This is a genomic window from Clostridium sp. DL1XJH146 (assembly GCF_054819755.1).
The window spans coordinates 57,672-115,342 of record NZ_JBTVVN010000007.1; the positions used below are offsets into that span (position 1 = coordinate 57,672).

Consider the following 57,671-nt stretch of genomic DNA (forward strand, 5'->3'; position numbering starts at 1 on the left):
TGATAAACTTGAAAATTTAAAATATATAACACCTTTTAAGTATTTTGAAGCTAGTTATATATTACATGAAGGCAATTTGGAGGCTAAGTATGTATTGATTTCACTTGTAATTATTTCTGTAGCTATAGCAAGCATATATATCGTATATCCAAAAAGAGATTTATATATATAAAATATTTATTTGTACAACGGGAATCATGAGTAAACAGAAGTACTTGTAAGCAGAGTCAAGGGAGCTTAATTTGCTCCCTACATTTTTACTGATATAGCTAACCATTTACGTTCTAATTATTAAAAATTGCATTATATGTCTGTTTCAATGTTTCGTGTTTAATTTCAGTTGTGTCAAATTTTAGTAACTTAAAAGTTATTTGCACACAAAAACCTATTGAGAAAGCTGATATAATTGTACCTATTCCAGCCATGCCGCCAAGAATCCATCCTAAAAATACTACAAATACCTCGATTATTCCACGACATAGCCCTATAGGTAGTCCAGTTTTTCTAGCAAGTGCAACCATTAAACTGTCCCTAGGTCCTGCTCCAAAAGAGGAACCCATATAAAAATATGACGCCAAGGAAATGATGAATAAACCTAAAATTAGCATTATAATTCCTACCCAAAAGTTGATTGCTATTGGTATTAGGTTAGATTCTAATATCAGATCAAGAAATGTTCCTATAAGTAGCATATTTAAAATAGTACCTATTCCGAGTTTTTCCCCAAGTAACACTGTTACGAATACAATAATAATACCAACTAAAATAGTGGCAGTGCCTATACTTATTCCTGTTGTTTTTGAAATTCCAACATGGAAAACTTCCCAAGGAGCATATCCGATATTACCTTTAATTGTAAAAACCACCCCCAAAGCAAATAAAAAAAGTCCAAATAGCAATCTCATAAGACGTAAAAAATAATCTTTCACAATAAAACCCCTTTCATATTGTATCTCTTGTTAATTGGTGATAGGCTAACTTGTACGAAATGAAAATTAAAAAAAAAAGATAGTATGATTGAATGAATAGTTATTAAAATGTAATTGTAAGATGATAGTATAACAATATGATATTCGAAAATGCTATAAATACTATATTAAACTATATTATAAAGATATTAACACTAGAGTCAATAGGTTATTTTTATCATAGCATTGACTATTTTTTCATGTTATGTTAATATTATAACGAAATTTCAAATATTAAGACTTGATTGTTTTTATATTTGTTTTCATAAGCGATAGAAGAGTTGTTTTTAGTAAAATAAAAAATAAATCTGACAGAGAAGTTTATTCTAATCTGAAAGGGAATTAGATAAAGAGTTTTCAAAATGAAATTTGGAACTCCAAATAATGATTTTATGCTTTTCTTTAAGTATAGAAGAGTATTAAATTTTTGTTCAAACACTAACTTTCCCTTGGGAAAGTTTTTATTTTTTTGAGGAGAAATGGAAATGATAAAAAAAGTAAAAGGACTTTTATTGCCATTATTATTAGTTTTTATTTGGATGGTAGTTGCAAAATTAGGCATTTTTAATAGTTATATTATTCCACCACCAAGTAAGATTGCGATTACCACAGTGAAGTTAGTAAAAACAGGTGAACTATTTACAAATTTGATGATTAGTTTCAATAGAGTTGTAGTTGGATTTTTGATAACTTTTTTAATAGCTTTTCCACTTGCTATATTTTTAGGAAGCAGAAGAAGAGTTATGCCTTATGTAGAGCCGTTTTTGGAATTTATGAGACATATACCTCCTATAGCAATGATTCCGATTTTGATACTTTGGCTTGGAATCGGGGAGTCTTCGAAAATTGTAATTATAGTACTTGCTACTTTCTTCCCGATTTTTTCTAATACATTAACGGGAGTTACAAATTATGATGACAAGCTTTTAGAGGTAGGGGAAATTTTTGGTTACAGTAGATTTGATAAATTTAGAAAAATAATATTTCCCCAAGCTCTACCATCAGTATTAACAGGAATTCAATTAGGACTAGGTTATAGCTGGAGAGCACTCATGGGTGCAGAGCTTGTAGCGGCTTCTTCTGGTATTGGATATATGATAATAGATGCAGAACAGCTATCTAGACCGGATATAGTCATTGTTGGGATATTATCTATAGGAATTTTAGGGTATTTTATTGATAGTATATTTTTAAAACTTTCGAAAAAAATATTAAATTCTTACGGAAAGGAACTTTAATATGGGAGAGCTAATACTGAGAAATTTAAACAAAACTTACAAAGTTGGTGATAAAAATGTCCATGCACTAAGAGATATTAATTTAAATATTCCAATAGGTAGTTTTGTTACTATAGTTGGTAAAAGTGGGTGTGGCAAAAGTACTTTATTGAGATTACTTTGTGATTTGGAAAAAAAAACATCAGGAAGTATTGAATACAAAAATAATCGTGAAAATAAATCACCCAAAATAGCTACGGTATTTCAAGAACCAAGACTAATGCCGTGGCTAACAGTTGAAGATAATATTGCTTTCTCACTTAATAATTATAAAGATAAAGACCATGTGAATGCTATTGTAAATAAGTATTTGAAATTGTTAGGATTATATGATTTTAGAAAGGCTTATCCTGCACAAATTTCAGGAGGAATGGCACAAAGGACAGCATTAGGGAGAACTCTTTGTTATGACCCGGACATTATTTTAATGGACGAACCATTAGGGGCTCTTGACTATTTCAATAGAAAAAAACTTCAAAAAGAATTGGTTAATATTTTTCAAAAAACAGGGAAGACAATTATATTTGTTACTCATGATGTTGATGAAGCTATTTATTTAGGACAAAAGGTAGTGATAATAGATAAGGGGTATTTGAAGGAGATTGTCGATGTAAATATGAAGTATTCCAGAGATTCAGACAGCAATGAATTTTTGAATCTTAGGAAATATATTTTAAATACATTTAATAAATTTTAGGAGGAGTAAGTATAATGAAATTTTTAAGAAAATTAGCTTTATTAATGAGTGTTTTGTTAGTTTTAGGATCAGTTGTTGGTTGTTCGGCCAAGAGTGATGAGGTTTCGGGTGATTTGCCTGAAACAATAAATATTTCTTATGTTAAGGCTCCATTAAATGTGCCTTCAATTGTTGAAAAGAACAAGCAATTGTTTGAAGAAGAATTTTCAGCAGATGGTATAGAAATTAATTATCCAGAGATAACTTCTGGGGCGAAAATGACTGAAGCAGTTGCAGCAGGTTCTTTAGATTTTTGTAATGCTATTGGGGCAACATCTGTAATCTTAGGGGCTGCAAATGGTGTTGATATAAGAATAATTGGAATTTATAGCAGAGCACCAGAAGCTTTTTGTATTATGGCTAAAGATGAATCTATAAAAAGTATGAAAGACTTAGAAGGTAAAAAAGTTGTTGGACCGAAGGGAACAATACTTCATCAATTACTAATAGGGGCTTTAGCTGAAGAAGATTTATCTGTAGATGATGTAGAGTTTATTAATATGGATATTGCAAGTGGAGTATCAGCACTTTTATCAGGTAGCGCAGATGCTGTTTTAGTGGCTGGAGCAGCAACAGACAATGCCAAAGAAAATGGTGCACATATTGTAACAACGGGGGAAGGGATATTGGATGCAACTATAGTAATTGGAGCAAGCGGCGAATTTTTAGATGCACATCCTGATATAGCTAAAAGATATCTTGAAGTTCATAATGAAAGTCTTAAATTTATGGAAGAAAATCAAGATGAAACTTTCCAATTGACAGCAGAAGAAACTAAACTCACTATAGACCAAGTAAAAAATATGTACGCTTTATATGATTTTGATCCTACTATTTCTGAAAATGATATTAAAGAATTAGAGAAAACTCAAGATTTTTTGAAAGACAATGGAATGCTTGATAATACGGTAGATATTGAAAGTTTAATTCAAGAGATTGATTAATAGCCTGTTTTTATTATAAGAACTAAAATGAATTATTTAACAATAGTTTAAAAATTAAAAATATTTTAAAATATTATTTTTAAAAGATATTATAGAATGAAAACCCAAGGGATGTATTTCACTTGGGTTTTTTGTATGTTACAAAAGAAGTTCTGACTGGGGTACAATAAGCCAATTGTTTGATTTAAAATTATATAAGTGTTAAATGTGAATATATATATTTAGAAAAATACCAAAAATACTTAACAAATAATCAAAAATAAGTTAAAATATAAACTGTAATTTATTAAATTAATAATTAATATATTACTAATTTAGTAAATGATAAATATGAAAAGCTAATAACAGTATAAACAATATTATTATAAAATAGGTATTTACCTTATATACGAAGAGGTGAAAGGAATGGAATTAATAAAAACAAAAGACGCAAGATTTAAAATTAGGTTTGCTACAGAAGAGGATGCGGCTTTAGTGGTGGATTATATGAGGAAGCTTGGACAGTATCAAAAAATGTTAGATAAAATCACAGTAACAGAAAAAAATATGCGTAATATTTTATTAGAAAAAAAAGGTGAAGCTATATTTGGGATGTTAGATGGTGAAATAGTTACATTTGTATATTTTTGCCATAATTCATCAGCCTTTATTGGTGGCACGGGAATTTACATAGATGGATTTTTTGTCGATGAAGAGGTAAGGACTATGGGTATTGGGAAGAAAATGATGGAATTTATGTCCAAGCTTTCAATTGAAAGAGGATGTGTGAGGTTGGAATGGGGATGTTTAGACTGGAATGAACCTGCAATTAAATTTTATAAGAAAATGGGTGCTATGAGTGTTGATATTATGACTATATACAGATTTAATGAAGAGAGGTTACAGGAAATAGCGGAACAATTTTAGTTTATACATAGGAGATAATTATCTGTTGCAAAGTCAAAAACTAATTCCAAAAAATAAAATAATTGATTATGATGTTAAAATCAGAAAAAAAGGTAAGAAGGGTAAAAAAGATAAGATAAGTATTATTTTACATATAATGAATGCAAATGATATTGAAGTTCATGGAGGTAATATTGCCTATTACTTAAAAGATGTCCTTGATAAAATTCAGGAAGAAAGATTTGTTATAGAAAAAATGAAAGAATATGGTGTTGAGGGGTAGAATATAAAAAAAGTAACAAATTAATGGTATAGTATAGCAATCTTCTATAACTTACTATACAATTGATATAGGAAATTATAGTTTTGGAAGGTGATTAGAATGTTATTTGTACAGTATCCTAAATGTTCAACTTGCATGAAAGCAAAGAAATGGCTTGATGATAAAGTAATAGATTATGAAGATAGACATATTGTAGAAAATAATCCTACAAAAGAAGAACTGAAAGCTTGGTATAAGCAATCAGGATATCCAATTAAAAGGTTTTTCAATACTAGTGGGAAAGCTTATAGAGAATTAGGGATGAAGGACAAAATTCCTAATATGACAGAAGAGGAGATTTTTGACGTGCTTGCTTCACAAGGAATGATGGTTAAAAGACCTATAATAGTTTCAGAAGATTTTGTATTAGTTGGATTTAAAGAAAAAGAATGGGAAGAAAATTTAAAGAGAGAGATGAACAGATGATAAATAAAAACTTTGAAGATTACAAATTAAGTAGCGAATTACTAAAAGCAATTAATATGTTGAATTTTAAAAACCCTACAAAGGTTCAAGAAAAAGTCATACCAGCAATATTAGAACATAAAGATGTGGTAGTTAAATCACAAACTGGTAGTGGTAAGACTGCTGCCTTTGCAATTCCAATTTGTGAGTTAATAGACTGGGATGAAAATAAACCTCAAGCTTTAGTACTTGCGCCTACAAGAGAACTCGCTATACAAGTTAAAGAGGATGTTTTTAATATAGGTAGATTTAAAAGACTCAAAGTGCCTGTGGTTTATGGTAAATCTTCTATGAAAATGCAAGTAAAAGAACTTAAACAAAAAACACATATAGTGGTAGGCACACCAGGGCGTATATTAGATCATATTGAGAGAGGTACCTTTGATACTTCAGAAGTAAAATACTTAGTTATTGATGAAGCTGATGAGATGCTTAACATGGGATTTATAGAGCAAATTGAGAGTATAATAAATAAATTACCTAAAGAGCGAATGACCTTGTTATTGTCGGCAACTATGCCTAAAGATGTAAAGAAACTATGTAATAAATACATGGAAAATCCTTTGCATATACAAATAGAAGACACTAGTAAAGCGTCAGACCGAATAGAGCAAGAGAGATACATCATAGATAGAAATGAAAAGATTGAGCTTTTGAAAGATATTACTGTAGTTGAAAATCCAGATAGTTGTATTATATTTTGCAACACAAAACAAATGGTAAATGATATTCATAGTGAGCTTAAAAGAGCTAGATACACTTGTGGAAAAATTCATGGGGGTATGGAGCAAGAAGATAGATTACGAGCAATGAATAGTTTTAAACAGGGTTCTTTTAGATATCTTATAGCTACAGATGTTGCAGCTAGAGGTATTGATATTGATGATATTTCACTTGTAATAAATTATGATATTCCTTATGATAAAGAAGTATATGTTCATAGAATAGGAAGAACAGGCCGTGCTAGTAAAGAAGGTAGAGCAATTACTTTTGTAACTAAAAATGAGAATAAGTTTTTAAAAGAAATACATGAATATATTGGAAAAGAAATTCCTCTTAAAGAAAGACCAGATGAGGAAACAGTAGAAGCTTCAAAACAAGAATTCATGAGAAAAATTAGTGTAAAACCTAAAATTAAAGAAACAAAAAGTGCGAAATTAAGTAAAGAAATAATTAAGTTACACATCAATGCAGGCAAGAAAACTAAAATGAGACCAGTAGATGTTGTAGGTACACTTTGTAGTATTAAAGGAATGACAGCACAGGATATAGGAATTATTAACGTGCTTGATGTATCTACCTTTGTTGAAGTATTAAACAATAAAGGTGAGATGGTTTTTAAAGAACTTCAAGATAAACCTATTAAAGGTAGAATTAGAAAAGTAAGTAAAGTAGAAATGTAAATACAAAAGTAATGAAAGAGGACAATTATATGAATGGAAACATACGAGCAAATTTACGACCAGGAATAAAAGTTAACGTTGTTCAAAAACAAGATCAGCGTTCAGGAAAACTAACAGAAGGTATCGTTCAAAAGATACTAACAAATTCACCAAATCATCCACATGGCATCAAAGTAATGCTTGAAAGCGGCATTGTAGGTAGAGTTAAGGATATACTGAATTAGCAATTAGCAATTAGCAATTAGCAATTAGCAATTAATTATGATTTTGTGATTAAAGTTAAGAAAATCAGCTATGGTTCGAAATAGTGTTTAAAATAAAGACTTATCTTCTTTCTAAAAAGGAGATAAGTCTTTTGCTCAATGAGTTTTGATTTATATATTATTATTTTTATTCTTTCTTCTATTAGAACTTTGTTTCTGGCTATAACTCTTAGATGAATAACTCTTGCCAGTAGTTTCTTTAGATGAATTTTTATCAGTAGTTTTTTTACCTAAAGGACTTTTATTAGAAGAACTCTTGGTAGAAGAACTCTTATTAAAAGATTTGTTGCTAGGTGAACTTTTTTTAGAAAAACTTCTATTAGAGGAATTTCTACTAGAAGAGTTTCTGTTAGAAGAAATTCTATTATTTGAGTTTTTAGTGTTTTTATCATTAACTACTGGTGTAGTGCCAGGGATTAATTTATAAGGATGGTCTTCTATTACTGGTATTTCTTTCTTTATAAGTTTTTCAATACTTTTAAGATGTTTTTTTTCATCCTCATCGCAGAATGAAATTGCAGTGCCTTCAAAGCCGGCTCTTCCAGTACGTCCAATTCTATGAACATATGTTTCAGGAACTTCAGGTAAGTTGAAATTAATTACGTGGGATAATTCATTTACATCAATACCTCTTGCGGCAATATCCGTTGCTACTAAAACTCTTACTTTGCCTGCTTTAAAACTATTTAAGGCACGTTGCCGAGCATTTTGTGATTTGTTTCCATGAATAGCTTCAGCTTGTATTCCTGCTTTAACAAGACTGCCTGCAAGGGCACTAGCACCACGTTTTGTTCTTGAAAATACTAAAACAGATTCTAGGGATTTATCTTTTAGTAAATAGGTTAATAAAGCTTTTTTACTTTCTTTATTCACATAATATAAATTTTGAGTGATAGTATCTACTGTGGATGAAACAGGTGTTACTTCAACCTTTACAGGATCTTTTACAATGGAATTAACTAATTTTGTAATTTCTGCAGGCATAGTTGCAGAGAATAATAATGTTTGCCTATCTTTAGGTATGTGGGCTATTATTTTCTTTACGTCATGAATCATACCCATATCTAACATACGATCTGCTTCATCTAAGACAAAATGGCTTACATTTTTTAAATTAATAAACTTTTGATTATATAAATCAAGCATTCTTCCTGGGGTTGCCACTAGTATATCTACACCTGATTTTAGCGCATCTGTTTGAGGTCTTTGTGATACACCACCAAAAACTACTAGGTTTTTGAGGTTAGTATATTTACCATAAGCTGTGAAACTTTCGCCTATTTGAATTGCAAGTTCTCTAGTTGGAGCTAATATTAAGGCTCTAATCGGTCTAGGACCTCTAGTGTTCAATTTTTCTGTGTAAAGATTTTGTAATATTGGAATAGCAAAAGCAGCAGTTTTACCAGTACCTGTTTGTGCACAACCTACACAATCTTTTTTTTCTAGTAAGGGAGGAATAGATTTTTCTTGTATGGGTGTTGTTTCTGTATACCCACAGTCTATTAAAGCTTTTTGGATAGGTTTTATAATATTTAAATTCTCAAATAACATTTTTTCTCCTTTGTGTTTTTTATTTGGAATAAATCTTATTAGTAATTAACTTACCTTTATATAATTTTATAGGTGATATCACAATATTATTTGAATTCTCTATTTTTTTAATAAAGTATTTTTCATTTTCAGTGATAATTGAAATAGCTGTACCTTTTTTGCCGGCTCTACCTGTACGACCAACCCTGTGTATATATTCATCTAAGTCGGCTGGCATATCAAGATTGATAACATGTGTTATATCTTGAAGGTCAAGGCCTCTTGCTACTAAATCGGAAGAAACAAGAATATTTGATTTACCATTCTTAAAAGCGTCTAATGATTTCTTTCGTGAAGCTTTTGTTGCATTACCAAAGATTCCAACTGCGTCAATTTTATGATAATTAAGTCTTGCTACCATTTCTTGAATTAATTCATTTTTATTTATGAAAACAATAGCTTTTTTAGGTTTAGATGCATGAATTAAGCTTCTTAGTATATTTATTTTATCGCGTACAGTAGAGGTAATGTAGAAATGCTCAATGTCATTGTTGACTTTTTCGTAAGCTAGCTTTATTAATTCTGGATCTTTCATAAGATCTGTAGCTCTTTCCTTAGTTTGTTCGCTAATTGAGGCTGAGAAAGCTAGTAACTGTCGATCTCTTAGAGTAGTTTTTATTATAGATTTAACGGATTCAACATTATTATCAGATAACAATTTATCTGCTTCATCAATGACTATAGTTTTTGCTTGATGGGCTTTGATTTTTTTCATTTTAATTAGTTCAAGTACTCTACCAGGTGTACCGACAACAATGTGAGGTTTTGATTTTAAGCTTTCTACTTGACGTTTAATATTTACTTCTCCAATTATAGGTGTTGACCTTACAGAAATTCCTGAGTGGGTAGAAAGGTCTTTAATAACGTTATTTATCTGTACTACAAGCTCATGAGTAGGTGCAAGAATTATTGTGTACAAATCTTTTGAACCTGTATCGATTTTTTCAAAAGAGGGGAGTAAGTAAGCGAGAGTTTTTCCACTACCAGTAACAGCTTCAGCAATAACATCTTTATTTTTTAGTATAAGAGATATTGTGGCTGCTTGAATTGGTGTGGGGGTTACTATACTTTCTTTTTTCAGGCCGTCAATTAAATTTTCTTTTATATTCAATTCCTTAAAAGTGTTCATAATTTTAATTCTCCTCATTATATAGATTATTTATTTTAACATAAATTTATATGTAAGTTTTATCTTTAGTCAATCATTAATTCTATAGGTAACGTAAGGATTTGTCAATTATATAGGAATATTTTTCATAATAACCTTGATATTAAGAATAGAAAATAATAACATATAAACTACTGAGTTAATTAGCATAGACTATATGAGATTTTTATGATAACATTAGTGCTTGCGACATTATTAAAATTGGAGGTAGTGTATGATATTTAAACAAATGATGGGTGAGGAAACTAATGTAAAGAATGAGGTACTTTCAGGACTTACAGTTGCATTAGCTTTAGTTCCGGAAGCAGTAGCTTTTGCTATAGTAGCTGGAGTAAAACCTTTAGTTGGCTTATATGCCGCATTTATAATTGGATTTATAACATCAATTTTTGGTGGAAGACCTGGTATGATTTCAGGGGCAACAGGTGCACTGGCAGTTGTTATGGTAGAACTTGTGTCTTCGCATGGTGTAGAATACTTATTTTTAGCAATAATAGTAATGGGAATTATTGAAATTATAGTTGGACTATTGAAACTAGGTAAATTTGTTAGATTTATTCCTCAACCTGTAATGTTAGGTTTTGTTAATGGACTTGCAATTATTATCTTCCTAGCACAATTAAGTCAATTTAAGACAGATGGAGTAAATGGAGAATTGCAGTGGATGGTAGGGTCACAACTATGGATAATGATTGGCTTAGTTGCATTAACTATGGCAATTATTTATTTCTTACCTAAATTAACTAAAACGATACCAGCAGCTTTAGTGGCTATTGCAACAGTAACATTGTTAGTGAATATCTTAGGGATAGATACAAGAATTGTAGGAGATATAGCCAAGGTTAAAGGTGGGTTACCTCAGTTTAGTATACCTAATGTTACATTTAATTTAGAAACTTTAAGAATAATATTGCCTTACTCTTTGATTTTTGCAGCAATTGGACTTATAGAATCTCTTATGACGTTAACACTTGTGGATGAAATTACTGAGACAAGAGGAAGAGGGAATAAAGAATGTATAGGACAAGGACTTGCTAATATAGTTACAGGGTTTTTTGGTGGTATGGGTGGATGTGCAATGATTGGTCAAAGCATGATCAATATTGAATCTGGCGGTCGCAAAAGGTTGTCGGGATTATCAGCATCATTATTTTTATTATTATTCATATTGTTTGGGTCAGGTATTATAGAAAGAATACCTTTAGCAGCTCTTACTGGTGTAATGTTTATGGTTGTAATTGGTACGTTTGAGTGGGAAAGCTTTATAATCATGAAAAATATACCTAAAACAGATGCTTTCGTTATTATTTTAGTATCAATTGTTACGGTTTTTACAGATTTAGCTATTGCAGTAGCCGTTGGAGTTATTGTTTCAGCACTTGTATTTGCTTGGAAAAAAGGTAAGAAAATTGATATTGACTGTTGCATAAATGAGAAGGGGAATAAAGAATATTTTATAAGAGGAGCTGTATTCTTTGGTTCATCTCGTGATTTTGTAGAAGCTTTTGATATTAAAAATGACCCTGATATAGTCATTATTGATTTTAAATATGCAAGAGTTTTTGACCATTCAGGTATTGAAGCTATAAATACATTAACCTCAAAATATAAAAAGCTTAATAAAGAGCTGCATTTGAGACATTTAAGTAGTGAATGTTATCAGTTAATAAAAGATGCAGATGCTATAGTTGAAGTAAATATAATTGAAGACCCTAAATATCATATTGCAGATGATGTATTGGCATAAATTTAGTTTGAAAATTAATACTCAATAAGGAAAAGAAAAAACAACTAAAACATGATTGTTAGTTTGAGATAATCTTGTTTTAGTTGTTTTTGATTTTAAAAGGTTAGGATAAATAATTTATTTGGCTGCTTATTACTAAACTGCTGCTGATGATACTGCAGCATGTCTATTATTTCTCATATGTGAGGCAGTAAAGTTGAGAAGGTCTATTACTCTAGCAGAATATCCCCATTCATTATCATACCAAGCTTCTATTTTTACCATGTTATTATCTATGACCATAGTAGATAGTCCATCTATAATAGAAGATCTAGAATCACCTTTATAGTCTACTGAAACAAGTGGCTCTTCTGAGTACCCTAAGATACCTTTCATTTCTTTTTCTGAATACTTTTTAAATTCATTGTTTATTTCTTCTGCAGTAACATTTTTCCTAAGGTCACAAACCAAATCAGTAATTGATACAGTTGGTGTAGGAACTCTTAATGCTAATCCATTAAGTTTACCTTCTAAATTAGGAAGAACTTTAGCAACTGCTTTTGCAGCACCTGTTGTAGTTGGGATAATAGATGTGCCTATTGCCCTAGCTCTTCTTAAATCTTTATGAGTTTTGTCTAATATTTTTTGATCATTTGTATAGGAATGAATAGTAGTTATAAGCCCTTTTTCTATACCAAATTTGTCGTCAAGGATCTTTACTATAGGAGCAAGACAATTTGTAGTGCAAGAAGCATTAGAAATTATAGTATGTTTATAAGGATTATAATCGTTTTCATTAACACCCATAACGATTGTAATATCTTCTTCTTTAGCTGGTGCTGTGAGTATTACTTTTTTTGCTCCTGCTTTAATATGACCCATTAAGGATTCTCTTGTTTTGAATATTCCAGTTGATTCTATAACTATATCAATACCAAGTTCTTTCCATGGTAAATTATCAGGAGTATCTTCTCTGAAAATTCTTATTTCTTTTTTGTTTATTATTAGGATGTTTTCTTTAGTTTCTACTTCACCATTAAATATTCCGAAGCATGAATCGTATTTAAATAAGTGTGCTAAGGTTTTGTCATCTGCTCTAGCATTTAATGCTACTATTTCGATATCATGATTTAAATTTTCCTCAGCGATTCTCATTACGGTTCTTCCTATTCTGCCAAATCCGTTAATAGCAACTCTAATAGACATTAATATTACCCCCTAAATGTTTTTATATTTAATATATAATCATATAGCATATAATATATAGCATATAATATATAGCATATAGTATATGCACGTGTTTAAATACCACGTATATATTTATAACATTGCACAATAAAGAAGTCAATAGTATAACGTAAATATATTTATAATTTTAGTAAAAAAGTGCATTGGTAGTTATTTTGGTATAATTACACAGCTTTAGAAGGTATATAACATATGGAATTTGGTGTTGAAATAAGTGGAGGTATATAATATATAAATAAGAATAATTCATTAAAAATTAAGCCTACATCTGGAAAATAGGATTGTTATAATTATTCTCTAGATGTAGGCTTAGTGTTATTCAGTTTTCCTGTTTTAGTTGTTTCTTAGATTTTGTGAGAGGTAAATTATTATAATTCTTTAACCCATTTTAATATATTTTCTTTATCAGTTTTGTCAGGGTGATTTTTTCTTACAAAACCCATACCTTGTCCAAAACACTTGGAATAGTTTTCTTGCAGCATAATTTTTTTGATTTTCAATAAGGTTTTTACTTGATTAAAAGCAGCAGAATCTGAGTTACCTCTACCGAACCAAGTTAAAAGCAAAAATACTTTACCAATCTCTTTTTCAGGTGTATCAATATTATTAATCCATTTTGCAATATTTTTATGCACTTTATTAGCATAAATTCCTGATGATAGTAAAATAATATCGTATTTTTCTATCTCTATTTTACTGTTTTCGTCAATCACCATAATTTCGAAGTCGGTATTTTCTGAAATATAAGAACAAACATTATAAGTATTGCCAGTTTTTTTTGGACATAAAATAATTTTTTTCATTTCTTTCTCCTTTTAATTATTAGAATGTATTAATTATCCACATAGTATTAATTATAGAATTAAATAAAATTATGTACAAATATTATGCTTGATTGTAAAATATTCAACATATATACTAGTTTTAAAGGGGAGATGGGATAATGAAATTATCAGTGCTTTTAGATAATAATACATTTATAGATCGATATTTTTATGGAGAACCGGGGGTATCTTATTTTATACAAGATAAGGATATTAATATTTTATTTGATGCAGGATATTCAGATGCATTTATTAGAAATGCACAAAAGATGCAAATAGATTTAAAAACTGTAGATTCAGTAGTTATTTCACATGGACACATTGATCACACACTGGGATTATTGGATTTGATTAAACTATATACAGAAGCTGCTATAGAAAAAATAGATTGTAAAAAGCCAAACCTAATTGCTCACCCATTAGCATTTTTAGAAAAACGAATGGATGATGAAGTAGAAATAGGGTCTATGATTACAGAAGAAAAATTGAGTAAGCATTTTAGTATGAATTTAAGTAAAGAGCCACTATGGATAACTGATAAATTAGTTTTTCTTGGAGAAATAGAGAGGAAAAATGATTTTGAAAACAGAGAACCAATAGGGAAGGTTCAATATAAGGATCATGAAATAGATGATTTTGTTTTAGATGATTCTGCTATGGTTTACAAAACTAAAGAAGGATTGGTGATTATAACAGGTTGTTCTCATTCGGGTATTTGTAATATTATACAATATTCGAAAAAGGTCTGTAATGATGAAAGAATTATTGATGTTATAGGTGGATTTCACTTGCTTAATCCAGCAGAAGAAACCATTAAAGGTACTTGTGAATATATAAAAGAAAATAATATAAAGAGACTTCATGCTTGTCATTGTACGGACTTGAAATCAAAAATCGAGTTATCAAAGATTGCAAATGTAGAAGAAGTTGGCGTAGGGTTAGTATTAGAATATTAAAGGAAATAATGTTTCATAGAGAAGTGGCTTTGCCACTTTTTTTGTTGTTATTGTATACCTTTTTGTGATATTATTGATATTAAAAAAATAAAAATTAGTAAATGTTTAAAAACAGGGGGGTATATGGAGAATTATTTAAGAAATGAAAAAGTTGATTTGCTTTTAAAAAATGGAAATATTATAAATGTATTTGACGGGAGTATATATAAAGGAGACGTAGCAATAGTAAAAGATATAATAATTGGTGTTGGTGAAGCTTGTGAGTATATAGGACAAAGAGAGATAGACTGTTCAGAGTTATATATATCCCCAGCTTTTATTGAATCACATGTTCATATAGAATCTTCTAAAGTTATTCCAGAAGTGTTTTCTAAAATACTATTAAGTAAGGGTGTAACAACTTGTATAGCGGACCCTCATGAAATAGCTAATGTTTTAGGAGAAACTGGACTAGAATTTATGATAGAAAACTCTAAAAATAGCGATATTGATATATATTTTATGTTGCCATCTTGTGTACCAGCTGTACCTACTGAAGATAATGGAGCTATTTTGAGAGCTGAGAATTTAGAGAAATTTAAAAAATATGATGCTGTTTTAGGTCTTGGAGAGGTAATGGATGTTCAGGCTGTTATTAATTCAAATAAAGATATGAAGGCTAAATTAGAGGCTTTTAAAGATTATGCAATAGATGGTCACTGTCCAGATATAAGTATAAAAGATTTAAATAAATATATATTAAGTGGAGTAAAAACAGATCATGAGTGTACAAAACCAGAGGAAGCTTTAGAAAAGATAAAAAGAGGTATGTATGTAATGCTAAGAGAAGGCTCTGCTGCGAAAAATTTAGAACAACTTCTCCCAGCTGTAAAAGATGGTAATTTTCACAGATTCCTATTTTGTACTGATGATAAGGACATAAATGATTTAGTAGATGAAGGCTCGGTAGATTACAATGTAAGGCTTTCTATTAAGTTAGGATTAGATCCAGTAAAAGCAATTATTATAGCATCTTACAATGCAGCTAATTGCTACAGTATTAGTAATAAAGGAGCAATAGCACCGGGATATATGGCAGATCTTTTAATATTTGATAGTTTAGAGGATATAAATATTAATAAGATAATAAGAAAAGGAAAAGAAATAGAGGACAATAGAACTATAGAGGGTGAGTCATTTGCTTCGTCAGAAATGAACATTAAATCTTCTATGAATATTGATAAAGTAGAAGAAGATTTATTTAAAATAGAAGTAAAAGGCGAAAAGATAAATACTATTAAAGTGCTTGAAAAATCTATTGTCACAGAAAAGGTTTTGAGAGAAGTATCTAGCAAAGGGAAGTATATAGAAGATTTAAAAGAAGAAAATTTATATAAAATAGGGGTTTTAGAAAGACATAAGGGTACGGGTAAAAAAGCCTTAGGATTTATAGAGGGCCTTGATATCGGAAATTGTACAATAGCTCAAACTATAGCCCATGATTCTCATAACATAATAGTAGTGGGGAAAAGTGATAAGGATATGGCAATGGCGGTAAATAGATTAATAGATATTAAGGGTGGTATCGTATTAGTATCTAATGGGGAAGTAATCGAAGAATTGAGTTTGCCAATTGCAGGTTTGATGACATATGAAGACCCAAGCTGCTTAATAAGTAAGATTAACAATATGAATAATTATATAAATAAAGATAGCGGTAAAAATTCAGATGTGTTTTTAACTTTAGGGTTCATGGCTCTATCTGTTATTCCAGAATTAAAGATAACCACTAGAGGGTTATATGATTTTGGAAAAGGTTGTTTTATAGACGTTTTTAGATCGTAAACTACTCGCCACTTAAGAAGTGGAGAATTTCACACAAAATCTATTAAATATAAAAAACTATAGCTAATGCCATAGTTTTTTATATAATATATTTAATTTATTCCAATAAAGAACATTTTTAGTCCGATTAGTATTATGGCGCTATCGGCAAGTGCATGTACAATCCAAGAATTCAATAGGTTTTTCGATTTAGTATCTAAAAAGTTAAAAACAAAACCTACGCTAATAAGTCCAAAAAGAGCTAGTAAAGTGATAGGCAATGAGAACCAACTTTTAAAGATTACAATATGGTATAGTCCGAATAAGAATGAAGAGAATATGTAGCCTAGCTTTTTATAGCCAAGTTCATAAAGGTTTAGAAATATAAACCCTCTAAAGAAAAACTCTTCTAAAAACGAGTTTCCAAGGGTTATATAAAGACCTACGAAAATAAAACTTATAGGTGTAATTTTTAGTTTGTTTTGAAGTTCATCCATTATGTTATTTAGATCTATATAGTCTTTTAATATAAAATAAGTAATTAAAATAATTATAAAAGATATAATGCCAAGTGTTAAACCTAAAGTTAAATCTTTTTTCTTGAATTTATTAAGTTTCAATGCGTTTTTGAAGCTTTCTTTTTTTACAAATTTATAGTAAATAAAAGGAATAGAAACAAAAAGTAAAATTTTAAGAGTAGTTTTAAGTAAATAGCTAACACCAATGCTTTGTTCAACAAAGTATAAAATAATGCAAGCTAATATAGATGTAATTATGACGAATAGATTTTTTTTCATAAGTTGCTCCTTTTCTAAAATATTAATAAAAATGTGCAATTTTCAATGTGCAGTTTGCAATGAAGGAGGATTTCCTCATCCTCGGAAATCCTTGAAATAAAGATTATCCAAGGAATATTGGATCTTCATCATTATAGTATAATTATAGCATATTTGAGGTTTGTCTTATTAGATTCATCATAGTGTTTTAGCTCATACATTTATTTGTATATGGGTAAAACTAGTCTTTGCGTGTAACTTTGAGTACAAGTATAAAAAAGTTTTATAATAAAAGCTCTGAACTATGAATTATACCCCAGTACTCTTTTAAAGGTAGTTTTGTAAGATTTTTTTAGTGTTAAAATAGCAGTTAGAGTATTTAGCAATATAAGTGAAAGCATAAAGTAAAAATAAATAGAAGGATTTGTATTAAAAATTATAGTTCTTATTATAAACCAAGTGATGAGTATAGACAATGTGATAAGGACGCTACCTAGAACTAAAGAAGTTTTTTTATCTGAGTAACTAGAGCTAAGTTTTAATTCTGTAGATGCAAAATAAGGAAAAACTATATTTGCTGACAATAATAAAGCTGTAATATAAGTTAAGTATTCTAACAAAATCCCTAAAGGATTTATAAAATTAATAACAATAACAAAGATAATACTTGTACATAAGATGATATAAGTATGTAAGTATATAAGTTTGATAATATCTCTAGTTTTAAAAGGAACCATTGATAATTGAACATATTTTTCTGCGCTTATTCCATCAAAAATCATTAAAAAAAACGTACAGTTAGTACTGATAATTAGTACTTCTAACATAGTACTAACATCAGACTTAAAGAAGCTAAAAATAGCAGGAAATATTATGAAAATAATCAAAGAGAATGTTTTATAAAAGCCATTAAATTTTAAAAGTTTTATATAATTTTCGAGTAATTTTTTCATTCAGCTATCCTTCTTTCTCTAAAATTTTAAGTGGAAGTTTGCAGCATAAATAGTAGCCAATAAAAATTGATATTATTAGTAAAAGTAAACCTTGCAAACCACCGAAAAATCTGCAAGACTTAAACAATGGTGCTAATGCAGGACCTAGAGCGGTGTACATATTTTCAGAAGTTACTATAGTATTAGGTTCTGCATAAGGAGTAATTAAATTATAAATACCTAGGCACATTAGAAATATTGGTAAAATTTTAGGTAATAGCCTAATCAATTTGTTTTTCTTCAAATTAACAGAGTCTATACCAGTTAGAAAAGAAAATAATAAAAATGTAAAAATGAATAGTAAAACAAAAAAGCCAGTATATGCAGAAATCATGTTTGTTTGCACTATAAAAATATTTACTATCAAAAAGAATAAAGTTATGATTAGTCCTGCTGCAGAGGATAATACTAAAAGAATAAAATTGCAACTAATAATATATTTTTGTTTTATTGGAATTGGGGTAAAAAAACTAGAAAGATTATTCCTATAACATTTGTTTTTGTTTGAATTATCATTGTACAAAGAGCGACTAGTAAATATAGGAATTACAATAAATATAATAAGTATAAATATGGAGTTATCAAACAAAACATTATTATTATTTATATAATCATTTATTTCTAGAGATAAAATATGTAAATTACCAATAGTGACTACTATATAAAGAAAATTTATTATTAGGAAAGCATCATTGAAACCACTAGGATTTATAGTTAAATAAGCCTTAAATATTTTACGTACTTTTTTCATTATTTTTCACCCCATATGTTAAAGGTTAGGAATTTTTCAATATTAGGTTTAGTCCCTTTAAGAGTATTAAAGTATTTATCAGCTTTTTCTCTTAGAATTAAACCTTCAAAGGAAAATTCACCTTTTTTAATACCAATAAATTCATTTTCTAAGTTTTTAAGTTCTTCTAAAGAACCATTCAAAAGGACATATTTTTCTTCTAGGGTATCTATGGAGAGGCTGTCTACTATTTTCCCTCTGCTGATTAAAGTTATATAATCAGCCACTTTATCTAAATCTGATGTTATGTGAGTAGAGAAAAATACTGATTTTTCTCCATCCTCAACAAAGTCTCTTAAAAGTTCTAATACTTCTATTCGTGCAACAGGATCAAGACCAGCAGTTGGTTCATCTAGAATAAGGAGTTTAGGATTATGAGCAAAGGCTAGAGCAATCATTGCTTTAGTTTTCATCCCTTTTGAAAATCCACTTATTTTTTTATGTAAAGGAAGATTCCATTTTTTAGCATAGCTTATAAAAATTTTATCGTCCCAGTTTTCGTAGAAAATTTTAAGGGCTTTTGCGTGTTTACTAAGAGTAGAATTTAATATGAAATAATCCTCATCAGGGACATACCCAATTAAGCTTTTAACATATTCTTCATCGTCTATGTTATCTTTGTTAAAGACTTTTATTTGACCAGAATTTTTACCTATAGCGTTTAGAATCAATTTTATAGTTGTTGTTTTTCCTGCACCGTTTTGGCCAATGAAACCCATTATTGATCCTTTTTCTAGGGATATATTTACCTTATCTAATTTGAAATTGTCATATTCTTTAGTTAAATTAATAATTTCTAATATATTATCCATTTATTTTTCCTCCTCATAAACTTTTTTAATAATATTAATAATCTCTTCTTTTTTTATACCTAATTTTTTTAATTCTAAAGTTTCTCTTTTGTAGTTTTCTATTGAAGTTATTCTTTTTTCTTCTTTTAATCTTTTAATATCTGGATTATTCACGAAAGTTCCTCTTCCGGAAACAGAATAAATTAGATTTTCTTTCTCTAGTTCAGAGTAAGCTCTCTTTGTAGTAATATTGCTAACATTCAATTCTTTTGCTAGATTACGAACAGAAGGAAGAGGATCGTTATATTTCAATTTACCTGATAGAATATTTTCTTTTAAAATTACTTTTATCTGTTCATACATGGGTAAATTACTACTATAATCAATTGTAATATTCATCTATTCACCTCTCTTGAAACTGCATATTGTATATATCATATATATACAATATCACTCCTGAAATTATATGTCAATACAAGTTGAAAAAAAAGAAGTATAGTTTATTTACATATTATAACAAAAAAAACGTTGAATATGTGGTATATTATTAGTAGAGGATATTTTTGTGTAAGTATTAGATTTGTATACTTATATAAATATGATGAATTATGAAATATTTACAGGAGGTGTTAATATGGAACTTTGTGGAGAAAGAGTAAAACATAAAGTTTTTGGAACAGGCATAATAATAGCATTTGCAAATAATCGTGTTAAAGTATTATTTGATGATAGCAATGAGGAGAAGGAATTTCTTTATCCATCTGTTTTTGGTAGATTCCTAAAAATAGAAAACAAATCGATTCTTAGTGAAATTCAGAAAGATAAGAATATTATAGCTGAAGAAGAAGCAGAAAAGAGAAGAATTAAGGAAGAACAAGAAGAACAAGAAAAACTGAAGCAAGAAAGTAATGCTAAAAAAAGCAAGAAAAGTTCTAAAAAAGAAGAGAATAAAAGTAATATAGCTTTTAAGTGTAACTACTGTGATGGTGGTAGAAGTGAAAAAAATATTGGTTATAGTGGTGTTTGTAGTGAAGAAATTATTGAATATAATGTAAGTAAAGCAAAACATATTTGGTGCAAAGACCCTGAGTCATTATGTTATCAGTATAGAAAAGGGGACATAACTAAAAAAGAGCTTTTAGATTTTTGTGAGGAAAATGGTTTTGTGTGCTACGAAAGCCAAATGTTAAAAAATTGGCGTGCTTATGCAGGGGTTACTCAAAGTGGTGTCAATAAGGGGAAACCAATGAAGCTGAAAAATGTTAGAATAAACAGTTTAGCTATGCTTACAACAAGATTACCTAAAGCCAAGGATAAAGATAGATTTATATTTGCCCTATTTCTAGTTGGTGAGAATTATGAAGGGGATATTAGGAATGAAGGATATGTAGAAGCTGATGCTAAATATAGAATACAATTATCACTTGAAGAGGCTCAGAAATTAAAATTTTGGGATTATTATTTTAATCCAAATAAACCTGAAAGAATTGTACTTGGGAGTGGATTACATAGGTATTTAACAAATATTCAGTCAGCTCAAATTCTTAAAAAGCTTTGTGAAATTAAAAGAGGCACTTCAGATGAAGTACTTGCAAGCGAATTTTTAGAATATTATTGTGAGATTAATAAAGTTGATATTAATAATATTCCTTCACCAAATGGTGCATTGCAAAGAGACACATTAGATAAAGGTGATAATTAAAAAAGATATAATAAAAAGATACCCTATAAATTAGACTTTTTATAGTCTTACTTATAGGGTGTTTTTAAAAAAAATAGCATTAATTGTGCAGGTTATATCCGTTTCGTAAAAAGTCTTTTATTTCTTCAACACTCATATCTTTTAATCCTAAAGTGTCAAGAGTAGTGCCTTTTTCCCAGTAGTCTTCATCTTTCAATGTGGATGCTAATGTAATAACAGAATTCATAACTGGAGTTTTGACATTTACTAAGGTTGCTATATTTGCTAATGCAACCATTGAGCATGGAGTATCTTCCGTTAAATATCTATCATTCAAATCTTTAGGACCTTTTAACGGACTAAAGGCATTACTATCTCTATAAGATTCGTACAAGGTATCTCTTTTAGGAACATAGCCCATCAAGAAGAGTCTTTCTTTTGCTTCAACAGTTTTATATCCGAATTTCTCACATATTTTTTGTCTTTCAATATCAATTTTTTCATTAACACGGGCAACAGAAGGGGTAATACCTTCTCTATAATGATAATGTTCTCCTTTGGAGTGCTCAATCTTTCCTGCATTTAATACTACTGGCGCTGGATGTGAGATTGGGTTACCATTATTTAATGAACTTTCAAGTACATTACTAACTAATTCTATAGAGGGATACAGTTCTTTTGCAATTTTATGCATTTCTTCATTATACTTTGATGGGAAAGCTGCAAAATATAATTTGCTAACTTCTAGAAGTATATTAACACTAGTTGGACTAGTTTTTCTGCAGGCATAAGGTAATGAATGCATTTCAGCGATTTTAATCCCGTCTAGTTTTCCTTTTTCATAAAGTATTTTAGAAATTATAAGTGAACCACCAGTACTGCCGGGAGTTAAGATAATTCTAGCTCCTTTCTTTAAGTAGGGGGCAATTTTATTAGCAAAGGATTCTAATGCATAAGCAGGTACTACAGGCATAATTAAGTCTACATCGCTGAGGGCATCTTCTAGGTCCGTAGTTACTTTATGTATATTAGCTACTCCTGTCTTTCCTACACCGGTTAATGTTAGTTTTTTTGTCACCATAAGTTCATGAATATTAGATTTGAATCTTTCATCTTCATACAAAGTTATTTCATAACCTGCAAGAGATAGGTCTGCAGCAACTGCAAAAGCTCCATTTCCGCCACCAATAATTGCTATTTTTTTTATCATAGTATTCGCTCCTTTGAATTAAGTTTTGTCATGTATTATTTATGATGTTTACTATTCTTGCTATAAAGTGGGAATATTCGTATAAGAATATCAGGCCTCAATGAAAATCTTACAAAAGCATAGAAATTATATAAAGTATAGAAACTTATAGAAAAAAACAAAAGTATTTTGACGTGTTTTAAATACTGCGTAGTATTATTATACAAGGTGGAGAAGAAAAATTCAAAATAATTTTTTAAATATAGGGAATATTCATTAAAATGAAAGAAATAATTCGAATGCCAGGATACTTAAATAGTAATTTGCATTTTGTATTAGTAAAAATTATTAATATAAGAAAGAAAGCTTATTTATACAATAAACTTTCTTACAACACCATAACCTTTTGATTTTTGGAATTTATACTTTTCTAAGAATTCATATTTATATACTAAATTATCGATATTAGTATAGTTACAAGGACCTATAATTATTCTTTGTATTAGATTGAGATCTATGGGTAAATCAATATAAGCTTGATTACTGTTAATTCCTTCGTACTTAGGTTTGGTATTGAATTTTATAGAGTTTAAAGATATATCATTGTATTTTCTGAAAAATGCAAATCTGTATTCTTTTTCTTCTTTCCAAAATGGATGTTTGAAAAAAGGAGCTTCGTACTGAAGTTTTTTTATTACATTGCGCGTTAAAAAATAATTATTCTTTTTATTACCATAAAAGTTGTAATATTTAAGGGCTTGTTCAATTATTTTCTTTAAAATGATTATCTCTTCTTCTTCATTATATATTACGCTTTTATTAATGAACTTTTTAAAATAGACATTTGGTTCGTATGAATTAAAAAAGTTTACTAATTCAGTTTTATTAAACTTAAGGTTAAATCCAGTATTTTGAGTATAAGCATCCCAGAAAAATCTTGAATCTCTTTTGTTGGAAAAACTAATAATAAAATATTTTTCGAAAATTTCATTAGTGCATTTTAGAGCAGTCAAGCATTCTTCTTCAGCATATGCAAAGGCATGATAAATTGTTTTTATAAAAGGTTTATACTCTTTTCTAGTGTATGATTTTAGAACTTTAATCAATATGCTTTTAATATATTTTGAATCTTGAATATCATTTGAAAAAATACTTCTTGTTGACCATAAGGAAGAATTGTCCATAATTCCAGTTAGTCCATTTAGGTTAGTGTAGTGATATAAAGTATTACTGTTATACATAGATTACCTCCAGTGATGAAAAAATATGACTACAAGGTAAACAATAACTCCTTATAAATAAGATATGAAATTACTTGTAGCTTTGGGAATAGTACTTAAACAAATATGCAATGTTTTAAAAAAATGACACCGAATTATAATACAAATGCATATAATATAATAAATGTATAAAACTAGCACATGTAAATAATACTGAATAATTAAAGAGAAAAGCTAAGATATAAGGAGATGCATAATGGATACAGCCTATGATTTAAAGTAAATTAACTTTTTAGAGGAAAAAACTCTGATTATTGATATTGGTTTTGGACATATAAATAGAACTAATTGATATTAATAATGAGCATGTGCCTAATGGTAATTATTTAATTAGGCTTGAGATTAATCGATTTTAGAATATGCCAACATATTCTTTCTAGAAAGTTATGTTGGCATATTTATGAAATCATAAATGTCTATTTAAAAGTATTTTTAAGATTATTAATTAATTGGTCTATAATATTTTTTTTGTTATGAGTAATATTTTTCATCTCTAAAGATTCAATAGAATATTCAGAGGTACTTTGAATATTAAGGTTTTCTTTTATAGTAGCCTTTTCACCGTCGCTTGTTATATTATTTTTATCTATCAATTCTATTTGATTTGGATATTTTGTTATAGCTAAATCTGTTATTTCTAATTCATCGTTACTGACATTTGAAATTCCACTTTCGATAATTATTAGATTATTATAATCTCCTCCAGATATGTTTACATCACCTTCTCCAATATCAATTATAAGATTTCCATCAGTTTTCAAAAATTGCAAATTGAACATTCGTTTCACTTTATCTATCCCTTATTTTAATTTCCTTAGGCTCCCACTATACAAATTAATGGAGAATAGATTTAATAGCCAAAATTGTATCTATTCACTTTTATTATTTAATATAAAAGTTTATAAATTAATCCAACAATAATTTAAAATACATTAATCTACTTCAGACATGGATTCGTATCCTAGCCGTAGAAATTTTTTAAGGACTCCCGCATCACAATGGATTACGACTTCAACTAGCTTCACACTCGTAATTAGTTAGTATTAAGAGTATGTAGGATAATGATAAATCCCTAATTGCTGTAGGAATTAGGGATTAATTATCCCACCTTTTTCACAAAAAAATTGTTTATAAGGTAACGTTTCACACGTTGGTAACAGAACCAGTTGGTTTGTAATTAGCATACAAGAATCTTATGCCTTCTTTATCTACAAGAGTATTATTATTTGTATCGATATATGGAATGTAATCTATGCTGTTTACATTGCGATTTTCAAGGTGAACTTCTGCGGCTTCTGTAGCTGCAAAGGTTAATCTTACTTTCTTGTTATCTATCAATTCAACTGTAACAGGACTAGTATTTACAGTGTTTGCTATAAGAACTTCGTTATTTACTTTATAGAGTTCTATAGTACCCATTGTTTGGTCATATCCTAAAGTGATAGTATCAGGTGTTGATAAATTAGCTTCTTTTCTAAATGTTACTCCACCTGCTTGTATGTCAGCACCAGGATGAGTCATTTCGATAGGATAATTAACTTCTATTTCTAAAATACTACCTGCTATAGAACCAGTCTGACTTGTATTTGCATACCATGCTATGCTATCTGCTGTAAATCTAGTAACTTCTTTTTTAGTAAATGCGGCAATTTTATTTCCACTTATATCTTGAGTTCTAATATAGTTTGATGTAACGGCTAAGTCAATGCATAATGTGTCTATCATTTCAAGTGGTCTAGAAAGAGAAACAGTAATTTCTACTACTTTTTTATCTGATAAAATTTGTGATGATGAAAGAGGCAATACTTCTGAATCATTAAGAGTTCCAACAAAATCTCTGTCAATAAAATGTCCTATTTCTTTGTTGAATGCCATTCTTAATACAGCAGAAGTATCAGTCTCTGTAACTAAGCTGACAGCCTCTATACTTGCACGCAATTCATTAATAGCAGGAGATGTTTCTTTGTTTGATAAGATTGCTAGTCCATACAAATCTGTTGAAAGCATTTCTTGGTCTTTTGTCTTAAGGGTAATATCAACGCTTCCACCATCAAAAGTATTCTCTACAAAAATAAAATGAATAATTTTTGTAGTAACTAATTGATGTGATGTAGGAACAAGTTCTATTGATCCTTCAGTAGTTTCTTCAGTTATTGTAAAATCATTTATATCTATAGTGTAGAACTCATTATCACCACTATATTTATATTCTAATATTTCAGGTGTTAAAACAGATAAAACACCATTGGATATATCTATTGGGTCTATTGGGCCAACAATTTCTTGAGTTTTGCACAATGGATAAATATTACTAACGTAGTTTTCTACATAATTAATTTCTTTTATTTTAGGATAACCGATATTTAATATAGAATAATCAGCAGGATCGCTACTAAGTGGCAAGAATGAAGTATTTCCAGGTAATATTAGGCTAATCCATTTTGATTCATTCATTATAAATGTTGTTGTGCTAATAGGTAATAAATTTTCTTTGATTAAATAGTTTTCAATATTTGCAATAGAATGTTCCCCTGTATAAGCCATTGATTGGTCGTACTTAATAACTACAATTGTTTTGTCTGAATCGTTATCATCTGTAGATGAAAAATCTCTATAGGTAACGCCTACAACATCAGGTGTTGTTGTGTTGATAATTCCAAAATCAATACTTTGAGGTTCTATAGAAAGACCATACATATCTTGAATTTCATCAGCATATAATGTGTGAGTTCCTTCTAGTAGGTTCTCATCTAATTCTAATAAAGCAGTTTTAGTAGCTATATTGTATATTATAGATATTGGAGCTACAAAAGTACCATCTAATTTAGAAATACTATAGTAGTCGAGATTTTTAACCCCACCTAGTTCATCTGTATTTTTCATATCTTTAGAGAATATTACAATGATTTTTCTTTGGCTATTTCCATATTGATCTACGTCAATTATACGTGGAGGAACAGCTACTATTGGAATATCTGGGAATAAAACTTCTTCAGTTAAATAGCCATTTTCATCTGTAATTCTTCCTACAGTAATATCAATTTTACCTATAGGAAGTGGAGTTTCTAATATATATTGTAATTCATCAAATTGATTACCTACTCTTATTACTTCAGTTACTGTTACAAGAGAACCATTTACGTAAATAACGCTTTTTTCGTCGTATTTTTTTAAAACGGCTTTGTCATATTTAACAACTAAATTGGTTCGATCAACAGCTTTTACACTTATAGCTTTAGCTGTAACATCATCATTGACTACTGAAAATTCTTTTCTCATAGAAGGAACTACTACCATATCATCTGAAAAATCATGTAGATAATAATGAGAGTTAGCACCTTGAGTTTTACTATAATTAATTATAAAACCTGAATCACCTGTAGGGAGACCTCTATAGTTCATTTGAATTTCTAGAGATTTGTGATCACAAGAGCTTCTTATTGTAGCTTGATTAGGTGGTACTGTTGCATTTGGGTCATCAAGGCTAGCGGTTAAAAGACCTATCCACTCAGGAGTTGTATTCAATGATACATTTGAATCTAAATCATATAATAAGGTGTAAAAATTCATAAGAGTATTGTTAGTGGTATCTATTGCATCGAGATGTTCAATTGGGGTCTCAAAAGAGACGTTCAATATTCTATTACCAAAAACTGTTACCTCTGAATTTGTTGGTTTTATCAAGTATTTATCTACAACAAAAGGTGTGGCTATAACCTCAGTATCCTTAGTTATTTTAAGTGTATAGATAACATCTGTTTCAAATCTAGATTCAGCTACAATAATTTTTTTGTTTTCATCAGGATTAACAGAATCGTTACATACTGTAATGTCAACCTCTGTTAATGGATTAGCTGTCTCAAAAACTTCAAAATTTTCATTTCCGTTAAAAGATTGGTTCAAATTAACAGTAATAGTTTTATTGTTTTTATTATCAATAGAAATAATTTCTATTGGAATATCTGTGTTAGTCGCTGGGATATATGAAATATCCATATTATATCCTCCTATATTTCTTTGAATAACTAAAAAATAACTACTTATTCTATTTTATAATATGATGATTAGATTAAATAAGTTACTTGGATAAATAAAAAGTTTAAATCAATTTTTGAAAAATATTTTATCATAAACAGATGAAAATTATAATCCAATAGAGGTTGCACGTATAAAGATTTTGGATAGTAATCATAATCCGCTATATCATACTTTGACTCAGAAAGATGGATTATATACTTTACAAGAGATTGAACCATGTTCAGAATACCATTTTCATTCTGTAAAAAATGGATATTTGGTAAGTGAAGAAAAAAATTTCAATTGTTGAAGGTCAAACACTCGTAATAAATTCAAAACTAGTAGTAGATCCAAATGCAACTTTAATAATCTAGTGATTTATGGATATGTAATAGATATAAATGGTAAACTTATTAGTGGTGCTAAAGTGATTTTTTTGGACAATGAGGATGAAATTATAGGAAGAGTGTACAGCGCAGTATGTGGTTTTTATTCTTATAATGGAATTATGTTAAACTAATAGAAGTTTATAAGACTACTCATTCAAACAAATATGGGCAATTCCATTTGGTAAATATTTAGTTAAATCAAAGGGTAGAAAATATAGTAAGCTTTGTAATAAGAGATTGAACGTAAATACTTTAAATATTAAGATAAAAGAATAAAGTAATGCAAAAAGAGTTGCTTGAGTATATTTTTATACTTTAGCAACTCTTTTTTTGATTAGTTATTATTAGTGTCAGAAGAAATTATTTTTCTTGGTATTTTTAATTTAATTTTCTTTTCTATTTCATCTAAAATATACTTATCTTTTGGTGCTGAAAATAAGAAAGTATATCCTTCTTCACCTGCTCTACCTGTTCTTCCTATACGGTGAATGTAACTCTCAGCAGTTTCAGGCATATCGTAATTAAATATATGAGTAACACCGGTTATATCAAGTCCTCTAGCAGCCACTTCTGTAGCTATAAGGTACTGAGTTTTTAAGTTTCTAAAATCTTTCATAATTCTTTCACGTTTAGGTTGACTTATATCTCCATGGAGTTTTTTGCAATTATAACCTTTTTGAAAAAGGTCTTCTTCGAGTTTATCAGCTCTTCTTTTAGTTCTACAAAATATAATAGCCATAAAAGGGTTTTCAGCATCTAATAGAGTACAGAGGTCATCTTGTTTTCTTCTATCTGTTGTTTCGATTACAAATTGTTTTATATTTTTAAGGGTAACTTCTTCTTTTTCAATTATTACAACTTTGGGGTCGGTCATATTCTTATAGGCTAATTTTTTCACGTCTGAATTCATTGTAGCGGAAAAACATAGAGTTTGGCGTTTCCTTGGCGTATGGTCTATAATTAATCTCATTTCGTTTTTAAAACCCATAAGTAGCATTTGGTCTGCTTCATCTAATACTAAAGTTTTTAAGTTATCAAGATTTATAGTTTTTCTTTCAAGGTGGTCTAATAGTCTACCAGGAGTCGCAATTATTAGATGAATATTGCCTTTAAGTTTTTTTAACTGTGAGCCTATATCTTTGCCACCATAAGCAGCTAATATATTTATATCTTTAGCTTCTTTAAGCTTAATAGCTTCTTCTGTTATTTGGATTGCAAGCTCTCTTGTGGGTGTTACTATCAAACCTTGAATGGTAGCTATATCAGGAGACATATTTTCAAACATAGGCAATAAGAAGGCCAGTGTTTTACCTGTTCCGGTTTGGGCTTCAGCTATAACGTCATTGCCATCTTTTATAAGTGAGATACTTTTTTCCTGAATTGGTGTAGGATTTGATATTCTTTGAGTCTTAAGAGCTTCTAAAATGGCATCACTAAGACCAAGATTTTTAAAATTCATAATTTTATTTACCTTCCATTATCGTAAATTTTTATAATAACAAATAAACTAATTAATTATAATAGTAATTTAACACTATTATTGGATATCAAAATATTGTTATATATAAATAAATCAGCTAAGTATATCATATTTTTGGTGTATGTGAAAGTTTTTTCCCAATGATATAAAACAAATGTCCCAATGAGATAAAAGAAATGAGAAATGAAAATAAAATATTTTAATGAAGATTTTATTAGAAATAGTAGCATGGAAGTATATATGTAGTGACATAAAGCTATATAGATAGCTGGTTGCAGAGTTTTTTTTACAATCTTAAAAAGGAATGTTTTACAATAGTTATTGGATGAAAAAAATAAAATGATGAAATAAAACAAAAAAAACCCTTGCGATATTTTAAATATAGTGTATACTAAGGTAGAACCTTGATTCAGAAGTAAATAATTTATTAGCAGTTTAAATTTCGAATTGTATATATTGTTAAGAATAACTTAGATACATAGATTTCGATATTTTTATTAGTGATTTATTTTATCAAAGAATTAAAGGAATAAAAATTTCGGAGGTAAGAAACTATGACAGGAACAGTTAAATGGTTTAACGCAGAAAAAGGATTTGGATTTATCACTACAGAGGAAGGAAATGACGTATTCGCTCATTTTTCTCAAATTAACAAAGAAGGATTTAAAACTTTAGAAGAAGGCGAAAAAGTGTCTTTTGATATCGTTGAAGGACCTAAAGGACCTCAAGCAGAAAAAATAACAACTATCTAGTTTTGTTATATTGATAAAAACCTGAAGAATTCTTCAGGCTTTTATTTTTTTTTGGAGATAATTATTAAAATTAGAAGAGAGATGTTTAAACAATAGGCTTTGAGCTAGAGTTACATATATACTAAATAAATATTGAATACAAGAAATAGTAGAATAATAAAAGTATTTTATAATCTTTATGTTGAAAGATAGAAAATTAATCATTACAATGATGTTATATCATTATTTATATAATTAGGAGGTGGGTTACTATTAAACTTAATAAATGGTTAAATAATGAATTACCTATATTAGCAACAAATCTAGAGGAACTTAATGAAAAATATTTTTTTAAAGAAAAAACAATTGGTCTAGCTGGAAAAGAAACAACTAAACGTATTATTTATAATTTGCGTTCTGCTCTTTTCCCAGGTGTGTATGAAAAGTATCCTATTAATGAATCTCATGTTAATACTATTATAGGAAACCATATGAGAATAGCGGCACTAGATTTAAATGAACTATTAGAAACGGCACTAATGAATTTTTGCAAGGATAAAGAAAATCATATAGAGGGATGTACTAAATGTAGAGATAAGGCAAATGATACTGTCATTAAGGTATTAGATAGTTTGCCTGATATTAGGGAGATACTTCATACGGATATTGAAGCAGCATATAATGGAGACCCGGCAGCTATTTCAAAAGAAGAAATTCTATTAAGTTATCCCTCTGTTGAAGCTATAAGTATACACAGATTAGCTCATCTTTTATACCAACTTGAAATACCATTGATACCTAGGCTTATGTCAGAAATTGCGCATCAAAATACTGGCATAGATATTCATCCTGGTGCAAAAATAGAAGAAAGCTTTTTTATTGATCATGGAACAGGGGTTGTAATTGGAGAGACGTGTACGATAGGCAAAAATGTAAAAATATATCAAGGGGTTACTTTAGGAGCTAAAAGTTTTCCTTTGGATAAAGATGGTAATCCGATAAAAGGAATAAAAAGACATCCGGATATTGGAGATAATGTAGTTATTTATGCAGGAGCCACAATTTTAGGTGGGGACACAGTTATTGGTAATAACTCTACTATTGGGGGTAATGTGTGGCTAACACATTCTGTACCGCAGAACTCTACAGTTTATACTTCTCAACCATCACCAATAATAAAATAATTTATTAAAAGCAGTTCTATGCACTACAATAAAGCACTATGCCTTTGACATAGTGCTTTAAATATATGTAGATATTTTTAAAAGTGTTATTGAATGTTTTGGTTTAATAAATCAATGACTAGTTTTTTATTTCCTTCTTTAAAAGCATTTAATATACTTTCATGTTCGTAATAACTATCCATAAGGTTTTTAAGTCTGCCATAAGTAAACATAGTTCTATTTAATGCAGATAACCAAAGCTGAAGTATATGATTATCAGCATATTTACTTACTATAAGGCTATGAAATTGAATGTCTAAATCAAATACTGAATATAAATTATTTGCTTCGCAAGCAACTTGGAATCTTTTTAATATTCTATTCATTTCGTTAAAATCATCTTCAGTAAAATTATCAAATTCTTTTTCTATAACAAAAGTTTCTATTTCTTTTCTGATTTTAATTATGAATGCGTGTGATTCAGGTGCTGGTCTAGGAGCTACTTTAACTCCTACGTTAGGCGTTAAAGTTAGAAGACCTTCTTTTGAAAGAATTTTTAGTGCATCTCTTATAGGCCCTCTGCTAACACTATATTTGTCAGAAAGATCTTGTTCTCTTAGAGGAGCACCTTCTTGTAATTTTCCAAAAATTATTTCTTTTCTTATTTTGTCAACGATTTGGTCTGAAATCGTATAGAATATTTGTTTGTTAGGCATAATTATAATCTTCCCTTTAATTATATTTTCTTAATAATAATAATATCATATGTGTAAAAAATGTCAAGGGAATAGTTATATTGAATACAGTATATTGTTGACAATATACAATATGTAAGATAAAATATAATTGTATTATTAATAATTTAAACGTATTCAGTATAATCTATGATTGAAAGAATTTATGAAAGGGTGTTACTATATGATTAAAAATTATAAGATGTTTATCGATAATAATTGGATAGATTCTCAAAATGGAGAAAATATAAATGTTATAAATCCGTTTAATGAAGAAATAATTGCGCAAATTCCTCTTGGGACAAGAGAAGATGCAGCAAATGCTCTTGAAATTTCTGAAAAGGCACAAAAAAAATGGGCAGCTTTACCAGCACAAATGAGAGCTGAATTTATAAAAAAACTAGCATCCGAATTAAAAAAAGAAAAAGTACGTTTTGCATTATTATTGACAGAAGAACAAGGCAAAACATATAAAGAAGCTTTAGGAGAAGTTGATGCTGCCGTATTATTCTTTAATTATGCTGCAGAATCAGCAAGAAGAATCGAAGGAGAAATTAGGACGAGTGAAATGAAAAAAGAGCAGGTTTGGATTCAAAGGGTTCCTTATGGTGTAACAGTAGGACTTGCAACATGGAATTTCCCATTGGCTCTTGCTGCCAGAAAATTAGGTAATTCACTAGTTTGTGGAAATACAATGGTACTTATGCCCCCTTTAGATACACCACTTGCAATACTAGAATTGGGTAAACTTATAGAAAAAGTTGGGTTTCCTAGCGGGGTTGTAAATATTATTACAGGATTAGGTGGAGTAGTAGGTGATGAGCTTGTAAGAAATCAAAGAACTAAAATGGTTTCATTAACAGGGAGTACAGAAATAGGCAAAATATTATATAAATCTGCTTCAGAAAATCTAGCGGTTTTAAGTTTAGAATTAGGTGGTAAGGCTCCATTTATTGTTATGGATGATGTTGATATAGATAAGGTTGTACATATTGCAGTTCTTTCAGCATTTGAAAATGGAGGACAAGTTTGTACATGTAATGAAAGGATGTATATTCACGAAAAAATATATGATGAATTCATGGATAGATTTATTGCAAAGGTTAAAGAACTAAAAGTTGGCGACCCTATGAATGAGAATACTGACATAGGTCCAAAAGTTAATGGAAGAGAAGTAGAAAAACTGGTAATGCTTGTTGAAGGAGCTAAAAAAGAAGGCGCGAAAATTGAATTAGGCGGCAACAAACTTACTGAAGGTATATATAGTAAGGGATATTGGTTTCAACCAACGGTTATAACAAATGTAACGAATGATATGGAAATAGTTCAGGAAGAAACGTTTGGTCCTATTGTAGCTGCTATGAAGGTGAAAGATTTTGATGAAGCATTAAAATACGCCAATGATTCAAAATATGGCCTCTCAGCATATCTATTTACAAATGATGTAAGAAAGATAATGAGAGCTTCGGATGAATTAGAATTTGGTGAAGTATATGTAAATAGGAGAAATGGTGAATTAGTTAATGCTTTCCATAATGGATTTAAACAAAGTGGTATTGGTGGAGAAGATGGAAAACATGGATTACAAGGCTATCTACAGAAAAAAACTATATATATGAATTATAATGAATAGATACAAATACGATAAAAGTCGTTTTTAAAGTATATTTTTACATTTATATTAATTATAATTTGTTTTAAAAATAATAAAAGAATCAAAAACAAGCTGAAGAAAATTAAAATTTCTTTAGCTTGTTTTTTGAAAATAATTGATTGAATAAAGAGTAAAGATTATTTGAATACGAAAGTAAAATATGGTAGTGTAAATTAATAGATAAAATTATAGGAGGGATAAAATGTCGTATATAGCAAAAGAAAATCGATATAATTCTATGCAATATAATAGATGTGGGAAGAGTGGATTAAAGTTACCAGCGATTTCCTTAGGACTTTGGCATAATTTCGGTGATGAAACACTATATGATAATAGTCGTAAAATGATAAGAAGAGCTTTTGACCTTGGGATCACACATTTCGATCTTGCAAATAATTACGGACCACCTCCAGGGTCTGCAGAAGAGAATTTTGGACGAATACTTAAAGCTGATTTTGGGGCACATAGAGATGAAATGATTATTTCTTCTAAAGCAGGGTATAATATGTGGCCTGGGCCTTATGGAGATTGGGGTTCAAAAAAATATTTAGTTTCAAGTTTAGACCAAAGTCTTAAACGCTTGACTTTAGATTATGTTGATATTTTTTATCATCATAGACCAGACCCAGAGACACCGATAGAAGAGACTATGGCAGCCTTAGACTTAATAGTAAGACAAGGGAAAGCACTATATGTAGGATTGTCTAATTATAGTCCTATTGAAGCTAGAGAGGCTATTAAGATATTGAAAGAATTGGGCACACCTTGTTTAATTCATCAACCAAGATATTCAATGTTCGATAGATGGGTTGAAGATGGACTCTTAGATTTGCTAGAAACAGAGGAAGTTGGTTGTATTACTTTTTCTCCTTTAGCTAAAGGAATTCTTACTAATAAATATTTAAATGGTATTCCAAAAGATTCTAGAGCTGCAAGTAATAGTGTGTTTTTAAAAAGAGAGGATATAACAGAGGAAGTAGTTGAAAAAGTTAAAAAATTAAATGATATAGCTGTCACTAGAAATCAAACTATGGCTCAAATGGCGTTAGCATGGGTGCTGAGACATAAAGCAGTAACTTCAGTATTGATTGGGGCAAGCAAAGTTAGTCAAATAGAAGATAGTGTAGCTACAATAAATAATTTAGGATTTAGCCAAGATGAATTAGAAATGATAGAAAATATATTATCTTAATAACATATGAGACTTCTTTGAATTGAATAATCAAAGAAGTTTCATATGTTTTTATTGTTTTTACATAGAAGTTATAGTATTTATAGAAGGAAAATAATATTTATCCCAAATACCCCTAGCGGGTATTTGGGATTTGATGTATAATATAGTTAATACTACTTAAGAAGAGTAGAGGTAATTTTTGATTCTTACTTATGATTATTATGTAAGAAAAGGAGGAGATAGTATGGCTATACAAAATGTTTCTTTATTACTTGCACTTGGAGCTGGATTTTTATCATTTTTTTCACCTTGTGTATTGCCACTTATTCCGGTTTATATAATGTATATAACGGGTACTAGTGTTGAAAGTGAACTTTCAAAGAAAAGATTACTGGCAATAACAAGAACAATAGGCTTTGTTATTGGATTCACTATTATATTTATGATTATGGGAACTTCTGCTTCTTTTTTAGGAAAGATATTTATAAGGAATAGAGAAATATTTTCTAAAATAAGTGGAATTATAATAATAGTATTTGGTTTGAATATGTTAGGTGTACTAAAAATTAATTTTCTGCAAATGGAAAAGAAATTATCAGCCCCTTCTAAAGTGACAAATTGGTTTAGTTCGATCTTAATGGGAATGGCTTTTGCAGCAGGTTGGACTCCTTGTTTTGGTCCTGTTTTAGGTTCCATATTAATATATGCTAGTGCTGCAGGTACTGTTATGAGAGGTGTAATTTTACTTCTTGTTTATTCCTTAGGAATGGCTATTCCATTTATTTTAACTGCTGTTTTTATAGGCTCTTTTAGAAATGTAATGAAAAAATTCAGTGGTTATTTAGAGTATTTACCTAAAATTAGTGGAGTTGTATTGATTATATTTGGAGTGATAATGTTCTTTGATAAAATTAGTGTTATTAGTGGTTTTTTTTCTTAGTGTCTATTATGTAAGATAGGTTAGAATTTAACCTTACAATGAGTGTTTATATGAATATGAATATTAATAGTTTAGAAAAATTAGTAAAAAGGAGGGCTCTATATGAAGAAAACAATAATAGGGTTAATAATTGGTATTGTTATAATTGGTGGACTATTATATGTAAAGTTGGTAGATTCTCCAGATGATTTTTTAAAAAGCATTACAGGTAATGGAGATACTAATACTGAGCAAGTAGATGAAGATGTAAATGCAGATGATGAGAATTTTGCCCTTGAAGTAGGGAAAGAGTCTCCAGATTTTACACTTACTGATTTAGAGGGAAATGATGTTTCTTTGAGTGACTATAAAGGCAAATATGTATTGATTAACTTTTGGGCAACCTGGTGTCATTTTTGTGTTGAAGAAATGCCTGATTTAGAAAAATTTAATAATGAGAACGAAGATATTGTTGTATTAGCAGTAAATGTTAAGGAAAGCCATGCAGAAGCTGAAAAATTTGTAAATGATGGAGGATATACTTTTACAACATTACTTGATGATAAGGGCACAGTATCCAATGATTATCTAGTTGCAGCTTTTCCTACTTCTTATTTTATTGATAAAGAAGGATTGTTTCTTGGAAGAGTCCAAGGAATGATGACTTATGAGCAGATGAATGGTATATTAGCTCAAATAAAGGAATAGTAATGATATTCTTTTGAGTAGAGTGAATTGTAAATAGTGAAACATTAAGTAAAATAAAAAAAGGTACAACCTATATATTGGCTGTACCTTTTTTATCGGTCTATTATGATTTATAATGTGCAATTTGCAATTTATGATGATCTTATTATTTTTTACACTCTATGTATTAAACAAGTCCTTTATTCATCCATTTTTTACTTTTCCATCTAAAGTACATAGCAAGTCCACGCAGCCATTCATCCAGTAATAATCCTATCCATATTCCAGGCAAACCAAAACCCAAGATAACACCAAAGAAATAACCACCAGCAACAGCTACACTCCACATAAGAATCATAGCCATCACAACTGGGAAGATGACATCACCAGCTCCTCTTAATCCGTTAATAAGAACTATGTTGAAGGTCCTGCCTGGCTCTAAAAAGGCATCTACTGTTAGGGTTGCTGCACCGAGTGCTATAATTTCTGTATTATCTGTATATAAACCCATAAAGGATTTTCCAAAGAAAAATAATAGTAATCCACCAATAGTTGCGAATATTACTGAAATTTTAAAGTTTTTTAGTCCGATTTGGTAAGCTTTATCAAGTTCTTTTGCACCAACAGCTTGGCCAATCATAATTTGAGTTGCTTGACCAATTGCTATAGAAAAAAGCATAGCAAACCAACAGAAAGTCCATACATAAGTTCTAGTTATATAGGATATTTCGCCCATATTTACTAGAATTATTGACATTAGTACAGTTTGAGCTACACTGTAGTTCATGTTTTCCATAGCAGAAGGGAAACCTATTTTTATAAGTTTTTTCAAGGAATTCATTGGTTTATCTTTTAAGTGACTGAAAATTGATATAGGAAGAACTTTTTTAAATAAAAATATTAAGGCAACAATAGTAGCACAAAATCGACTAAAGGTTGTAGCAATAGCAACACCCTTAGCTCCAAGGATAGGTGCTCCGAATAATCCGAATATAAAAATAGCATCTCCAAGGATATTAACAATATTCATTCCCATAGTTATATACATACTTTCTTTGGTAAAACCGTGACTTCTAGCGATTACTGCAACAGTATTAAGAACTGATTGAAGAAATAGAGCTCCTCCAACAATTTTTATATAATCAGATGCATAAATCATTAAATCAGAAGTAACTCCCATTAATTCTAAAATGGGTTCCCCCAAAAATACCATTGATATACTTATTATTATTCCTAAAATAAGATTAGTTGTAATAGAAACAGCGCTAACTCTTTCAATTTCTTCTTTTTTATTTGCTCCAAAATTTTGAGCCACTAGTACTGCAGTACCAGCAGATATTATTGCAAATATTAGATTTAAATTGTTTATTAATTGATTAGAAGCACCAACAGCTCCAGCAGCTTTATCATTAAAATGACTTAACATAAATATATCAGCAGTACCAAGAAGCATAAATAGAAGCATTTCAACAAAGATAGGTGCGGCTAGTTGTAATAAAGTTTTTCTTTTATTTTCCATAATAAAACCTCTACTTAATAATATTATTATTATTATAAAAGTATCTCTATCTAAGATAGCTTTTATTTTTTATAACTTTAATAAGTATGTAACTTATATTTAATTTAGTCAATACAATAAGAAAATAAATAAGATAGTATATTAATTTTTGTGAGTTGTTACAAAGATAATATTTATAGTAGAATATATAGTGTAAAATAAAATAATATTAAGGGTGATATGATATGAGTGAAAAAATTAATAAAGATTATGTGATTAAGTTACTTGAGGATATTTTAAATACACCTAGTCCAAGTGGATTTTGCCATAAAGTAATGAGAAAAATTGAAAACTATACAAATGAGTTAGGATTTCAATTTTATTTAACTAATAAAGGTTGCGGTGTTATAACAATTGATGGTGATAATAGCGATTGCGTGGTAGGACTTTCAGCACACGTGGACACCTTAGGAGCAATGGTTAGGTCTGTTAAAAAGGATGGTAATATTAGATTTACAAGTATAGGTGGATACATGATGAGTACAGTGGAAGGCGAGTACTGTACTATACATACAAGAGAAGGAAAAGAGTATAGTGGAACTGTTTTAACTACACAACCTTCAGTGCATGTCTATGATGATGCAAGAAAGCAGGAAAGAAAAGAAGAAAACATGGAAATTAGGATAGATGAAATTGTAGAAAATATTGAGGACGTAAAAGCTTTAGGAATAGAAGTTGGAGATTTTGTTTCTTTTGATCCAAGGACTAATATTTTAGATAATGGCTTTGTTAAGTCAAGACATCTAGATGATAAAGCTGGAGTTGCTGCGATCTTTGGAATGATGGAATATTTACATAGAGAAAATATTAAACCTAAAAATACAATAAAAATAGTGATTTCTGTTTATGAAGAGGTTGGACATGGAGCGGCTTATATACCAGATGATATTGATGAATTATTAGCAGTAGATATGGGAGCTATGGGAGAGGATCTAAATTGCAGCGAAAGGCAGGTTTCTATTTGCGCAAAGGATTCATCTGGACCTTATGACTATGATATTGTATCAAAGCTTGTTTTGTTATCTAGAGTGAACAAAATTGATTATGCGGTAGATATTTATCCACATTACGGTTCCGATGTTTCAGCAGCTCTAAGAGGTGGAAATAATATTAAGGGAGCATTGATTGGACCTGGGGTTCATGCATCTCATGGTATGGAGAGAACCCATATTGATGGAATTTTAAATACTATTGAGTTGTTAATAGGGTATTATTGTAATTAGCAATGTATATTTTTATATGAGTGGAATCCTAAATATGCAATACTAATTGCGACTTCAACTTTAATTACATATAGTAGCGGTTTGTTAATAGAGAACACATGCAAAATTAGGGATGAGAAAAAACAATATTTCTAAGAAAAATCTGTATGTTTGCAAGTTTTGCTAGTAATCTTGGGATTTTATTTTTGTTCAAATACTATAATTTTTTTGTTTTATATAATTTATTGACAATAATATCGGAATACTGTACTATGTAATTAATACAGTATTCTTTTTAATTTTAAATAAAGGGAGGTGAATGAATGAGAATAGAATTCAATGATAGATCACCTATTTATGTTCAAATAGTACAATGTATTAAAAAACAAATTATATCTGGAGAGTTAAAGATGGGAGAAAAGCTTATGTCTGTAAGAGAATTTGCTACTGAAATAAAAGTAAATCCTAATACAATACAAAGAGCTTATGGTGAACTTGAAAGAGAAAAAATGATTTATACAGAAAGAGGAAAAGGAAAGTATGTAACTACAGATGATGATAGGATTCAAAAATTGAAGAAAGATATGGCAAATAGTTTAGTTAATGATTTTATAGATCAAATGTTACAAATGGCTTTTAATAAAGAAGAAATAGCTAATATGATTTCTGAAAAAATAAGCCAGTAGTTAAAAAATAGTTATAGTTGTATAGAAAGTATATATAACGACATGTAAACACTAAATTTAATGTAATTAGAGAATATAGATTTGTATAAGCGTAAAAAATTAGGAGGAGTTTTAATGACAAAAGCATTAGAAGTTAAGAATCTTAATAAAAGATACGGAAATAAAAATGCTATAAATAATGTATCCTTTTCTATAGACAATGGTAAAATAGTAGGATTGCTTGGGCCTAACGGTAGTGGTAAGACTACTTTTATTAAGATGGCTGTTGGATTATTAAAGAAAAATAGTGGTGAAATTATTGTAGATGGTACTATTGTGGGGGTTGAAACAAAAGCTTTGGTTTCTTATCTTCCAGATAAAGATTTTTTGTATAAATGGATGAAAATTAAAGATGCGATACAATTTTTTATTGATTTTTATGATGATTTTGACGAAGAAAAATGTGAAAAGCTACTTTCACTTATGAAATTGGATAATAACCAAAAAATTAAGACGTTATCAAAGGGTATGTTAGAAAAATTACATTTAACCTTAGTATTGTCGAGAAATGCAAAATTATATGTTTTAGATGAGCCTATTGCAGGGGTTGATCCTGTTGCAAGAGAAAAAATACTCAATGCAATAATTGAAAACTTCTCTGGGGAAGGGTCTATGTTAATTACAACACATTTAGTTAGGGATATTGAAAAATTATTTGATGATGTGTTATTTATTAAAGAAGGTAGAATTGTTAAACAGGGCAATGCTGAAGATATAAGACTTGAAAACAAAATGTCAATAGATGAAATTTTCAGAGATATATTTGCAGAGTAGATTAGTGTGAGGAGTGATAATCAATGGGTAAATTATTAAAATACGAATTAAGAGGAAATTACAGAAAGTCTTTTCCCGTAATATTTGCGGGTATAATACTATGTTTGATATTATTAATTTTTTATAGTGATACGGCGATAACATATAATCTTCTGTTATCTTTAGTTTTTATTGTAGTAACTGTAGTAATCTATATAGATATATTTAACTCTTTTAAAAATGAGCTTTATTCAAATTCTGGGTATCTTACCTTTACTTTGCCGGTATCAACAAAGAAAATACTTGTTTCAAAAATATTAGCGGCTTTTATAGTTAGTTATGGTGCTACTATTTTACTTATATTCTTTGCAGCAATTAGCCCTTCTAATAAAACATTTTTGAATAACTTTCAATTATTAGATGTAAGTGTACTAATGATTATAGTAGATACTTTTGTTGGTAATCTATGTACTATATTATTAGTGTATTTAGTTATTTCAGTTACTAAGATTTCTGCAATAAATGGCAAAATCGGTGGATTTGTTGGGGTTATAATTTTCATTGCTTTAAGTATTGGTCTTAATTATATTAGAGGACTAATTTATAAGCTGGAATTTTTAGATGTTAATTTATCAAATACTTTTGATTATGATACAATAACGAATTCAGTCAATTTAGCCTTTGATGGGGCATCAACACTAAATATTGGAGTATTAGTATTCAATATAGTTCTTATAATTGCAATGTTCTTTGGTGTCTCTTACCTCTTAGATAATGAAGTGAATATTTAAATAAATTCTATGGCATAATAACTGAATTTACAAACTGAAGCTTGGAGGTAAAAAATGTATACTAGTGTTACCGAAATAAAAGTTAGATATGCAGAAACAGATAAGATGGGAATTGTATATCATTCTAATTATTATATTTATTTTGAAGAAGGAAGAGAGGATTTAATTGCATACACAGGCATAACGTATAAAGGGCTAGAAGATGCGGGAGTTATGATGCCGCTAATTGAAACTCATTGTAAATATTACGAAGGTGCAGAGTACAATGATATGTTAGTAATGGATACCTTTCTAGAAAAGATAACACCAGTAAAGGCTATAATAAATTACGTTGTTAGAAAAGAAAAAAATGATAATCTTGTAGTTAAAGGAAGTACAGTGCAGACATTTGTTGATAGTGAAACTTTCAAAATAATTAATCTGAAGAAAACTAAACCCGAAATTTGGGATAGGGTGCAAAAATTACTTTAATAACAGGCTGTGGTTTTGAAGCTTTCAATAATTACTAAGAATTAAGAATTAATAATTAATAACTGTGAACTAAAAAACGGAGGTCTATTTTAATGAAGGTACTAGGTATAGTTGGGAGTAATAGAAAAGCAGGGAATACTGCTCTTATGGTTAAAGAGGCTTTGGGGGCTATTGAGAGCTATGGTATCGAAACTGAAATTATATTTTTAGGAGACTATGATTATGGGGATTGTATAGGGTGCGAAGGATGCAGGGATACTTATAAATGTGTTATTAAGGATGATATGCAAAAGATATATCCTTTGATAGAAAAATCAGATGCAATTGTAATAGGTTCTCCTACGTATTTTTATAATGTAACGGCAAAGATGAAAGCCTTTTTAGATAGAATGTATTGTTATGAGATATTTTCAGAAGATGATAGGTCAGTATGGATGTCATTAAATGAAGCAACTAGCATAAAATATGCTGCCACTATTGCTGTTTGCGAGCAGCATGATGAAAAGGACATGGGTTTTACCTCAGATACTTTAAATATGACAATGGAAGCGTTAGGGTATAGAGTTATAGATAAAGTAAAGATACTAGGTGCTTTTAACAAGGGAGATGTGTTAAAATACAAAATTAATATTGATCATTCAATAAAAGCAGGTGAAAAATTGGCTAAGACTTTGTTATTGAAAGAAAAAGTTAAAGCAGATATAGTAAGATGAGATTCAAAGGGGATGAAAATACATATAATGATGATGAAATTAAAAGCGTATAAAAATGATTTTGATAATTTTAATTGAGTGAGTGTAGATTAAGAGAGAATCTCTTTCTTTCGACAAAGATAACATGCAAATTATAGTAAAATTAACAAGTTGTATTATGTAATTATAGAATTTATTATATGTTTATAGTATAATTTAATCAAATATATAAAATTGTATATTTATGTATTTTTACTAGATAGCATATAGGAGTATAGAGTGATTTCTTCGAAAATCAAGAAAGTTATTTATCTAAGCAAGGACTTATAGTTAGGAGAAAATCATTGAAAAATAATAAGAATATAATGATTGAAAATAATGAAATTTTTTATAAGAGTTTGTTCAAAAACAATCAAGAAATAATGATTCTACTAAACTCAGAAACATTTAGAATTGTAGATTGCAATTTATCAACTTGTAACTTCTATGGTTACTCTTATGAAGAGATGTTTAAATTTGACATTTTTAACAATAAAACAATTTAATCTTTGAATTTCTAGGATGTATACCCTTAAAATTGAGATAGATTGTTGAACCAAAGAAAGAATATAAAGGACATTTGTAGAGTATATTTGCATGCTGCATATTATGTTATTATAATAATTTAATAGGAGTAGGTTATGCTTTTATATCAAAATGATTTATGGAGATTTGATTTGGATGATAATGAAATAATTTTAGATTTTAAGTATGGAGATGTAACTGGTGATGGTATTTATGACAATGTCTACTTAGTTGGAGAAAAGAATTTTGGAGAAGGATCTAATTTTACTGAAAATATTAATTTAGTAATTATTAACGGAGCTGATTATACCTTGACTAGTATACCTTTTAAAAGTAATGCAGGTTACGATCCTAGGCTTTTTTTAGGGCAGTTTACTGGTAGTGGAGTAGACGAAATTTTGATAAGTATTTTTTCTGGTGGAAGCGGTGGTATGAGTTTTTACTATATTTTCTCATTTATAGATGGAAAAGTTAGAAAGATATTTGATTATGAGAAGTTTGATGATGAATATAATTATAATGTTATATATCAAAATTGTTACAAAGTTGAAGTAGCAAATGGAACAATTGATAAAAAATATATAATTGATATTAAATATAAAGGGAAAGAGTATTTAGATGAAATATATGATAAAGATGGAATGTTAAAAAAACCTTTAAATGGTTATGTTGTACCAATTAGTGGGTTGTATCCTGTAGATTATAATGGTGACGAGATACATGAATTATTAACTTATAGAAGAATTATTGGTAAGTATAATGCAGATTCTTTGGGGATAATTAATAATGCATTACAATGGACAGATGATAAATTTTCTTCTTTTTTTGAACAGGTTTCAATTTACGGAATTGAGTTTTGAACCGAGAGCATTTTAGAATAAATAGAGTGTAGTAATGCACTCTTTTTATTTTTGAAATAAAAAATCACAAAAATAGTAGTAAAAAAGAGAAAAAAACGCGAAAGTATGATATAATATTAACAAAGAATGTTAATAATTATACATGGAGGTTTTATATATGGCAAAAGTAATAATTGCACCAAACAAGTACGTTCAAGGATATGGAGAATTAAAAAGACTGAAAGAACATGTGGAAAATTTAGGAAATTCCTTTCTTTTTTTGATTAGTGAAAGTGGAATTAAAAGAAGTGGTGAAGCTTTAAAGAATAGTTTTAAAGATAGTGATTGCATGGTTAAATTTGAAGTATTTAATGGTGAATGTTCAAAAAAAGAAATTGATAGATTAAGTAGAGTGTGTAGAGATAATAATATAAATGTAATTGTTGGAGTTGGTGGAGGTAAAATTTTAGATACTGCTAAAGCTGTTGCTTATTATGAGAAAATGCCTGTAGTAATAATACCAACAATAGCATCAACAGATGCTCCATGTAGTGCGTTATCAGTTATTTATACGGATGAAGGAGTTTTCTCAGAGTATTTAGTACTACCAAAAAACCCAGAGGTTGTTTTAATGGATGAGGAAGTAATATCAAAAGCACCTTCTAGGTTATTAATATCAGGAATGGGCGATGCACTTGCGACATATTTTGAAGCAAGAGCTTGTTTAGCTTCTAATGCTGGGAATTTACCAGGTGGAAAATCTACTAAAGCTGCCTTTGCGCTTGCAAAGTTGTGTTATGAAACATTGCTTGAAGATGGATTAAAAGCAAAACTTGCAGCTGAAAATAAAGCATGTACTAAAGCAGTACAAAATGTTATTGAGGCAAATACATATCTTAGCGGTATTGGCTTTGAGAGTGCTGGACTTGCGGGGGCACATGCTATTCATAATGGATTTACAGTATTAAATGATTGTCACCACTTATATCATGGTGAAAAAGTTGCCTTTGGAACTATAACACAATTATTTTTAGAAAATGCTCCTGTTCAGGAAATAGAAGAGGTTGTATCATTCTGTTTAGAAGTTGGACTTCCTGTAACATTAGAAGAAATGGGAGTGAAAGAAGTTTCAAGAGAAAATATATACAAAGTAGCAGAGGCTTCTTGTGCAGAAGGAGAAACAATTTTTAATATGCCTTTTGAGGTAACAACTGAAGATGTTTATGCAGCAATACTTGCAGCAGATGCATTTGGAAAACTATATAAATAGTAGAATTATTTAAGAAATTAGTATTTAAAGTTTGAATTAAAAAAAATCAAAAACATACAAGATAGCTAGAAAAAGATATTTTGTATGTTTATTTGTTTTATAAATATAAATTCAAAATATGTAAAATTTAGGATGTAAACTTTTTAAATATGAATTTTTTATTTAAAAAAATATTTTTTAGTTATAAAAGTTAGTTGTACTGGATACTCTAAATAAAAGGTAGGCAATATTGTATCTTTTGATATTGAGTCAATACTATGGGATTTAATTTATATTTTAATTTAATAAAATTATTAAAAGGAATTGTAATAAAAACGTAGAATATGTATAGTATAATAAAAAAAATATGGATGAGGAGGAATGAAAATGCAATCTTTGAAAGGGAGTAAAACAGCAGAAAATTTACTTAAATCTTTTGCAGGTGAATCACAAGCTAGAAATAGGTATACTTTTTATGCATCAGTAGCTAAAAAGGAAGGATATGTTCAGATTTCGAATATATTTGAAGAAACAGCAGATAATGAAAAAGAGCATGCAGAAAGATTTTTTAAATTTCTAAAAGAAGATTTTTCGCTTGAAGCATTGGAAATAACCGCTAGTTACCCAGTAGCTTTAGGAGATACAAAGTTAAACTTATTAGCTGCCGCAAATGGTGAGAAGGAAGAGTGGGATGAGTTGTATCCTGAATTTGCTAAAATAGCAGATGAAGAAGGCTTCAAAGAAATTGCAGCAGTATATAGAAGTATTGCTTCAGTTGAAAAGCATCATGAAGAAAGATACAGATCTTTATTAGACAACGTTGAAAATAATAAAGTATTTGAAAAAGAAGAAGAGATTGAGTGGAAATGTGGAAATTGTGGATTTATCCACAAAGGTAAAAAAGCTCCTGGTGTATGTCCAGCATGTGCTCATCCTCAAGCATATTTTGAAGTATTATGTGATAATTTTTAGATTTTAGAATTAAAATAGATTTATATACAAAGGGATGTAAAGTCAATAATATATTATTTGGGAGGAATAAAAATGAAAACTTTTAAATGTACAGTTTGTAATTATACTTACGAAGGTGAAGAAGTATATGATAAGTGTCCGATTTGTGGAGCACCAGCAGAAAAAATGGTAGAGTTAGATGAAGAGGCTAAGGGAAAAATATACAATTCTGATTTTACAAATGATATTCATATGGAAGTAATCCAATTAGCATCTAGAATTGTTGATTTATGTGAAGAAGGTATTGAAGATAAATTAGATCCAACTTGTGTTAGAGCTTTCAATATTTCGAAAAAATTAGCTTGGCAAATCAAACAATGCTCAAAAGCAGAATTAGAGAGTCATGTTAAGAAGGGTAAATGGTAAGATAATTTTAAAAACTAAAACAAATTATTAGTTTTAACTTATGAAATTGAAATGGGGTGACTTTCAACGTGAGGGTTGTCCCTTCTTTCTTAATAAAAAAAATTAATATCAAGTTATCTCATAGTCTCTAAACTTGACTTAATTATTTTAAATCTATTAGCAGTACTAGTTATTAAATTTTCCGTTGTTTAGTTTTACTTGACCAGCCCAGTATTCTGCATCAAAATACAAGATTGCTGCACTATTTTGTGTTAAAGCTTTTTCTAAGTTGTAGTTTCCCATTTGAGTTTTAGCAACCTCTGTTGTATAACCAAATTTTTCAACTAATGATTTTTCAACATAGTTTTGGAACATTTCTACTTTTCTTTTATCTAATTTCATAATTAACAGCTCCTTTTTTATATTTATTATATTCTAAGTATAAATGTATTATGTGGTTAAAACAAACTCATTAAAGGGTCATGTAAATGTTTAATTGTTAAAATAATAACGATTAACAAGCTTTTTTATACTCCTATCTTTATATTACGTTGTTTTTGAAATATCTAAAACTAATTTGTTTTACTTAATTAAAAAAACTAATAAAATGATTTGTTTTATTCAAATCAATTTTATTAGATATAGTATTTGTATTTATAAAAAACATATTCAATAAATCATAAAATTATTTTTCAAGCAACTTGTACATAATATTTGCTCCTATTTTTATTATTTCATCAGGAAAATCATAGTTTTCCGTGTGTAGCTGGGGGTGTTTTTTCCCAGCGCCAATACCAAACATAGCGCCTTTAGTTTCTTTAAGATAGTACCCAAAGTCTTCTGACCATCTGTTTGGATTAGATAATATCTTAGTTTTAATTGACAATGAAGTAGCAACATTTAAGATGTTGTTACTATATTCAGATGAATTTCGAGTTTCTGGAAATTCATCTGAATAACTTATTGAGAAAGCTAAATTATTATCTAAAGAATTTTGTTGTACAAAAGATTCTATTTGTTCTTGTGCTAACAGAAGTTCATCTTCATTTTCAGCTCTTAGAGTTATCCATAGTTCACCATTAGCAGCTGATGTACCAAAAGCTTTTTCACCTGCAAAAATATATACAATTGTAGATAATACCATTCCTTTGAAACTGTTTATAATGTGAAGAGAATTTAAAAATTTCACAATTTCTGAAATTGCATTACTTGGGTTAACACCTTTTTCAGGATAAGCAGCGTGAGATGGTTTTCCAATTAACTTTATCTTCATTCCTTTTGAGGCGCAAGCAAAAACTTCAGGGTATACTAAGATTTCTCCTTTTTCATGGCCTGGTATATTGTGAAATGAATAAATGCTTGATACATTATTATTCTTTATGAAGTTAGCGTTACAAATCTCTTTTGCGCCAGCACCTATTTCTTCAGAATGTTGAAATAGAATAATAATATTTTTATTTTTTATAGGCTGTTTTTCTAACATAAGAGCCAAAGCTGCTAAAGTTGCACAGTGACCGTCATGTCCACATTTATGAGAAATTCCTTTATTTTTAGATTTGTAAGATAAATTATCATTTTCATTTATTGGTATTGCATCCATATCAGCTCTGAAAGCTATGGTTGGTAAATTTTTTCCGTTTACTAAAGAAGCAAAGAAATAAGGGTCATTTGCATTGTGAAAAATTTTAAAAGAAGTGTTTTTTTCTATAAAATTTTTAAGTATTTTCATAGTTTTGATTTCTTTTCCTGATAATTCTGCATTTGAATGAAGACAGTGTCTTAAATCTATTACGGTATTAAAAATTTCCTTTTCCAATAACAAGCATCCTTTCTTTTATTGTATTTAATTATTTAATTACTTAATTATTAATGATATTTATCAAAATTACTTTATTGTATAAGTTTATCATAGTAGGCATATAAAGTATAATTTTTTTTTATTATGTTTTTTATTTATATAGATATATTAGTAATGTCTATTGTATATATTGGCATATAACTTTATAATAAAAATGAAAATAGTAATACACTTAAAAAGAAAAGAGGGATATTAGGTGTTATTAAAGAAGAAATTCTTTGATATATTTAATAAAGAGTTTTAGTCCTATAGATTTAAAAATAAAAAGCAAGAAAACTAGAAAAAATCATAAAATAATATAAAATTTAAATAATAATAATTATGCTTATAGAAATCATTGCTATATGAGAGTAAGAAGATTTTTGGATATTAATACGGTTATGTTTGCATTTGGATTAACTTTACTTGCAGGTTTATCTACTGGAATTGGTAGTGCATTGGCTTTTTTCACAAAACGGACAAATAAAAGGGTTTTATCAGTTGCTTTAGGTTTTTCAGCATGTGTTATGATTTATGTTTCTTTTGTTGAGATATTTGTGGAAGCAAGGGTTGTCTTAGGAGAGGTTTATGGAGATACAAAAGGCTATTGGGTCACTACTATAGCTTTTTTTGGAGGGATTGCATTAATTGGTCTTATAGATAAATTTGTGCCAAATTTTAAAAATCCACATGAAAAAAGGGATATAGATGATTTAGATAAAGTAAATGTAGGAAATCAGGAATTATTAAGAATGGGGATCTTTTCCGTATTAGCTATAGCAATACATAATTTCGCAGAAGGTTTAGCAACTTTTACAAGTGCACTACAAGACCCGACAGTGGGTATTAGTATAGCAATAGCTATCGCTATCCATAATATTCCAGAATGGATAGCGATATCAGTTCCATTATATTATGCTACAGGAGACAAAAAAAAGCTTTCTTTTACTCTTTTATATCAGGTATGTCTGAACCAGTAGGGGCATTATTTGGATTTTTTATTTTGATGAGATTTTTTAGCAATGCCATGTTTGGAGGTATATTTGCAGGGGTAGCAGGGATAATGGTTTATATCTCGTTAGATGAATTGTTGCCAATGGCTGAAAAATATGGAGAACATCATATTGCTGTATATGGTTTGTTATCTGGAATGGCTGTTATGGCAGTTAGTTTATTGATGTTTGCCTGAATTTTCGGGATAATAAATTTAAATAAATTTAAATAAATAGAAAGGATTAAAAGTACATAATATGACACAGATAGTTTTAATTTTACTATTGCAATTGATTTACGTTCCACTGCTTACATTACGAACTGTTTTTATGGTAAAGAACATTAGCTATTTAGCTGCATTGTTTGGGATTTTAGAGGGATTAGTATATGTATTTGGTTTATCTCTAGTTTTTTCAGGAGATCAAAGTATAGCAGCTATGATAGTATATGCTGTTGGGTTTGGGTTAGGTTTATTTTTAGGTAATTTTGTAGAAAACAAAATGGCCATAGGTTATACTTCATTTGAAGTGAATCTAAATAAAAGAAATAATGAAATGATATCTTTTTTAAGAGAAAAGGGATTTGGAGTAACTTTATTTGAAGCAGAAGGAAGAGACAGTAATCGTATTAAATTAGAGATTCTTACAAAAAGAAGTAGAGAAAATGAATTATTAGAGTGTATTGAAGAGTATGAACCTCTAGCTTTTATTGTTGCTTATGAACCAAGAAAATTTAAGGGTGGCTTTCTTGTTAAATCTATGAATAAAAGAAGTGCAAAATTAAAAACTAAAATTAAATACTAAAATTAAATACAAAAAATAACAATAACATTTTAGTAAGATAAGTGGTGATAATAAAAAAAGATACAAATAAAGCACAAAATAGTGTATCTATTTTGTGCTTTATTTGTATAAATATACAGAATATATCATTGTAATTAAAATTAATATACCCTTCTTCCACAATTAAAATCAGATCTACTACTAAGAGTTGAAATTTTAACTACATCTCCAGTATGAGGAGAATGTATATAAGAATTATTACCTACATAAATACCTACATGATGTACTGGATATCCAAAAAATACTAAATCTCCTGGCTGTAAATTTTCTCTAGACACATATGTTCCATATCTTGATTGACTAGAGGATGTCCTAGGAAGGGATACGCCAAAATGCCTAAAGACATATTGTGCAAATCCTGAGCAATCAAAAGAGCTAGGACCTGTAGCACCATATCTATAAGGTCGTCCTAAATAGTTTGATGCATATGCAACTACAGCATTTGATGATATAGAAGTTGCCCCTCTTGAAGGATCATAAGAAGGAGTTGCTTCCCTTGCAGCTTCAATTAGTGACATTGTTTTATTAACCTCTTGCTGGTCACTTTGAACTAGAACAGCTATACTATTTGCTTCTTTCTTAGCATCATCAATTAGTACTTGTTGGTCATCTTTAGCAGAGTCTAATGTTTCTTTTTTATCTAATAGTGTTTTTCTATAATCAATTAGTGTATTATTTTCTTCAGTTAAGTTAGCCTTTTGTTCTTCGATTTCGGCTTGTTTTTCTTTTAATTCAGCTATAATTTCTTTATCTAAATCAGATAATGTTTTAATTGTTTGAATTCTTGATAATAAATCACTTAAGTCTGATGCACCTAGTATTATTTCTAAATAACTTGTTCCACCAGTTTCGTACATTGCCACCATACGACTATTGTACATGTCTTTTTCGTCTTGCATGTCCTTTTCTGCTTGTGCTATATCATCTTTAGCTTTTTGTATTTTGGTTTCTAATTCAGAAATGTTTGTTTCTGTTTCTTCAATTTGAGAAAGCATTGCTTCAATTTCTACGTCAAGTTTTTCAATTTCAGCTTCTATTCCCTCAACTACTTTTTTTGCTTCATCGTATTCCGTTTTGTGTTCAGCTAGTTCTGCTTTTTGTTCTTCAAGTTGACTATCATAATTTGGTGTTGCAAAAACAATACTAGATTGGCTTATAGAAGCTAATATTGTAATGGATAATATTAAAGCAGTTACTCTTTTATGCACAAAAACCTCTCCTTTGCTATATACTCTAGACTCTATACTATTATAACATTAATAGGTGTTTATTATAAGTAATATGTATAAAATTTTAATTTATTTTAAATAAAAGGTAATCTGACATCATTTTACCTATAATTGATTGACAGGGTATAAATGGTATTGTATTATAATTCTATAGTTAATTACACGACTAACCAACCGAATAACCAAACAATTATATTGTAAAGGAGTAAATATGGATTTTTCAAATGATTCAATAAAACCAATATATATCCAAATAGCTGAGTGGATTGAAGATGAAATTCTTAAAGAAAAATTAAAAGAAGAAGACAAAGTATTATCAAAAAATCAATTTGCTTCTATTTATAAGATCAATCCAGCTACTGCAAATAAGGGAATAAATATACTAGTAGAAGAAGGTATTCTTTATAAAAAAAGAGGAATAGGGATGTTTGTAGCAAGTGGAGCTAAAGATGTCATTGTTAATAAAAGAAAAGATAAATTCTGTACCGAGTATGTTGATACCTTATTAGTTGAAGGTGAAAAACTAGGAATGTCTAGAGAAGAGATTATTGCAATTATTAAGCAAAGGTAAAATTTTTAATATGATTGTGCAGTTTGCAATATTTAATAAGAGTGAAATTGATTTGTAAAAGATTAATATTATAAGAAGTTTTTTCAATAAGGAAACAAATTATCCACTATTGATGAGTTGAATAATAGATTGAAAATTAGTTTGAAAAAATTAGTATCTTAAAGGATAAAGTAATGCATTTAATAAACAATGATTTAGGGGAGGAAGCATATGTACGCTTTAGAATGTAATAATTTGAGTAAAAAATATAAAAATGAGGTTGTTTTGAATAATGTGACTATAAAACTTGAAGAAAATAAGATCTATGGTCTTTTAGGGAGAAATGGTGCTGGCAAAACTACGCTGCTAAATATAGTTTCAGGACAAGTTTTTAATTCTTCAGGTAGCATCAAAATTTTTGGAGAAGAGCATTTTGATAATGAGGATGTTTTAGGAAAGATATGTTTTGTAAAAGATAAGATGCCTAGTATGACCAATTTAAAAGTAAAAAAAATACTAGACTTAGGCAAGTATTTTTTTGAAAATTGGGACGAGGATTTTAGAAAGAGATTAATTAAAGAGTTTGGATTGGATGAAAAGAAGACTTACAATAAACTATCAAAAGGTATGGAAGCTATGGTAGGAATTATTCTGGCACTTGCATCAAGAGCACCACTCACTATATTTGATGAGTCTTATCTAGGCTTGGATGCAGCTGCAAGAAAACTATTTTATGAGATCTTATTAGAAGATTATTTGGTTAATTCAAGAACAATTATATTTTCAACTCACTTAATTGATGAAGTTAGCAATATTTTTGAAGAAATAATAATACTCCATAGAGGGGAATTGTTACTTCAAGAAGATATGGACAAAATAAGTGAAAAATCTTACGTAATTACTGGGGAAGCTGATGTAATTGGAGAATTAACTAATAATAAAAATGTTATTAAGAAAGAAGAATTAGGTGATTATAAGAAAGCTTATATATATGACGAAATTAGTTTTGATGATAAAAGGTTATTGATAAACAAGGGGTTTGATATAAAACCTATGACTTTGCAAGAGTTCTTTATTGATATTACTAATGATAAAAAATAAATAATTAAACAATGCTTTATGTGTATAGGTAAAATTAAAGTTTCATTAGAGTTTACAACATACGATGTTCAAAGGAAGTGTTCATAGATGTTCTCATTAAAGAAATATGTTAAATTACATCATACCTTTTTAAGTAATTTAGAAATAGGTGCTTTAATAGTGTTTATTGTGTTTGATATTATGCCAAATATATTTTATTTAATAGATGTAAGAGCTGGCAATGCTAATGGTATTGAATTATTAGAATTTACTGGGGTTATGGTGAATTATAGCGTTGTTTTTATGATGATTTTATTAACTTTTATGATAAATGCTAATAATTTCAGTATGTTTACTATTTTTAGTGTAACTAGGAGGAAATTTTATTATTCAGAAATTAATTATTTTATTATAATAAATCTAATTTTTTCTTTATACAAAGTAATTTGTGATTGGATTTCACATAATATTTTAAGTTTAAATAAATACAATAGCGAATTTGTTTTAGTAAAAGAATTTGTTTTTTATTTTTTTATATTCTTAATTTTATCTTTGTTGATTAATTGTTTGATTATGTATATCAAGTATTATAAAGCTCGTTTTATTGAAATTGGAATAGCTATACTTGTTTTATTTGTTCAATTTGAGGTATATGTACCAATTTTTACTCTTATCAAAAATTTGAATGAAATTATAATATATTTATCTATGATATCAGTTATAGCAATACTAATTGTTTTAGGATGGAGAATGATAAGAAAGGTTGATATTGTTAAGTCCTATACATTTGATGAGGACGAAGAGAATAATAAAATAAAAGAGCCATTTCAAGGAAATTATATTCAATTTACTATTGCAAACATTAGAGGGTTAATTTCGGGAGTTGTATTTATAATATGTATTAATTATTTTTGGCATTTTTTATCTTTAGATTTAGAAGGATTATTATGGCTTTGCCTAGGTAGTATGACATTTAATACCTTAGATTTTTGGAGGAATAAAAGAAGGTTAAGGAGATAGAAATATGAATAGGTTAAAAGGAGCATTAGAAATTTATAAGGAAAATGAAACAATTTGGATTAAGATTATGGCTTTTGTATTGATAGTAAATTTAATCTTTAGGCATAAGGTCATTGAAAATGAACAGTATTACTCAAATTATACTAGAATATATGATTTTATTTTTTATGATATTTTTAAGTGTTTTGTTTACTTATGCATTTTCTCTAATGATGGTTTCTTTTGATAAAGTTAGAGAAAGTTCAATAATAATTTCTATTCCAACTTATATATTTTTGTTTATTTTTTTAGTGCCTGAAGTTATAGAAAGGTATGAAAATTATTTAGTAGTGATTTTAGTTGCTATAGTATGGATTTTGACAAATTTTTATATTGCTTGGAAGAATCTAAAAGGGGCATCAGCATCCTATCCTAAAATATTAATAGAGTAACTTTATAGATTTGATAAAATAGATAACTTAAAACAAGGAAGTGGTAAAAGTGGATAGATTATTAAAAAACTTAAAACTTCAACATATTTGTTCGAAACAGATCGTTATAATAATTGTTGGTGCTTTATTTGGAACTTTGATTTCATTAATAGTAGGCATTATAATAGGTGAAATTGAGCCGTCTACAACTGGTTATATTGAACTATATAATTATACTAAAAACTTCATAATTGTTATTACAATAATTATTTTGATGATATATGGTAATATACCAAATGGATATAATATTAAGATGTTTATGATTTTTAGGGGGAGTAGGAAAGGATATTATTCTTCTTTAATATTATATTTTGCAATAATAAATACAATAATTTCATTATTAGTAACAATAGGTGATATTATTTCTTCTTCTTTTTCAATCGCTGACAAGTATAATAATGGTGCTGTTTTCCTGAAAAAATTTGTTTTTTACTTCCTACTTTTCTTTACTATAATATTGATATTTAATACTTTATTCATGATTATGAATTACTATAATGAACTTGTTTTGTTAGGATTTATAATTATGGCAATAGCTTTTTTCCCATTAAAGATTTATTCATATATAATTAACTTCTTAGAAATCGGGAATACCATATTAATATTTAGTTTATTAGTAGGAATATCATTAGTGTTAATTCTTGTAGGATGGGACTTAGTGAAAAATTTAGATATTATTAAAGTAGAGTCTATAAGTGTTGATGAGAATAGAGAGAAAAAACCTTTCGAAGGAAATTACATTCAATTTATTATTGCTAATATTAAAGAGATAGTTATGGGAGTTGTAATGACAGTAATTATTAATTACTTTACAAAGTTGGTACCGTTAGATTTAAAAACATTAATACTTTTTGTAATTGGTTCTTTAGTATGGAATAGCACAATATTTCTTAATGAAAAAAGAAAATTAAGGAGAATGAAATATGAATAGAGTAAAAGGGGCTTTAAGGTTATATAAAGAAAGTGAAGCAATTTGGGTTATATTAATAGCAAGTCTAGGAATGATTTATTCGATTATTATGCCTAAACCTATAGAAAATGGCGAATATAACTCTTTGTATATAATAGCTTTTTTTGTATATATAGCGGTAGTGATATTTAAGACATGTTTATCTTTTAAGGAAAGATATATTATGCTTTCACAATTTAATTCTTCTAGAAAAATATTTTATAAAGTTAGCATGCTAGCAGTTGTTATAGAAGCTACTATATTTTCTACGTTCACAATGGGTTTTCTTTTTATTGAGAATATTTTTAGCTTTTTTAACAAAGTTGATTTTATAGTAGAATTTTTTGGAGTAAAATATGTTAATCCAGGTATACAAAGGTATATAATCCTACTTTTGATGATTTTTTTAGCTATAATATTTACATATTCTTTTTGTATGATGGTGTTGTCCTTTATGAATCTATCTGAAGGGTCAATTGTGATAGGGACTCCTACTATAGCGGTAATATTTCTTTTAATAGTTCCAGAAGCTGCACGAAATTGTGGTTCTTTTTTTAGAGTGAGTATAATTGTAATTGTTTTTACAGTTATTAATTTTATTTCCTTCTGGAATAATATAAAAAGAGAATCTGTACTGTAAAAGTTAACAAATGATATTATATTAAAGGCGATTATTACTTGCTCAAGCAAAATATACATAAAACTAAATAAATATGTTAAAATTATCATAATAGATTACTTAACAAGAGAAAAATATAAATAAACGGAAGTGAATATGATGAAGGATTATATTTTGGATTCTCATAAAAGGTGTATTGATTTTGGTATAGAAAAACATATTACATATAGTAGAAAGATATTAAATGATGAACTTCTTCAATTAAAACTTCATGCAAATGAAGAGCTTATACTTGCAGTTCGTCCCTTTATGGAACATTTGTATGATTTTGTTAAGGGATCAAATTTTTTTAGTATACTTACAGATAGTGAAGGGTGTATTTTGAGTGTAATTGGAGACGAAAAAATATTAGGAGAAGCTACTAATATTAAAATGATACCAGGCGCTTATATGAGTGAAGAGCATATTGGAACAAACGCCATGAGTTTAGTATTAACAGAACAAAGACCTATTCAGATATCAGAAAAAGAACATTACATTAGTTCATATCATAGATGGACATGTTCAGCAGCCCCCATTAGAAATCAGGAAGGCGAAATAGTTGGTGTATTGAATTTGACAGGTTATTGTGAGTTAGCACATCTTCATACTCTAGGTATGGTTATTGCAGCAACTAATGCAATTGAGGAATTAATGGTGACAGATAAATATAGTAAACACTTATTTAAAGTAAATAATCACTTTGCAAGAGTATTTGATTCCATTTCAACAGGGATAATAACATCAGATTTAAATGGAAATATTCTTAATTACAATAAAACAGGATTAGGAATGTTTGGATATACAAAAGATGATTT

General features: G+C 28.8%; 57 protein-coding genes and 2 pseudogenes (2 of these 59 cut by a window edge). 39 read left to right on the forward strand and 20 right to left on the reverse strand.

All coding sequences use genetic code 11. The features are described from left to right. On the forward strand, positions 1–172 hold the end of the coding sequence (locus ACVHXK_RS05170) for an ABC transporter permease subunit (protein WP_461205302.1). 623 nt of this gene lie to the left of the window's left edge; only the last 172 of its 795 coding nucleotides appear in the window; the start codon falls outside the window, past its left edge; it ends in the stop codon at positions 170–172. Positions 173–284: 112 nt separating this feature from the next. On the opposite strand, the gene ACVHXK_RS05175 is transcribed toward ACVHXK_RS05170, so the two are convergent. Next, positions 285–929 (reverse strand): YczE/YyaS/YitT family protein, encoded by a 645-nt coding sequence (locus ACVHXK_RS05175; protein ID WP_461205303.1) that lies wholly within the window; start codon positions 927–929, stop codon positions 285–287. A 524-nt stretch (positions 930–1,453) separates the two neighbouring features. On the opposite strand from ACVHXK_RS05175, the gene ACVHXK_RS05180 reads away from it, so the two are divergent. The 8 genes from ACVHXK_RS05180 (at position 1,454) to ACVHXK_RS05215 (ending at position 7,224) form a co-directional block, all read left to right on the forward strand. Further along, the gene (locus tag ACVHXK_RS05180) at positions 1,454–2,206 is read left to right on the forward strand and encodes an ABC transporter permease (RefSeq protein ID WP_461205304.1); all 753 of its coding nucleotides are present in this window, start codon (positions 1,454–1,456) and stop codon (positions 2,204–2,206) included. 1 nt (position 2,207) lies between these two features. Then, positions 2,208–2,942 (forward strand): ABC transporter ATP-binding protein, encoded by a 735-nt coding sequence (locus ACVHXK_RS05185; protein ID WP_461205305.1) that lies wholly within the window; start codon positions 2,208–2,210, stop codon positions 2,940–2,942. A gap of 14 nt (positions 2,943–2,956) precedes the next feature. Next, positions 2,957–3,925, forward strand: coding sequence for an ABC transporter substrate-binding protein (locus ACVHXK_RS05190; RefSeq protein WP_461205306.1), 969 nt, complete (start codon positions 2,957–2,959; stop codon positions 3,923–3,925). A 405-nt stretch (positions 3,926–4,330) separates the two neighbouring features. Continuing rightward, a complete protein-coding gene (locus ACVHXK_RS05195) occupies positions 4,331–4,831 on the forward strand; it encodes a GNAT family N-acetyltransferase (protein ID WP_461205307.1) in 501 nt (166 codons plus the stop codon). A 25-nt stretch (positions 4,832–4,856) separates the two neighbouring features. Next, positions 4,857–5,093 carry a hypothetical protein gene (locus tag ACVHXK_RS05200; protein WP_461205308.1) on the forward strand — a complete coding sequence of 79 codons (237 nt, stop codon included), beginning with the start codon at positions 4,857–4,859 and terminating at the stop codon, positions 5,091–5,093. A 93-nt stretch (positions 5,094–5,186) separates the two neighbouring features. After that, positions 5,187–5,558 (forward strand): arsenate reductase family protein, encoded by a 372-nt coding sequence (locus tag ACVHXK_RS05205; RefSeq protein WP_461205367.1) that lies wholly within the window; start codon positions 5,187–5,189, stop codon positions 5,556–5,558. Beyond that, positions 5,555–7,000 (forward strand): DEAD/DEAH box helicase, encoded by a 1,446-nt coding sequence (locus ACVHXK_RS05210; RefSeq protein WP_461205309.1) that lies wholly within the window; start codon positions 5,555–5,557, stop codon positions 6,998–7,000. Before ACVHXK_RS05205 ends, ACVHXK_RS05210 begins: the two co-directional genes overlap by 4 nt. 29 nt (positions 7,001–7,029) lie before the next feature. Beyond that, positions 7,030–7,224 (forward strand): YwbE family protein, encoded by a 195-nt coding sequence (locus ACVHXK_RS05215; RefSeq protein WP_461205368.1) that lies wholly within the window; start codon positions 7,030–7,032, stop codon positions 7,222–7,224. A 309-nt stretch (positions 7,225–7,533) separates the two neighbouring features. Here the strand turns inward: ACVHXK_RS05215 and ACVHXK_RS05220 are convergent. Continuing rightward, positions 7,534–8,814: pseudogene (locus tag ACVHXK_RS05220) on the reverse strand (DEAD/DEAH box helicase); the annotation flags it as partial. A gap of 19 nt (positions 8,815–8,833) precedes the next feature. Beyond that, complete coding sequence (locus tag ACVHXK_RS05225; RefSeq protein WP_461205310.1) at positions 8,834–9,982, reverse strand: DEAD/DEAH box helicase; 1,149 nt, start codon at positions 9,980–9,982, stop codon at positions 8,834–8,836. A gap of 253 nt (positions 9,983–10,235) precedes the next feature. On the opposite strand from ACVHXK_RS05225, the gene ACVHXK_RS05230 reads away from it, so the two are divergent. Next, entirely contained in the window at positions 10,236–11,768 is a 1,533-nt protein-coding gene (locus tag ACVHXK_RS05230; protein WP_461205311.1) for a SulP family inorganic anion transporter, read from the forward strand. 135 nt (positions 11,769–11,903) lie between these two features. On the opposite strand, the gene gap is transcribed toward ACVHXK_RS05230, so the two are convergent. Next, positions 11,904–12,953 (reverse strand): type I glyceraldehyde-3-phosphate dehydrogenase, encoded by a 1,050-nt coding sequence (gene gap, locus ACVHXK_RS05235; RefSeq protein ID WP_461205312.1) that lies wholly within the window; start codon positions 12,951–12,953, stop codon positions 11,904–11,906. 410 nt (positions 12,954–13,363) lie between these two features. After that, complete coding sequence (locus ACVHXK_RS05240; RefSeq protein WP_461205313.1) at positions 13,364–13,798, reverse strand: flavodoxin domain-containing protein; 435 nt, start codon at positions 13,796–13,798, stop codon at positions 13,364–13,366. A gap of 140 nt (positions 13,799–13,938) precedes the next feature. On the opposite strand from ACVHXK_RS05240, the gene ACVHXK_RS05245 reads away from it, so the two are divergent. Next, positions 13,939–14,775, forward strand: a complete 837-nt coding sequence (locus tag ACVHXK_RS05245) for an MBL fold metallo-hydrolase (RefSeq protein WP_461205314.1) — start codon at positions 13,939–13,941, stop codon at positions 14,773–14,775. Between the two features lie 123 nt (positions 14,776–14,898). Then, on the forward strand, positions 14,899–16,599 hold the full coding sequence (ade, locus tag ACVHXK_RS05250) for an adenine deaminase (RefSeq protein ID WP_461205315.1): 1,701 nt from the start codon (positions 14,899–14,901) through the stop codon (positions 16,597–16,599). 92 nt (positions 16,600–16,691) lie between these two features. On the opposite strand, the gene ACVHXK_RS05255 is transcribed toward ade, so the two are convergent. The 5 genes from ACVHXK_RS05255 to ACVHXK_RS05275 form a co-directional block, all read right to left on the reverse strand. Then, entirely contained in the window at positions 16,692–17,375 is a 684-nt protein-coding gene (locus tag ACVHXK_RS05255; protein ID WP_461205316.1) for a CPBP family intramembrane glutamic endopeptidase, read from the reverse strand. A gap of 281 nt (positions 17,376–17,656) precedes the next feature. Next, positions 17,657–18,307 carry a hypothetical protein gene (locus ACVHXK_RS05260; protein ID WP_461205317.1) on the reverse strand — a complete coding sequence of 217 codons (651 nt, stop codon included), beginning with the start codon at positions 18,305–18,307 and terminating at the stop codon, positions 17,657–17,659. A gap of 4 nt (positions 18,308–18,311) precedes the next feature. Then, positions 18,312–19,097, reverse strand: a complete 786-nt coding sequence (locus ACVHXK_RS05265; protein WP_461205318.1) for a hypothetical protein — start codon at positions 19,095–19,097, stop codon at positions 18,312–18,314. Then, positions 19,097–19,948, reverse strand: coding sequence for an ABC transporter ATP-binding protein (locus ACVHXK_RS05270; RefSeq protein WP_461205319.1), 852 nt, complete (start codon positions 19,946–19,948; stop codon positions 19,097–19,099). Before ACVHXK_RS05270 ends, ACVHXK_RS05265 begins: the two co-directional genes overlap by 1 nt. Continuing rightward, positions 19,949–20,326 (reverse strand): GntR family transcriptional regulator, encoded by a 378-nt coding sequence (locus tag ACVHXK_RS05275; protein ID WP_461205320.1) that lies wholly within the window; start codon positions 20,324–20,326, stop codon positions 19,949–19,951. It abuts the gene before it with no gap. Between the two features lie 235 nt (positions 20,327–20,561). Between ACVHXK_RS05275 and ACVHXK_RS05280 the strand changes: the two genes are divergently transcribed. Then, complete coding sequence (locus ACVHXK_RS05280; RefSeq protein WP_461205321.1) at positions 20,562–21,629, forward strand: hypothetical protein; 1,068 nt, start codon at positions 20,562–20,564, stop codon at positions 21,627–21,629. 79 nt (positions 21,630–21,708) lie between these two features. Here ACVHXK_RS05280 and ACVHXK_RS05285 read toward each other — a convergent pair whose 3' ends face one another. The 5 genes from ACVHXK_RS05285 to ACVHXK_RS05305 all read right to left on the reverse strand — a co-directional run bounded on the left by ACVHXK_RS05285 (position 21,709) and on the right by ACVHXK_RS05305 (position 29,942). Beyond that, the gene (locus ACVHXK_RS05285; RefSeq protein WP_461205322.1) at positions 21,709–22,818 is read right to left on the reverse strand and encodes an NAD/NADP octopine/nopaline dehydrogenase family protein; all 1,110 of its coding nucleotides are present in this window, start codon (positions 22,816–22,818) and stop codon (positions 21,709–21,711) included. A gap of 350 nt (positions 22,819–23,168) precedes the next feature. Next, complete coding sequence (locus ACVHXK_RS05290) at positions 23,169–24,038, reverse strand: DUF2971 domain-containing protein (protein ID WP_461205323.1); 870 nt, start codon at positions 24,036–24,038, stop codon at positions 23,169–23,171. A 455-nt stretch (positions 24,039–24,493) separates the two neighbouring features. Continuing rightward, positions 24,494–24,865, reverse strand: a complete 372-nt coding sequence (locus ACVHXK_RS05295; RefSeq protein ID WP_461205324.1) for a hypothetical protein — start codon at positions 24,863–24,865, stop codon at positions 24,494–24,496. A gap of 355 nt (positions 24,866–25,220) precedes the next feature. After that, the gene (locus ACVHXK_RS05300; protein WP_461205325.1) at positions 25,221–28,073 is read right to left on the reverse strand and encodes a hypothetical protein; all 2,853 of its coding nucleotides are present in this window, start codon (positions 28,071–28,073) and stop codon (positions 25,221–25,223) included. Between the two features lie 744 nt (positions 28,074–28,817). After that, positions 28,818–29,942, reverse strand: a complete 1,125-nt coding sequence (locus ACVHXK_RS05305) for a DEAD/DEAH box helicase (RefSeq protein WP_461205326.1) — start codon at positions 29,940–29,942, stop codon at positions 28,818–28,820. Between the two features lie 575 nt (positions 29,943–30,517). Between ACVHXK_RS05305 and ACVHXK_RS05310 the strand changes: the two genes are divergently transcribed. Together ACVHXK_RS05310 and epsC are read left to right on the forward strand one after the other, a co-directional pair. Further along, positions 30,518–30,715 (forward strand): cold shock domain-containing protein, encoded by a 198-nt coding sequence (locus ACVHXK_RS05310; RefSeq protein ID WP_461205327.1) that lies wholly within the window; start codon positions 30,518–30,520, stop codon positions 30,713–30,715. Between the two features lie 470 nt (positions 30,716–31,185). After that, a complete protein-coding gene (gene epsC, locus ACVHXK_RS05315) occupies positions 31,186–31,878 on the forward strand; it encodes a serine O-acetyltransferase EpsC (RefSeq protein ID WP_461205328.1) in 693 nt (230 codons plus the stop codon). Positions 31,879–31,964: 86 nt separating this feature from the next. On the opposite strand, the gene ACVHXK_RS05320 is transcribed toward epsC, so the two are convergent. Further along, positions 31,965–32,573, reverse strand: a complete 609-nt coding sequence (locus tag ACVHXK_RS05320) for a GntR family transcriptional regulator (RefSeq protein ID WP_461205329.1) — start codon at positions 32,571–32,573, stop codon at positions 31,965–31,967. A 202-nt stretch (positions 32,574–32,775) separates the two neighbouring features. Here ACVHXK_RS05320 and ACVHXK_RS05325 point away from each other — a divergent pair, with 202 nt between their 5' ends. The 4 genes from ACVHXK_RS05325 to ACVHXK_RS05340 all read left to right on the forward strand — a co-directional run bounded on the left by ACVHXK_RS05325 (position 32,776) and on the right by ACVHXK_RS05340 (position 37,046). Beyond that, a complete protein-coding gene (locus ACVHXK_RS05325) occupies positions 32,776–34,224 on the forward strand; it encodes an aldehyde dehydrogenase family protein (protein ID WP_461205330.1) in 1,449 nt (482 codons plus the stop codon). Positions 34,225–34,447: 223 nt separating this feature from the next. Continuing rightward, entirely contained in the window at positions 34,448–35,437 is a 990-nt protein-coding gene (gene mgrA / locus ACVHXK_RS05330) for an L-glyceraldehyde 3-phosphate reductase (protein WP_461205331.1), read from the forward strand. A 226-nt stretch (positions 35,438–35,663) separates the two neighbouring features. Continuing rightward, positions 35,664–36,359, forward strand: coding sequence for a cytochrome c biogenesis CcdA family protein (locus ACVHXK_RS05335; RefSeq protein ID WP_461205332.1), 696 nt, complete (start codon positions 35,664–35,666; stop codon positions 36,357–36,359). Positions 36,360–36,461: 102 nt separating this feature from the next. Next, positions 36,462–37,046, forward strand: a complete 585-nt coding sequence (locus ACVHXK_RS05340; protein WP_461205333.1) for a TlpA family protein disulfide reductase — start codon at positions 36,462–36,464, stop codon at positions 37,044–37,046. Positions 37,047–37,212: 166 nt separating this feature from the next. On the opposite strand, the gene ACVHXK_RS05345 is transcribed toward ACVHXK_RS05340, so the two are convergent. Next, entirely contained in the window at positions 37,213–38,544 is a 1,332-nt protein-coding gene (locus ACVHXK_RS05345) for an MATE family efflux transporter (RefSeq protein ID WP_461205334.1), read from the reverse strand. Positions 38,545–38,768: 224 nt separating this feature from the next. On the opposite strand from ACVHXK_RS05345, the gene ACVHXK_RS05350 reads away from it, so the two are divergent. The 11 genes from ACVHXK_RS05350 (at position 38,769) to ACVHXK_RS05400 (ending at position 47,246) form a co-directional block, all read left to right on the forward strand. Continuing rightward, positions 38,769–39,806 (forward strand): M42 family metallopeptidase, encoded by a 1,038-nt coding sequence (locus ACVHXK_RS05350; protein ID WP_461205335.1) that lies wholly within the window; start codon positions 38,769–38,771, stop codon positions 39,804–39,806. 302 nt (positions 39,807–40,108) lie between these two features. Then, positions 40,109–40,471, forward strand: a complete 363-nt coding sequence (locus ACVHXK_RS05355; RefSeq protein WP_461205336.1) for a GntR family transcriptional regulator — start codon at positions 40,109–40,111, stop codon at positions 40,469–40,471. A 114-nt stretch (positions 40,472–40,585) separates the two neighbouring features. After that, positions 40,586–41,284 (forward strand): ABC transporter ATP-binding protein, encoded by a 699-nt coding sequence (locus ACVHXK_RS05360; protein ID WP_461205337.1) that lies wholly within the window; start codon positions 40,586–40,588, stop codon positions 41,282–41,284. 23 nt (positions 41,285–41,307) lie between these two features. Next, a complete protein-coding gene (locus ACVHXK_RS05365; protein ID WP_461205338.1) occupies positions 41,308–42,054 on the forward strand; it encodes a hypothetical protein in 747 nt (248 codons plus the stop codon). 54 nt (positions 42,055–42,108) lie between these two features. Continuing rightward, positions 42,109–42,525 carry an acyl-CoA thioesterase gene (locus tag ACVHXK_RS05370; RefSeq protein WP_461205339.1) on the forward strand — a complete coding sequence of 139 codons (417 nt, stop codon included), beginning with the start codon at positions 42,109–42,111 and terminating at the stop codon, positions 42,523–42,525. Positions 42,526–42,617: 92 nt separating this feature from the next. Continuing rightward, positions 42,618–43,238 carry a flavodoxin family protein gene (locus ACVHXK_RS05375; RefSeq protein WP_461205340.1) on the forward strand — a complete coding sequence of 207 codons (621 nt, stop codon included), beginning with the start codon at positions 42,618–42,620 and terminating at the stop codon, positions 43,236–43,238. 323 nt (positions 43,239–43,561) lie between these two features. After that, positions 43,562–43,762, forward strand: a complete 201-nt coding sequence (locus tag ACVHXK_RS05380) for a PAS domain-containing protein (RefSeq protein ID WP_461205341.1) — start codon at positions 43,562–43,564, stop codon at positions 43,760–43,762. Positions 43,763–43,897: 135 nt separating this feature from the next. After that, on the forward strand, positions 43,898–44,641 hold the full coding sequence (locus ACVHXK_RS05385) for a VCBS repeat-containing protein (protein ID WP_461205342.1): 744 nt from the start codon (positions 43,898–43,900) through the stop codon (positions 44,639–44,641). A gap of 157 nt (positions 44,642–44,798) precedes the next feature. Further along, complete coding sequence (locus ACVHXK_RS05390; protein WP_461205343.1) at positions 44,799–45,890, forward strand: glycerol dehydrogenase; 1,092 nt, start codon at positions 44,799–44,801, stop codon at positions 45,888–45,890. Between the two features lie 366 nt (positions 45,891–46,256). Beyond that, the gene (rbr, locus tag ACVHXK_RS05395; RefSeq protein WP_461205344.1) at positions 46,257–46,841 is read left to right on the forward strand and encodes a rubrerythrin; all 585 of its coding nucleotides are present in this window, start codon (positions 46,257–46,259) and stop codon (positions 46,839–46,841) included. Between the two features lie 72 nt (positions 46,842–46,913). Continuing rightward, complete coding sequence (locus ACVHXK_RS05400) at positions 46,914–47,246, forward strand: rubredoxin-like domain-containing protein (protein ID WP_461205345.1); 333 nt, start codon at positions 46,914–46,916, stop codon at positions 47,244–47,246. A 165-nt stretch (positions 47,247–47,411) separates the two neighbouring features. Here ACVHXK_RS05400 and ACVHXK_RS05405 read toward each other — a convergent pair whose 3' ends face one another. Together ACVHXK_RS05405 and ACVHXK_RS05410 are read right to left on the reverse strand one after the other, a co-directional pair. Continuing rightward, positions 47,412–47,627, reverse strand: a complete 216-nt coding sequence (locus tag ACVHXK_RS05405; RefSeq protein WP_461205346.1) for a hypothetical protein — start codon at positions 47,625–47,627, stop codon at positions 47,412–47,414. Positions 47,628–47,910: 283 nt separating this feature from the next. Beyond that, the gene (locus ACVHXK_RS05410; protein ID WP_461205347.1) at positions 47,911–49,041 is read right to left on the reverse strand and encodes an amidohydrolase; all 1,131 of its coding nucleotides are present in this window, start codon (positions 49,039–49,041) and stop codon (positions 47,911–47,913) included. A 773-nt stretch (positions 49,042–49,814) separates the two neighbouring features. On the opposite strand from ACVHXK_RS05410, the pseudogene ACVHXK_RS05415 reads away from it, so the two are divergent. Together ACVHXK_RS05415 and ACVHXK_RS05420 are read left to right on the forward strand one after the other, a co-directional pair. Continuing rightward, positions 49,815–50,251: pseudogene (locus ACVHXK_RS05415) on the forward strand (ZIP family metal transporter). Between the two features lie 61 nt (positions 50,252–50,312). Further along, the gene (locus ACVHXK_RS05420) at positions 50,313–50,858 is read left to right on the forward strand and encodes a DUF2179 domain-containing protein (RefSeq protein WP_461205348.1); all 546 of its coding nucleotides are present in this window, start codon (positions 50,313–50,315) and stop codon (positions 50,856–50,858) included. Between the two features lie 140 nt (positions 50,859–50,998). On the opposite strand, the gene ACVHXK_RS05425 is transcribed toward ACVHXK_RS05420, so the two are convergent. Continuing rightward, positions 50,999–52,105: a C40 family peptidase gene (locus ACVHXK_RS05425; RefSeq protein ID WP_461205349.1), complete on the reverse strand. Its 1,107-nt coding sequence runs from the start codon at positions 52,103–52,105 to the stop codon at positions 50,999–51,001. A 232-nt stretch (positions 52,106–52,337) separates the two neighbouring features. Here ACVHXK_RS05425 and ACVHXK_RS05430 point away from each other — a divergent pair, with 232 nt between their 5' ends. The 7 genes from ACVHXK_RS05430 to ACVHXK_RS05460 form a co-directional block, all read left to right on the forward strand. Beyond that, the gene (locus ACVHXK_RS05430) at positions 52,338–52,697 is read left to right on the forward strand and encodes a GntR family transcriptional regulator (protein ID WP_461205350.1); all 360 of its coding nucleotides are present in this window, start codon (positions 52,338–52,340) and stop codon (positions 52,695–52,697) included. 210 nt (positions 52,698–52,907) lie between these two features. Further along, positions 52,908–53,777 carry an ATP-binding cassette domain-containing protein gene (locus tag ACVHXK_RS05435; RefSeq protein WP_461205351.1) on the forward strand — a complete coding sequence of 290 codons (870 nt, stop codon included), beginning with the start codon at positions 52,908–52,910 and terminating at the stop codon, positions 53,775–53,777. An 87-nt stretch (positions 53,778–53,864) separates the two neighbouring features. Then, positions 53,865–54,776, forward strand: a complete 912-nt coding sequence (locus ACVHXK_RS05440; protein ID WP_461205352.1) for a hypothetical protein — start codon at positions 53,865–53,867, stop codon at positions 54,774–54,776. Between the two features lie 119 nt (positions 54,777–54,895). Continuing rightward, positions 54,896–55,207, forward strand: coding sequence for a hypothetical protein (locus tag ACVHXK_RS05445; RefSeq protein ID WP_461205353.1), 312 nt, complete (start codon positions 54,896–54,898; stop codon positions 55,205–55,207). 49 nt (positions 55,208–55,256) lie between these two features. Further along, positions 55,257–56,177, forward strand: a complete 921-nt coding sequence (locus ACVHXK_RS05450; protein ID WP_461205354.1) for a hypothetical protein — start codon at positions 55,257–55,259, stop codon at positions 56,175–56,177. Continuing rightward, a complete protein-coding gene (locus ACVHXK_RS05455) occupies positions 56,170–56,835 on the forward strand; it encodes a hypothetical protein (RefSeq protein WP_461205355.1) in 666 nt (221 codons plus the stop codon). The genes ACVHXK_RS05450 and ACVHXK_RS05455 overlap by 8 nt, the downstream gene beginning before the upstream one ends. Before the next feature lie 138 nt (positions 56,836–56,973). Beyond that, a protein-coding gene (locus ACVHXK_RS05460; protein ID WP_461205369.1) for a sigma-54-dependent Fis family transcriptional regulator crosses the window boundary here: on the forward strand, positions 56,974–57,671 show its beginning. Its footprint extends 1,225 nt past the window's final position; the window shows 698 of its 1,923 coding nt (coding positions 1–698); it begins with the start codon at positions 56,974–56,976; the stop codon falls past the right edge of the window.

Bases quoted from the DNA above. Each gene is read 5' to 3' on its own strand.
- ACVHXK_RS05355 (WP_461205336.1), top strand. From the start codon at position 40,109: ATGAGAATAGAATTCAATGATAGATCACCTATTTATGTTCAAATAGTA.
- rbr (WP_461205344.1), top strand. From the start codon at position 46,257: ATGCAATCTTTGAAAGGGAGTAAAACAGCAGAAAATTTACTTAAATCT.
- ACVHXK_RS05325 (WP_461205330.1), top strand. From the start codon at position 32,776: ATGATTAAAAATTATAAGATGTTTATCGATAATAATTGGATAGATTCT.
- ACVHXK_RS05210 (WP_461205309.1), top strand. From the start codon at position 5,555: ATGATAAATAAAAACTTTGAAGATTACAAATTAAGTAGCGAATTACTA.
- ACVHXK_RS05350 (WP_461205335.1), top strand. From the start codon at position 38,769: ATGAGTGAAAAAATTAATAAAGATTATGTGATTAAGTTACTTGAGGAT.
- ACVHXK_RS05280 (WP_461205321.1), top strand. From the start codon at position 20,562: ATGGAACTTTGTGGAGAAAGAGTAAAACATAAAGTTTTTGGAACAGGC.
- ACVHXK_RS05245 (WP_461205314.1), top strand. From the start codon at position 13,939: ATGAAATTATCAGTGCTTTTAGATAATAATACATTTATAGATCGATAT.
- ACVHXK_RS05240 (WP_461205313.1), bottom strand. From the start codon at position 13,798: ATGAAAAAAATTATTTTATGTCCAAAAAAAACTGGCAATACTTATAAT.
- ACVHXK_RS05335 (WP_461205332.1), top strand. From the start codon at position 35,664: ATGGCTATACAAAATGTTTCTTTATTACTTGCACTTGGAGCTGGATTT.
- ACVHXK_RS05310 (WP_461205327.1), top strand. From the start codon at position 30,518: ATGACAGGAACAGTTAAATGGTTTAACGCAGAAAAAGGATTTGGATTT.
- ACVHXK_RS05345 (WP_461205334.1), bottom strand. From the start codon at position 38,544: ATGGAAAATAAAAGAAAAACTTTATTACAACTAGCCGCACCTATCTTT.
- ACVHXK_RS05400 (WP_461205345.1), top strand. From the start codon at position 46,914: ATGAAAACTTTTAAATGTACAGTTTGTAATTATACTTACGAAGGTGAA.
- ACVHXK_RS05230 (WP_461205311.1), top strand. From the start codon at position 10,236: ATGATATTTAAACAAATGATGGGTGAGGAAACTAATGTAAAGAATGAG.
- ACVHXK_RS05440 (WP_461205352.1), top strand. From the start codon at position 53,865: ATGTTCTCATTAAAGAAATATGTTAAATTACATCATACCTTTTTAAGT.
- ACVHXK_RS05215 (WP_461205368.1), top strand. From the start codon at position 7,030: ATGAATGGAAACATACGAGCAAATTTACGACCAGGAATAAAAGTTAAC.
- ACVHXK_RS05365 (WP_461205338.1), top strand. From the start codon at position 41,308: ATGGGTAAATTATTAAAATACGAATTAAGAGGAAATTACAGAAAGTCT.
- ACVHXK_RS05225 (WP_461205310.1), bottom strand. From the start codon at position 9,982: ATGAACACTTTTAAGGAATTGAATATAAAAGAAAATTTAATTGACGGC.
- ACVHXK_RS05340 (WP_461205333.1), top strand. From the start codon at position 36,462: ATGAAGAAAACAATAATAGGGTTAATAATTGGTATTGTTATAATTGGT.
- ACVHXK_RS05185 (WP_461205305.1), top strand. From the start codon at position 2,208: ATGGGAGAGCTAATACTGAGAAATTTAAACAAAACTTACAAAGTTGGT.
- ACVHXK_RS05390 (WP_461205343.1), top strand. From the start codon at position 44,799: ATGGCAAAAGTAATAATTGCACCAAACAAGTACGTTCAAGGATATGGA.
- ACVHXK_RS05370 (WP_461205339.1), top strand. From the start codon at position 42,109: ATGTATACTAGTGTTACCGAAATAAAAGTTAGATATGCAGAAACAGAT.
- ACVHXK_RS05375 (WP_461205340.1), top strand. From the start codon at position 42,618: ATGAAGGTACTAGGTATAGTTGGGAGTAATAGAAAAGCAGGGAATACT.
- ACVHXK_RS05195 (WP_461205307.1), top strand. From the start codon at position 4,331: ATGGAATTAATAAAAACAAAAGACGCAAGATTTAAAATTAGGTTTGCT.
- ACVHXK_RS05255 (WP_461205316.1), bottom strand. From the start codon at position 17,375: ATGAAAAAAAATCTATTCGTCATAATTACATCTATATTAGCTTGCATT.
- ACVHXK_RS05265 (WP_461205318.1), bottom strand. From the start codon at position 19,097: ATGAAAAAAGTACGTAAAATATTTAAGGCTTATTTAACTATAAATCCT.
- ACVHXK_RS05435 (WP_461205351.1), top strand. From the start codon at position 52,908: ATGTACGCTTTAGAATGTAATAATTTGAGTAAAAAATATAAAAATGAG.
- ACVHXK_RS05430 (WP_461205350.1), top strand. From the start codon at position 52,338: ATGGATTTTTCAAATGATTCAATAAAACCAATATATATCCAAATAGCT.
- ACVHXK_RS05445 (WP_461205353.1), top strand. From the start codon at position 54,896: ATGAACAGTATTACTCAAATTATACTAGAATATATGATTTTATTTTTT.
- ACVHXK_RS05385 (WP_461205342.1), top strand. From the start codon at position 43,898: ATGCTTTTATATCAAAATGATTTATGGAGATTTGATTTGGATGATAAT.
- ACVHXK_RS05455 (WP_461205355.1), top strand. From the start codon at position 56,170: ATGAATAGAGTAAAAGGGGCTTTAAGGTTATATAAAGAAAGTGAAGCA.
- ACVHXK_RS05290 (WP_461205323.1), bottom strand. From the start codon at position 24,038: ATGTATAACAGTAATACTTTATATCACTACACTAACCTAAATGGACTA.
- epsC (WP_461205328.1), top strand. From the start codon at position 31,186: ATGAGAATAGCGGCACTAGATTTAAATGAACTATTAGAAACGGCACTA.
- ACVHXK_RS05190 (WP_461205306.1), top strand. From the start codon at position 2,957: ATGAAATTTTTAAGAAAATTAGCTTTATTAATGAGTGTTTTGTTAGTT.
- ACVHXK_RS05300 (WP_461205325.1), bottom strand. From the start codon at position 28,073: ATGGATATTTCATATATCCCAGCGACTAACACAGATATTCCAATAGAA.
- ACVHXK_RS05270 (WP_461205319.1), bottom strand. From the start codon at position 19,948: ATGGATAATATATTAGAAATTATTAATTTAACTAAAGAATATGACAAT.
- mgrA (WP_461205331.1), top strand. From the start codon at position 34,448: ATGTCGTATATAGCAAAAGAAAATCGATATAATTCTATGCAATATAAT.
- ACVHXK_RS05285 (WP_461205322.1), bottom strand. From the start codon at position 22,818: ATGATAAAAAAAATAGCAATTATTGGTGGCGGAAATGGAGCTTTTGCA.
- ACVHXK_RS05420 (WP_461205348.1), top strand. From the start codon at position 50,313: ATGACACAGATAGTTTTAATTTTACTATTGCAATTGATTTACGTTCCA.
- ACVHXK_RS05260 (WP_461205317.1), bottom strand. From the start codon at position 18,307: ATGAAAAAATTACTCGAAAATTATATAAAACTTTTAAAATTTAATGGC.
- ACVHXK_RS05305 (WP_461205326.1), bottom strand. From the start codon at position 29,942: ATGAATTTTAAAAATCTTGGTCTTAGTGATGCCATTTTAGAAGCTCTT.
- ACVHXK_RS05180 (WP_461205304.1), top strand. From the start codon at position 1,454: ATGATAAAAAAAGTAAAAGGACTTTTATTGCCATTATTATTAGTTTTT.
- ade (WP_461205315.1), top strand. From the start codon at position 14,899: ATGGAGAATTATTTAAGAAATGAAAAAGTTGATTTGCTTTTAAAAAAT.
- ACVHXK_RS05405 (WP_461205346.1), bottom strand. From the start codon at position 47,627: ATGAAATTAGATAAAAGAAAAGTAGAAATGTTCCAAAACTATGTTGAA.
- ACVHXK_RS05275 (WP_461205320.1), bottom strand. From the start codon at position 20,326: ATGAATATTACAATTGATTATAGTAGTAATTTACCCATGTATGAACAG.
- gap (WP_461205312.1), bottom strand. From the start codon at position 12,953: ATGTCTATTAGAGTTGCTATTAACGGATTTGGCAGAATAGGAAGAACC.
- ACVHXK_RS05360 (WP_461205337.1), top strand. From the start codon at position 40,586: ATGACAAAAGCATTAGAAGTTAAGAATCTTAATAAAAGATACGGAAAT.
- ACVHXK_RS05320 (WP_461205329.1), bottom strand. From the start codon at position 32,573: ATGCCTAACAAACAAATATTCTATACGATTTCAGACCAAATCGTTGAC.